39 protein-coding genes (2 of these 39 running past the window's edge) are annotated in these 57,671 nt (G+C 55.6%); 9 read left to right on the forward strand and 30 right to left on the reverse strand.

All coding sequences use genetic code 11. The features are described from left to right. Both RW023_RS01700 and RW023_RS01705 read right to left on the reverse strand, forming a co-directional pair. Window positions 1-1,426, reverse strand: partial view of an FHA domain-containing protein gene (locus RW023_RS01700; RefSeq protein ID WP_315579595.1) — the 5' portion only. Its footprint begins 116 nt before the window's first position; the window shows 1,426 of its 1,542 coding nt (coding positions 1-1,426); it begins with the start codon at window positions 1,424-1,426; the stop codon falls past the left edge of the window. Between the two features lie 16 nt (window positions 1,427-1,442). Further along, window positions 1,443-2,297 carry a protein phosphatase 2C domain-containing protein gene (locus tag RW023_RS01705; protein ID WP_315579596.1) on the reverse strand — a complete coding sequence of 285 codons (855 nt, stop codon included), beginning with the start codon at window positions 2,295-2,297 and terminating at the stop codon, window positions 1,443-1,445. 158 nt (window positions 2,298-2,455) lie between these two features. Here RW023_RS01705 and RW023_RS01710 point away from each other — a divergent pair, with 158 nt between their 5' ends. From RW023_RS01710 to RW023_RS01720, 3 genes are all read left to right on the forward strand, one after another. Then, window positions 2,456-3,130, forward strand: coding sequence for a hypothetical protein (locus tag RW023_RS01710; protein ID WP_315579597.1), 675 nt, complete (start codon window positions 2,456-2,458; stop codon window positions 3,128-3,130). 60 nt (window positions 3,131-3,190) lie between these two features. Next, window positions 3,191-5,101: a hypothetical protein gene (locus tag RW023_RS01715; RefSeq protein WP_315579598.1), complete on the forward strand. Its 1,911-nt coding sequence runs from the start codon at window positions 3,191-3,193 to the stop codon at window positions 5,099-5,101. Window positions 5,102-5,244: 143 nt separating this feature from the next. Next, window positions 5,245-5,535: a YciI family protein gene (locus RW023_RS01720; protein ID WP_315579599.1), complete on the forward strand. Its 291-nt coding sequence runs from the start codon at window positions 5,245-5,247 to the stop codon at window positions 5,533-5,535. Window positions 5,536-5,706: 171 nt separating this feature from the next. On the opposite strand, the gene RW023_RS01725 is transcribed toward RW023_RS01720, so the two are convergent. The 7 genes from RW023_RS01725 to eccCa all read right to left on the reverse strand — a co-directional run bounded on the left by RW023_RS01725 (window position 5,707) and on the right by eccCa (window position 19,928). Then, entirely contained in the window at window positions 5,707-8,541 is a 2,835-nt protein-coding gene (locus RW023_RS01725) for a hypothetical protein (protein WP_315579600.1), read from the reverse strand. Between the two features lie 2 nt (window positions 8,542-8,543). Then, a complete protein-coding gene (locus RW023_RS01730) occupies window positions 8,544-8,891 on the reverse strand; it encodes a hypothetical protein (RefSeq protein ID WP_315579601.1) in 348 nt (115 codons plus the stop codon). Window positions 8,892-9,972: 1,081 nt separating this feature from the next. Further along, on the reverse strand, window positions 9,973-12,837 hold the full coding sequence (locus RW023_RS01735) for a hypothetical protein (RefSeq protein WP_315579602.1): 2,865 nt from the start codon (window positions 12,835-12,837) through the stop codon (window positions 9,973-9,975). 2 nt (window positions 12,838-12,839) lie between these two features. Further along, window positions 12,840-13,187, reverse strand: coding sequence for a hypothetical protein (locus RW023_RS01740; protein ID WP_315579601.1), 348 nt, complete (start codon window positions 13,185-13,187; stop codon window positions 12,840-12,842). A gap of 205 nt (window positions 13,188-13,392) precedes the next feature. After that, window positions 13,393-13,746, reverse strand: a complete 354-nt coding sequence (locus RW023_RS01745; RefSeq protein WP_315579603.1) for a hypothetical protein — start codon at window positions 13,744-13,746, stop codon at window positions 13,393-13,395. A 69-nt stretch (window positions 13,747-13,815) separates the two neighbouring features. Then, window positions 13,816-15,816 carry a hypothetical protein gene (locus RW023_RS01750; RefSeq protein WP_315579604.1) on the reverse strand — a complete coding sequence of 667 codons (2,001 nt, stop codon included), beginning with the start codon at window positions 15,814-15,816 and terminating at the stop codon, window positions 13,816-13,818. A gap of 134 nt (window positions 15,817-15,950) precedes the next feature. Continuing rightward, on the reverse strand, window positions 15,951-19,928 hold the full coding sequence (eccCa, locus tag RW023_RS01755) for a type VII secretion protein EccCa (RefSeq protein WP_315579605.1): 3,978 nt from the start codon (window positions 19,926-19,928) through the stop codon (window positions 15,951-15,953). A gap of 205 nt (window positions 19,929-20,133) precedes the next feature. Between eccCa and RW023_RS01760 the strand changes: the two genes are divergently transcribed. Then, the gene (locus RW023_RS01760) at window positions 20,134-21,525 is read left to right on the forward strand and encodes a hypothetical protein (RefSeq protein ID WP_315579606.1); all 1,392 of its coding nucleotides are present in this window, start codon (window positions 20,134-20,136) and stop codon (window positions 21,523-21,525) included. Then, window positions 21,522-22,907, forward strand: a complete 1,386-nt coding sequence (locus tag RW023_RS01765; protein ID WP_315579607.1) for a hypothetical protein — start codon at window positions 21,522-21,524, stop codon at window positions 22,905-22,907. Before RW023_RS01760 ends, RW023_RS01765 begins: the two co-directional genes overlap by 4 nt. Before the next feature lie 2 nt (window positions 22,908-22,909). Here RW023_RS01765 and RW023_RS01770 read toward each other — a convergent pair whose 3' ends face one another. From RW023_RS01770 to RW023_RS01810, 9 genes are all read right to left on the reverse strand, one after another. Further along, complete coding sequence (locus RW023_RS01770; RefSeq protein WP_315579608.1) at window positions 22,910-23,536, reverse strand: DUF4853 domain-containing protein; 627 nt, start codon at window positions 23,534-23,536, stop codon at window positions 22,910-22,912. Then, window positions 23,536-25,215: an alpha/beta hydrolase gene (locus tag RW023_RS01775; protein ID WP_315579609.1), complete on the reverse strand. Its 1,680-nt coding sequence runs from the start codon at window positions 25,213-25,215 to the stop codon at window positions 23,536-23,538. Before RW023_RS01775 ends, RW023_RS01770 begins: the two co-directional genes overlap by 1 nt. 50 nt (window positions 25,216-25,265) lie before the next feature. Further along, complete coding sequence (locus RW023_RS01780; RefSeq protein WP_315579610.1) at window positions 25,266-25,889, reverse strand: DUF4853 domain-containing protein; 624 nt, start codon at window positions 25,887-25,889, stop codon at window positions 25,266-25,268. After that, window positions 25,889-27,583 carry an alpha/beta hydrolase gene (locus RW023_RS01785; protein WP_315579611.1) on the reverse strand — a complete coding sequence of 565 codons (1,695 nt, stop codon included), beginning with the start codon at window positions 27,581-27,583 and terminating at the stop codon, window positions 25,889-25,891. The genes RW023_RS01780 and RW023_RS01785 overlap by 1 nt, the downstream gene beginning before the upstream one ends. Window positions 27,584-27,585: 2 nt before the next feature. Continuing rightward, a complete protein-coding gene (locus RW023_RS01790) occupies window positions 27,586-28,080 on the reverse strand; it encodes a DUF4853 domain-containing protein (protein ID WP_315579612.1) in 495 nt (164 codons plus the stop codon). 41 nt (window positions 28,081-28,121) lie between these two features. Next, window positions 28,122-29,924 carry an alpha/beta hydrolase gene (locus RW023_RS01795; protein WP_315579613.1) on the reverse strand — a complete coding sequence of 601 codons (1,803 nt, stop codon included), beginning with the start codon at window positions 29,922-29,924 and terminating at the stop codon, window positions 28,122-28,124. 22 nt (window positions 29,925-29,946) lie between these two features. Continuing rightward, the gene (locus RW023_RS01800) at window positions 29,947-30,489 is read right to left on the reverse strand and encodes a hypothetical protein (protein WP_315579660.1); all 543 of its coding nucleotides are present in this window, start codon (window positions 30,487-30,489) and stop codon (window positions 29,947-29,949) included. 156 nt (window positions 30,490-30,645) lie between these two features. After that, window positions 30,646-30,957: a WXG100 family type VII secretion target gene (locus RW023_RS01805; protein ID WP_315579614.1), complete on the reverse strand. Its 312-nt coding sequence runs from the start codon at window positions 30,955-30,957 to the stop codon at window positions 30,646-30,648. 16 nt (window positions 30,958-30,973) lie between these two features. Continuing rightward, a complete protein-coding gene (locus tag RW023_RS01810; RefSeq protein WP_315579615.1) occupies window positions 30,974-31,294 on the reverse strand; it encodes a WXG100 family type VII secretion target in 321 nt (106 codons plus the stop codon). A gap of 179 nt (window positions 31,295-31,473) precedes the next feature. Here RW023_RS01810 and RW023_RS01815 point away from each other — a divergent pair, with 179 nt between their 5' ends. Genes RW023_RS01815 through RW023_RS01825 form a run of 3 tightly spaced genes read left to right on the forward strand, consistent with a single transcriptional unit; the run spans window position 31,474 to window position 35,407 of the window. After that, entirely contained in the window at window positions 31,474-32,784 is a 1,311-nt protein-coding gene (locus tag RW023_RS01815) for an EsaB/YukD family protein (RefSeq protein WP_315579616.1), read from the forward strand. After that, a complete protein-coding gene (gene eccB, locus RW023_RS01820) occupies window positions 32,784-34,127 on the forward strand; it encodes a type VII secretion protein EccB (protein WP_315579617.1) in 1,344 nt (447 codons plus the stop codon). The genes RW023_RS01815 and eccB overlap by 1 nt, the downstream gene beginning before the upstream one ends. Further along, entirely contained in the window at window positions 34,124-35,407 is a 1,284-nt protein-coding gene (locus RW023_RS01825) for a S8 family serine peptidase (protein WP_315579618.1), read from the forward strand. Before eccB ends, RW023_RS01825 begins: the two co-directional genes overlap by 4 nt. 69 nt (window positions 35,408-35,476) lie before the next feature. On the opposite strand, the gene RW023_RS01830 is transcribed toward RW023_RS01825, so the two are convergent. The 12 genes from RW023_RS01830 to RW023_RS01885 all read right to left on the reverse strand — a co-directional run bounded on the left by RW023_RS01830 (window position 35,477) and on the right by RW023_RS01885 (window position 57,303). Beyond that, window positions 35,477-37,420 (reverse strand): serine/threonine-protein kinase, encoded by a 1,944-nt coding sequence (locus RW023_RS01830; protein ID WP_315579619.1) that lies wholly within the window; start codon window positions 37,418-37,420, stop codon window positions 35,477-35,479. Next, window positions 37,417-39,945 carry a transglutaminaseTgpA domain-containing protein gene (locus RW023_RS01835; RefSeq protein ID WP_315579620.1) on the reverse strand — a complete coding sequence of 843 codons (2,529 nt, stop codon included), beginning with the start codon at window positions 39,943-39,945 and terminating at the stop codon, window positions 37,417-37,419. The genes RW023_RS01830 and RW023_RS01835 overlap by 4 nt, the downstream gene beginning before the upstream one ends. Beyond that, window positions 39,945-41,381 (reverse strand): DUF58 domain-containing protein, encoded by a 1,437-nt coding sequence (locus RW023_RS01840; RefSeq protein WP_315579621.1) that lies wholly within the window; start codon window positions 41,379-41,381, stop codon window positions 39,945-39,947. Before RW023_RS01840 ends, RW023_RS01835 begins: the two co-directional genes overlap by 1 nt. Before the next feature lie 42 nt (window positions 41,382-41,423). Further along, entirely contained in the window at window positions 41,424-42,389 is a 966-nt protein-coding gene (locus RW023_RS01845; RefSeq protein ID WP_315579622.1) for a MoxR family ATPase, read from the reverse strand. A 142-nt stretch (window positions 42,390-42,531) separates the two neighbouring features. Further along, window positions 42,532-48,612 carry an Ig-like domain-containing protein gene (locus tag RW023_RS01850; RefSeq protein WP_315579623.1) on the reverse strand — a complete coding sequence of 2,027 codons (6,081 nt, stop codon included), beginning with the start codon at window positions 48,610-48,612 and terminating at the stop codon, window positions 42,532-42,534. A gap of 312 nt (window positions 48,613-48,924) precedes the next feature. Next, the gene (locus RW023_RS01855; RefSeq protein ID WP_315579624.1) at window positions 48,925-51,390 is read right to left on the reverse strand and encodes an ATP-dependent Clp protease ATP-binding subunit; all 2,466 of its coding nucleotides are present in this window, start codon (window positions 51,388-51,390) and stop codon (window positions 48,925-48,927) included. Between the two features lie 190 nt (window positions 51,391-51,580). Further along, window positions 51,581-52,012: a D-aminoacyl-tRNA deacylase gene (gene dtd / locus RW023_RS01860; RefSeq protein WP_291458866.1), complete on the reverse strand. Its 432-nt coding sequence runs from the start codon at window positions 52,010-52,012 to the stop codon at window positions 51,581-51,583. A 74-nt stretch (window positions 52,013-52,086) separates the two neighbouring features. Next, window positions 52,087-53,262, reverse strand: coding sequence for a folate-binding protein (locus tag RW023_RS01865; protein ID WP_315579625.1), 1,176 nt, complete (start codon window positions 53,260-53,262; stop codon window positions 52,087-52,089). Next, window positions 53,263-53,868: a heme-binding beta-barrel domain-containing protein gene (locus tag RW023_RS01870; protein WP_315579626.1), complete on the reverse strand. Its 606-nt coding sequence runs from the start codon at window positions 53,866-53,868 to the stop codon at window positions 53,263-53,265. Between the two features lie 77 nt (window positions 53,869-53,945). After that, the gene (locus RW023_RS01875) at window positions 53,946-55,100 is read right to left on the reverse strand and encodes a hypothetical protein (RefSeq protein WP_315579627.1); all 1,155 of its coding nucleotides are present in this window, start codon (window positions 55,098-55,100) and stop codon (window positions 53,946-53,948) included. Between the two features lie 258 nt (window positions 55,101-55,358). Next, on the reverse strand, window positions 55,359-56,645 hold the full coding sequence (locus RW023_RS01880; protein WP_315579628.1) for an adenylosuccinate synthase: 1,287 nt from the start codon (window positions 56,643-56,645) through the stop codon (window positions 55,359-55,361). 160 nt (window positions 56,646-56,805) lie between these two features. Continuing rightward, window positions 56,806-57,303: a DUF456 domain-containing protein gene (locus RW023_RS01885; protein ID WP_315579629.1), complete on the reverse strand. Its 498-nt coding sequence runs from the start codon at window positions 57,301-57,303 to the stop codon at window positions 56,806-56,808. 77 nt (window positions 57,304-57,380) lie between these two features. On the opposite strand from RW023_RS01885, the gene RW023_RS01890 reads away from it, so the two are divergent. Next, window positions 57,381-57,671: the 5' portion of a hypothetical protein gene (locus RW023_RS01890; protein WP_315579630.1), read on the forward strand. 315 nt of this gene lie beyond the right edge of the window; 291 of the gene's 606 nt are visible here — the first part of the coding sequence; the start codon lies at window positions 57,381-57,383; its stop codon lies beyond the right edge, outside the window.

The following is a 57,671-nucleotide window of genomic DNA, read 5'->3' on the forward strand; positions in this document are numbered from 1 at the left end:
GCAGGGTTCCGTTCGCGCTTCCCAGATCCATCAGCATCCAGGAACCAAAACCGCTGGGAATGACAGCCGCGTGCGAGCGCGAGATTTCGTTCGCGGGGCTGGGTACGCGCATCACAGTTGCAGCGGGGCGACCGGTGAGGACGCGAGCATTGGGGTCGCGTCCCAAGATGACGTCGTGAGTGAGTTCAACGGGAGCAGCGCCTGCATAAACCAGGTAGCCGGCCTGCGCGTGCTGCGAGTCATCGCTCACGCGTCGCAGTACCGTTGCGCCGCTATCGGAGTTATCGACTTCAAAGGCAGGGGCCGTACCTGCTGCCGGAGTATCCTCAGCCGGGGTCTCCCCATACGCCGGGGTTTCTTCGATTTCCGAGGCCGAGGCGACCTCTTCAGCTTCGGGCTGGCTTTCCTGCTCGACCGGTTCCGCGGCCGGTGCCTCTACCTCTTCGGGTTCGTCGGCAGGAACTTCGATGGAAGCTTCTTCTTCAACGAAAATACTGGGCTCGAAGTTTTGCTCGAGTGAGGGAGCATCCAATTCAACGCTGGCCTGCGGCTCAACGCTGGCCTGCGGCTCAACGCTGGCCTGCGGTGTATCTTGCGAAGCTTCCTGCTGCATTGCCGCGAAAGCCTCAGAGGTGATGGTTTCTTCCAAGGCCTCGGGGCTGGTGTAAACGGGAGCGGCGCTCGGCGTCACTGCTGCCTGAGCCGCGGCAACTTGAGCACCTGCAGCATAAATATCGGGAGTTTCCTCTGGGGCGCTTGCTTCCGCCTCCGGCTCGGGTGCCCACAGATACTTCGGCGCGGGTTCTTCCGCGGCCTGAGGCTGTGCAGCTTCCTCCTGCTGCTGAGGTTCTTCCGTGGCCGCTCCCCACACCGCGTGCGAGGCCTCGGGCTCAGTTTCGGTCACGGATTCTTCAGCGGAGGGAGCATCCTCAGCGTGCTGTTCCTGAACCTGAGCAGGCTTCTCTTCTTCCACCAGCGCGGGAGCAGAGGGAAGTTCGGGCTCTACGGGGTAGCCAATACGGACCTGAGTGGCCTCGGCCTCAGAGGTTGCAAAATGTGCCCACGGCTGAGCATCGTCGAACTCGCTCAATGCGATATCCATGAGCGTCCACTCGCCGGGAACAAATTCCCACATCGATAGCGGGCCACCCCAGGTGAAGGGGGTGTCATAGCCGGGAGCAATCGCGCGAACATTCGCGCTACCACCCAAGGAAAGAAGGGGAACGGGGCCGCGCAGGTCCATGTGCGCGAAAGGCAAACCGCTGGCTGTAGCGGAATTGACCCAGGTTGTCAGATCTTCGTTGGCATCGGTGACAACGCGCTGAGCGGAGTCAGCGAGGTCAGCGGGAACCAGGGCAAAGCCCAGGGGGCCGGCGACGATGAACCCACCGTTACCGCGAACTGCATGGCGGCCCAATTGCAGCATTCGAAAACTCTTTTCTCTATCGGGCGCGGCGCGCCGTTGTGACCGGAAGGGGTCGCACTGGGATACGTGGACGCACGCTCGCGCGTATGTCCCCATCGTAGCGGCTTCCCACAACCGATTGTGCACGGATAACAAGAGCGGTTGCGTTATCACGCGTACCGCCCTCGATCGCTTGGTCAACCAGGGCGTTGGCAATTTCTTGCGCAGATACATCCTGGCTGGCGATATCGATAAGGTCTTGTTCTGAAACTGCGCCGTGAACACCATCCGAGCACAGGATGACGACATCGCCCTCTCGCATTGGGGTGAGAACGTAGTCAGCCTGGGGAAGTTCCGGCATCGCGGCACCGAGTGCGCGAGTGATGACATTCGAGGGGGGAAGAACCAGTTCGGCACCGGTCCGCTTGGCAAATTCTTTAGCTTCTTGGACTGCGGAATGGTCGGTCGTCAACTGAAGAATGCTTCCGCCGGCAATGAGATAGGCACGAGAATCGCCAATATTAAAGGTCAGCCACTGCGGACCGTCTTGGTCGATGGTCAGGGTTCCGCACAGCGTAGTTCCCGGGGCAGCCGGGTCCCCCTTCTCTCCTAACGAGGCCACTGCCTCTGCGGCCGCGCGGATCGCGCCGACCAGCTCGGCCGGGTTCGGATCAATTGCGTCCAAGGCCTCGGGGCTGAGGGCGTTAGAGAGTACTTCAAGAGCGGTTGTCGAGGCCAGTTCGCCTTCTGCGTTCCCGCCCATCCCGTCGGCAACTGCGAAGAGAGGGTCTTGGGCAAGCCAAGAGTCTTGGTTTGATGAGCGAACAGGACCGATGTCACTGGTCGCACCCCACTGGGTCCGGATCACAGTCCCACACAGAGGAAGATCCACAGCTCAACCACCTTTGACGTACGTTCTCTTTTACGCGAGAATAATCCCATATATTGAAGGGCTCGTGCACCTTTGAAAACGATCTTGTATTTTCAATATGTACGAGCAGGTAGTTTTTGTCTGTTTTTTGACGGGCACGAGGCGGAAAGAGAGACGGCATGAGCGGAGAAGTTGGCGTTAAAAATGACGAATTTACTGCCGCACAATCAGCTCTAGACAGCTCGCGTGGCGAATTCGCGGGAAAGGCGACCTCTAAGGTCGCATCGCTGACAGCAGCCCAAACAGCAGGCAAGTGGGGCGTAGAGTCGGGCCCCGTCGCAGCTCGACAGCAATATACGACTGCCCTTCAAGAAATCCAGGACGCAATTACCTCTCTCAATGCAGAGGTCATTGCTTTCTTGAGCGCTGCCGATAAGACGCAAGCGCTGATGAACAATAATGAGCAAGACGGTATCAATGCGACTCAAATCTTGATGGAGCAGGAGCTCGATGCGCGCGAGGCAGCCTTAGCTCAGGCCGCGAATGAAGAGCGTGGTGCACAGGCCCTTCAGAAGACAAGCCAGACTCTACAGCAAGGCGCTGACTTTGCAGCGGGGCTAACTAATGGCCTTGCTGACTCCTGGTTTACGAAGCCTGCGCCGCAGCAACTTGGTCCTGTGGCCGCTGACGACACTTCTTCCTCGACACCACAGCTCCCTCCAACATTCTTGGGTGCTACTGACCAGGGTTCTGAGACATTGGAGAACCTGCTCGCTTCGGCCACACTAGCACCAAGCAAACCCACTTCGGGACTTCCCAACTGGAACTCCCCTTACGGCTTTGGACGAAACTGATAGCGATATCGACTATCGAGATGCTTCTCAGTAATACCTCGGATTGAAGAAAGACCTCTTATGGCAGCCTCACTCTCCACAGAGAACTATGACCGACTCACCAAAGTTGCTCGCCTTGACTATTCAGACCAAGATGCATCGCTTCTGAATGACCTGAAAGCTCAGCTGGCTTCTCTAAAGACCGCATGCGCAAGCTTCTCTGCAAACACCGGCGTTGAAGGTGCAACACATGCGGCAATGACATCAAAAGTCAGCGATTTCGAAGCCTCGATCGCCAACTTGGAGGGCCGAGTCGGAACCATAGAAACCGCCCACACTCAGGCTCGTCAAGCTATGCAAGAAGCTAAGTCTGTTCAAGGGACTCTCAGCACACAACTTCTGCATCCCTCAGACCAGGCTGCTGCGCAAGTAATAGCCCAAGGGCAGCCAAATGAAGCTGCGATTCAAAATGAGTACATCCAGAATATGATGGCTCAGCGCAATGCCCAAAGGGAAGCACAGGCAAAAGCAGCCCTTGACGCCATGAATGGCCAAGTGACCAGTGCTGCTGCAGGGTTCTCCGAGGTCCCCAGCAATGGGGATGGCGATTCGAAGGGTGGTGGAGGCTCTTCTTCCGGAGCTACCGCTGCCGGCAGTCGTGGTGGCACTCAATATGCCGCCGGCGGTGGCGCTGGTGTCGGCTCTGCGGGTTCGGGAGGCCCAATTGCCGGCCTTGAGGTCCTTCCTTCTGTTTCCCCTTCATCTTCCGTTCTAGCCGGTGTCGATGTCACGACCATGCCGGTCGGCGGGTACATGACCGCTGATGGCCCTGTCGGCGGTCACGTTCCCGCACCTGTTACTGATGCGGATGATCCCCGTTGGAAGCCTGACTACAACCCCTTCTCGACGTCATCACACTCTAAGGATTTGGCCATTGCCGGTGGCGCGCTAACGACCGGTGGCACTTTGGCTGGTCTTGGCCGCATGGCAACTTCCGCGACCTCTATCGCAAGTTCAATGGGTGGCTTCGCATCACGTGCTGCTACTTCTCAATTTGGAACTGTGCCGGCCGGTGGTGCACTCGCACCTTCGACCAGCGCGCGTTTGTCGTCCTCGAACGCAATTTCTAGCGCGATGAATGACCTCGAGCGTGGTGCTTTGACTCCTCGTGGAACGGCACAGGCTGGTAACTGGGGCAATGCGGCTCGCATGGCAAACCCGGGCACCCCGGCCTCGACGGCAGCTCGCGCAGGTGGATTCCCGCGCGGTATGGGAGCCCCCGGAGCTTACGGCAGCGGCGCGACCGCCGGAACTGGCGCAGGCACCTCATCAACGGCAAGTAATGCGTCGACCATGTCGGCACGTGCACGTGCGGCTGCTAGCATCCGCCCAGCAGGTGCCACCGGCACTACGGCCACCGGAGCACCTGCGAACGGTGCAGCCGCCGGGGCACGCGGCACCGCGTCGAGCGCAGCAAAGGGCTCCGCTTCTGTTAAGGCAGGAACAAGCTCGCAGTCCGCTGCTGCTTCGGCTCGTTCGGCTTCAGCTTCTGCCGCTCGTGCGGGTGTGGGTGCACGTCCCGGAGTTATGGGAACAACTGCAGGCTCAGCCTCGGGTTCCAGCTCAACCGCTAAGGGCAGTGCTACCAAGGGAGCTTCAGCTAAGGCTGCATCGTCTGCCAAGGCTTCTTCAGCAGGAACTGGGGCGGCCCGTAGCGCCTCCTCGAATGGCAACGTGTCAGGAGGCGCTTCCTCCGCAGCAGGTCGTGGCGCTTCGGCTGCGGCCGCCCGCGGTCCCATCGGTGCGGGAGCGGTTGCTGGTACAGCGTCAAAGGAAGAAAAGGACAAGGCAAAGCGTCGCGCGCTGAGCGGCCTTAAGGCTGTTCGCGTTGAGGGCGTTGAGGAGAAGGCTCCGGCTGCCGCGGGTCTTTCCGCAGGTAACGCAGAGTCCTTGAAGCCGGTTGCGGTCGCTGATCAGGATGATCGCTGGTGAGCTTCTAAAAGTGTGAAGAGGCGCGGAGCCCAGCTCCGCGCCTCTTTTTATTTTCTCTTCGCCTTCTCTTCTACTGCTCCGGATGTGCCAGAGACTGCGCCGCCGGTATATCGTGAGGGTGTTGTCTTATTCAAGGAGGAAAAATGAAGGTTTTCACTGTCGAGTACCACTATGTCACTGACCGCGATGAGGAAATGGCAGAGGTACGCCCCGCGCACCGCGCGTTCAACGGTGAGCTTGCCGCCCAGGGGCGTCTGATTGCCGCGGGACCCTACACCGGCACGCATGATGCTCTGATTATTGTGCGCGCGGAAGATGCCGCGGGAGCTTTGGAGCTACTGGAAGCCGACCCGTTTAATCAGGCAGGTTTCATTACCGAGCGCATCCCCCGCGAGTGGAACCCCGTGATCGGGGTTATTCCGGCGGCGGGGTAGGACGCAGACTCGGTAGCAGCTATTCGATGGCACGCCTAGGGTTCAGGAACGATGTCAGTAGAGGCACAACGCACCCTTTAACTACAAGTGAAATTGCACGTATAGCGCCCCTTCAACCATATCGAGTAAATGATGTGTGGGGCTGGTGCTTCAACCAACCCCACACATCAGTCACTTCGAATAATGTTCCTTTGCGTCCTTCAGGAATTCTTCTCCAGTTGCAATCTCCTGATTGGCCTCGTGCTGAAGGGCACCTAATGCAGTCCTATCCCCGACATATGAAGTCTTGCCATCGATTTCCTCATCCGTGATACCACCGCCAAGGAACCTAACATAGGCCTCGCGTTGGTCGTCAGTCAGCTTCTCTAAAGGAGGCATTTCTGCAGCGAACGAGTTAAGCCCCAGATGCGCACCATTGCCTGAAAGAAACTCTCTGTCGAGCTCCGCCTTTGTTTGATCCGATCCAGCAAGGACACCTTCGCGAGCTAGGAAGGCATCAGTCACTGCGTCCTTTACCGCGGCACTTGTATTCTTTTCTTGTTCAATTCGTCGTGCCATATCAGCATCCGACAAATCTGTCGGAGCATACTTGTCCAAGAAAGCATCGACCCCAGTCTTAACACCGTAGTCAAAATCAGCCCCACCGATGGGAAACGGCTGTTCAAGGGGAGCTCTGTCGACCGCATAGTCGATCATGCCGCGAATCACTTTATTACGCGCAACCATCTCATTATCTTCTGCGAGTTTCGCATTAACTGGCGCCTCATCCAAGCCATTAATTAAAGTCTGCCAACCAGCAGTTTTCCTTGCAACAGTTGACGCCCACGAGGTACCGTATTCAGCATTGACCTGCTGCTTAAGTTCGAGACGATAATCCTTCCACGCTTCGGAGTTAATTCTCGACCAGGCAGGTCGGTGCCCACCTTCATAATCTGAATCGTTAGTTCCGTCACCTGAGATCAATGTTGGTTGGTCATGGGTAAGGTCTGTAAAGAGACCAGTTTTCGAAAACATTCTCTTTAAATCTTGATTACTAAGATCCAGAGGCGCGTGCTTATGAGTCTCATCGATGACGTTACCATTGCCCCCCGCACCTTTAGTATCCGTCAGCAAATCAGCAAGTTCGGAAACTCGCGGCGCAACCACAGATCCCATCCAAGAGCGCATCTTTGAATTGCTGTGGCCAAAATTATCTTCACCCTTGTTTCCCCAGTCATTCCAGCTACTATGATCGAGACCGTCTTGATAACCCAACATGAAGTTCTGCGCAATCTTCGCACGGTTCGTTTCATCGATCGTCCAGCGGTTATAGGCAGTTTGGTCCGCAACATACTGAGGATCTTGAAGTCCAAGCGGATAATTCTCAGCAACGGGCCTTTTCATAGTTTCAATACCATACTGGGAGGCGTCGTTGACAACATCTCCCAAGGCATCACCAAGATCTTGGTATGCCGCTCCCCCGCCGGCAGCATTCCCTCTCCATCCAGTTAGATAGCGAGTCATATTCATCTTGCTTCCACCCACATCAAAGGAGGTATCCACATTAAGCGCCGACCGAACTGCTCGCATACGCGCTTCCTCATGTTGCGCAAGGATCGACTGATGATCGTCGGCATTTAAACTATCAGGACGATCGGAAAGCTCAAGTACCGACTGCACCGGATCAAAGACTGACTTGAATTGTTCGGGTGTCAGCTTTTCTTTTCCAGCCAAGCCAAACAGAGCATACTCACTTGGATGCTGAGCCATGTAATCGGTGGTAGTTACACCAGTATGCTGATGGTCCCAATCTACGATATCGGCAAAGACAGATTTGTTCTTCCCATCTACCCGATCATAAAAACCCGGCCCCAGTACCAGCGATTTATTATCCCGGGCCGCAGCTCCAGTTAATTGAGTAAATATGTCGTAGCCATACATAGTGGCCGACGAATGTACTCCAATTTTTGGATGCTCATATTCCTGCCATCCGAACTCCATTAACTGAGAGAGGTTCTTCTGAACAGTCTGCTCGACGCTTTCACCATTTCTCCCAACTAATGCGCCGGACAACATGTCGAAAGACTTTTGAGTATCAGCCATATTCTCAGACAGGTTGCTCCCACCGGCTGCCATAACCATCAGGGAACCTAGATTTCTATTAAATGTTTCGTATCCGCTACTGATAAGGAACCCAGTCTTTTGGTCATAACCTGTCTGCAGTGCAGCAAGCGCCGCTTTATTTAGATCATCAACGTTAACATACTGGGCAATCGCCACTGCATAATACGGATTATCTAGATACTCCCCGTACTTCGAGTTGAAAGCATCAACATCTGCGGCCGTCAATGGCCGTTTCTTGAGCGCTTCTGCGATTTCAGGAGCTTTTTCTTGTGCGTCTGCCCACTGTGCCGCACCACTCAAAATAGGCGTGTCTGAACCAAAGAGGGCGACACCAACTCCGTTCCGCCCCCGCTGCATTGCCTCATCGGAAACAATTGTTTGGCGTGCCGCATTGATTGAATTAGCGGCGGTTTGAGCAGCAGCTGCTAGTGTGTCAAGTTGTTCGTCATACTGTTTTTTCAGATTATTTTGTGTATCCACAGCAGTTTGCGCTGCAATATCAAACTGAATCTTTCGGGAAGGATCTCCAGCGGTGTAATGCTCCTTTGCATCTGAAATAGCGCGGTCATATGTTGCAATGGCCTCGTCCCATTGTTCCTGAAGAGAAGTGACCGTGGTGCGCGTAGTGTCGACCTCTGAAATCCACGTGTCCACCGCATCCGCTGCAGGAGGGAATGCCTCTGATAGAGTCTGGGTTTTAGCACCTAACTTCATAATCTCATCAGAGGCTGCATCAGCAGCCGCACCTGTCCATTCTTCTGGTACAGAGTCTTTATTCTTTGCAACCTGAGTGTTACCAACGGCAGTTCCCGTTTTCCGAAACTCCGAAGCGCACTTCTCAGCCTCTGCTGCAATGTCTGGAACCTGCCTAAGAGCAACCCTACCCGCTGTTCTATCTACCATGATCAGAGTCCCCCCTCTAGGCCAAGGCGCGATGCCGCCTGACGCGCTCTACTCTCGTTATAAGTTTCGGTACTATCTTGGTTCTTCGAAAAGTCAGCAACTCCCGACCCCAGTTCGGCGCAAGCATCCTGAAACTCGTAAATTGCTAAGCTCATGAAAAGTCGATAATTCACCAAAGCATCCCTCAAAGCAGTAATTCCTGCATCTGTCCTGTCTGGAAGAGGTAATGCAGCTCCATTAGTCTCTAACTTATTCAAAGCAGCGCCAACCTGACCGAGATCCTCCGCGTCTGTCCATTGTGCTTTTTCAACAATCCCAAGAGCCTCGCGGTCGAAGCTAATATTCGTCATTTGAACCTCTCAATGCTCGAACACGCGAAACACGGATCACCATCGGTCGTACGTTACCCTTAAAGAATAACATTTCAACCTTAACAGATACTAAAAAGAGTGTTGCCTGCGGGATTTCCCGCAGGCAACAGCCCTCAAATAGTTACGGTAGTCGAAATTAGGCTAGTTATTCCCCGAATCCAGACCTGCAATTTTCTGCACCAAGCCCTGGTGATCATAGGCCTCCTGGAAATCACTCTCAGGTTGCCTGAAGTAGTCCTTAACTGCTGCCCTTTCAGTAGCAGTCAAGGAAGTCCAAGGCTTTAAGCTCCCATCAGAATTAAGAGCGAAAGGGACCCTCTGCTTCAGCGAGGCGGGGTCTTGTAAGAGATCGACTCTTCCATTGAACTCGGTCTACTGACCCAACTCATACATTGCACCGGCTAAACCAACCTGCATCAAGTCATGCGCCACAATGTTTTGCCCATTGCAACCAGACCACTAGTCGCTTTCATTGCTGGGCACATCCCCCGCGAGTGGAACCCCGTGATCGGAGACATTTCGACCCCAAGTCAAAATAATTTGAAGCGGTAATATAAATCTGGATTGCTTCTTCGAAGTTAGTATGGCTAGCAGTCATTTCATTAGTTAAAGTCTTAATCGCTGCACTCACATTTGCGAGCACGCCGTTGTCTGCAACATCAATATGCTTAGTCGTAAATACGACTACTAGAGATATACCTTCGACTCAAGTGCAGCGCGGGTATGCGAATTTTTTAAACCAGCCCAACTCATGGAGATCCTAAAAGGAAAAGACTGTCGTCGTTTTTGTCGACGCTTTCGTTTGTGGTCTTGAAAACCCGCATAACACTTGTGAAGAAACTTACCGAAAGACTTTGTCGCTTACCGAACCTTTTAAATCAGCTTTTCAGAGATCCTGCTTCTCTCTCACGCCATTCAAACACAGGAGCACTTTGACCTGATATCCGGCACACACTACAACGTTAGAAGATTAAGAAAAGTTGGGGTGCTCTCTGAAGACTCAATTTTCAAAGAACACCCCAACTAGTAGGAATTACCAACCAATCTGGAAATTTACCGTCTATTTTACCCCTTTAGGAGGTGGTGGAGTGGCACCATCTCCATTGGCGTCCTGCTGGGCCGAGTATTGCCCATCTAAGATCGCACGGAAATCACTATTCGTCCCTCTAAAGTAACTTCGAATAGAGTCCCTCTCGCTTACAGTTAAGGAGTCGTATTTCCTTCGTGTTCCGTCGGGATTCAAACCAGGAAGTTCCTTTTCTGCAAATTTCTCAGTTCCGGGAGTAACATCAACCGTACCGGCACGCTCGGTCCATTGATCAGAATCGTACATCGCACGAATCAGACCGTCTTGCATAAGATTGTGAGAAGATCGATCCGCCTCGGAATGAGACTTCCATGCCTTCGTTTCATTATCGGTTGAAAGCGCCCAGTCGAATATTTCACCGGAGCCTTCCTTAACTCCAGCCTTTATTAGAGGACCTGCGACAGGAAGCTTTTTAGTCACAAGCCCCGCAGTTTGGTCAACAATAAGATCAGCGATCTTGCGCGCATCCTTGTGTGATTCGTCGAGAGCCTTACCGATAGCAGAATCTTTGTCAGGGTTGGCATCAAACGTTTCTTGGATCAACTCGGTCCAGCGATTTGTTGCGCCTTGGACACCACTCAGGCGCGAATTATAATTCGGATCCTTGAGAGCTACGGCCACGTCAGTCATATAACCCTTAAACGCTTCAGTCTGTACAACCTGAAGAGCCGGTTTTCTCCCACCCTCGTAGATATCGTCCAGGAGGTCATCTGGCGTTCCGCGATCGTCGATACGCTTAGGTTGATCAAACGCTAAATCTTGTAGAAGTCCGCCGGGGGCTTTGAATCGGTCAATCAGATCGCCACCAAAATGCATATGAACTGTCTTATATTCACCCACAATCGCGCCAGCACCCATTCCTGTACCGGTACTGTTATGCATTTCGGATGCCAAGTCGAAAACATAGGGTTTAATAATCTCCCCCATCCACGAACGCAGCTTCGGGTTACGACCACCAAAAATGTCTTCCCCGTTAAACTTATCCTCAGAGCCCATAAATGATGAATTATCGCGATCCAATCCGTCTTGATAACCAGCCATTACATTTGCAGCCGTTGATGCACGATGCAGCGAGTCATCCTTCCATATCGCTAGCGCATCTTCATAACGTTGTTGAGCATTTTCTCCTACGAAATCACTGCGCTGCGGTTCTGGCGCAGGTAAACTCTCCGGAGATGAGGCATCTGCCAGCATATCTCCAAGCGCCTCCCCTTGATCTATCGTGCCAAGGAATGCCCCAGGACCGCCTTGTATTCTGTTTCCCGTCAGATAGCGAGCGACATTTATCTTTCCGTCTGTGGCTTTGGGATCCGGCAGGTCGACGTCAAATGGTGTATCCCCGTTTAAGAAATTACGGAGATGCATCAGCCTGTTCCCTTCAAGGGTCTGCAAAGCAGCCGGAGCATTAGATCCCTTTAGCTCGTCAGGGGTATCCGACAGCATGTAGAGCGTCTGCATCGGATCCTTCGCACGCACATCCGCGCCCCGATCGTTCTCATCGAATGCCACCAGTGAATACCGAATTGCATCGCTACCCGAACCACCTAACAGACCACACTCATACTGATGGTCGTAGCGCATAATTTCGGACGCAAGCGAAGGTTCGTCCCCCATCGGCTGATAGAATTTTGCACCAAGAGTGAGACTGGGATTTTTTGCAGCAGCTAGACCCGCAGCTTGAGTGAATATCTCAGCACCGCGAATTTCAGGACTACTATATGCGTCCTGACCCGCAAACCGTTTATAAGGATTCCACAGAGTTTCCCTGTACTCTGCAATATTCGCTTCCTCAATCTGACTAAGAGTTGTCTCACCGTCTTTCCCGATAAGTGCTCCCTTCACTTGTGCGAAAGAATTGTTTCTTTCCTGATGGTCAGCTTGGGCATCATATCCGCCCGTTGAAAGGACCATAGCTGTGCCAAGTGACGCGATGAACGGGTTACGAGCCGTCCTGTCTGTCGTGTAATAATCCAAATCAGAGCCAGCAGCATTCAAAGCAACTTTATACAGCATCTCCGCTGTTGCGTTTTCCTGACCAGGATGAGTCGAACGATAGTAATCCATAAATGCTTGAACATAAAAAGGATTCTTAAGCTTATCTCCCCATTTATCTTGAAGTGCCTGCACTTCTTCTTCCGTCAAGGGCTTATCAGAATTTGCTGCCTTTTCAAGATCATACGCGAGGAGCCCCGCCGCAGCTTGAGCCTCTGCCCACTGAGCAGCCCCGTTGACAGTTGGCATCTCATCCGGAGGGAAGATCGCTGCACCGATCCCATCACGCCCCCGCTGCATTGCCTCATCGGAAACAATTGTTTGGCGTGCCGCATTGATTGAATTAGCGGCGGTTTGAGCAGCAGCTGCTAGTGTGTCAAGTTGTTCGTCATACTGTTTTTTCAGATTATTTTGTGTATCCACAGCAGTTTGCGCTGCAATATCAAACTGAATCTTTCGGGAAGGATCTCCAGCGGTGTAATGCTCCTTTGCATCTGAAATAGCGCGGTCATATGTTGCAATGGCCTCGTCCCATTGTTCCTGAAGAGAAGTGACCGTGGTGCGCGTAGTGTCGACCTCTGAAATCCACGTGTCCACCGCATCCGCTGCAGGAGGGAATGCCTCTGATAGAGTCTGGGTTTTAGCACCTAACTTCATAATCTCATCAGAGGCTGCATCAGCAGCCGCACCTGTCCATTCTTCTGGTACAGAGTCTTTATTCTTTGCAACCTGAGTGTTACCAACGGCAGTTCCCGTTTTCCGAAACTCCGAAGCGCACTTCTCAGCCTCTGCTGCAATGTCTGGAACCTGCCTAAGAGCAACCCTACCCGCTGTTCTATCTACCATGATCAGAGTCCCCCCTCTAGGCCAAGGCGCGATGCCGCCTGACGCGCTCTACTCTCGTTATAAGTTTCGGTACTATCTTGGTTCTTCGAAAAGTCAGCAACTCCCGACCCCAGTTCGGCGCAAGCATCCTGAAACTCGTAAATTGCTAAGCTCATGAAAAGTCGATAATTCACCAAAGCATCCCTCAAAGCAGTAATTCCTGCATCTGTCCTGTCTGGAAGAGGTAATGCAGCTCCATTAGTCTCTAACTTATTCAAAGCAGCGCCAACCTGACCGAGATCCTCCGCGTCTGTCCATTGTGCTTTTTCAACAATCCCAAGAGCCTCGCGGTCGAAGCTAATATTCGTCATTTGAACCTCTCAATGCTCGAACACGCGAAACACGGATCACCATCGGTCGTACGTTACCCTTAAAGAATAACATTTCAACCTTAAGGAGACCTAAATTGAAGGCTGTTGCTTACAGGCAAACAGCTACGAGTTAAATCCACTAGCTTTTCTTCGGTAACGGCTGAGGGACCTGTCCGTGTTGGTTTGCGTCTTGCTGGGTTTGGAACTAATGCTGCAGCACATCATGGAAATCACTTTCTGTTCCCATGAAATAGCGGTTAACCGCGGCTCGCTGTCCTTTAGTTAACGAATCATAAGGTTCTAAGGTGCCATCCTCGTTGACGAACGGCAGTCCTTTTCTTGCCAATTCCTCGCTCCCCGGTGACACATCAACAGTACCTGCGCGTTCAGTCCAATATGGAGACTCATACAAGACACGGGTGAGCCCATGTTGTATAAGCTCATGAGCCGACTTATTCGCGTCATCGCGTTCAGAGGCCCATACCTTCGTTTCGTGATCAGTCGACCAAAAGACGTCTTCAGCTTTTCCGGCAGCAGATTTGACAATCGCCTTTGTCAAATCTTCGGCACCGGGAAACTGTTTTCCTGCGTATTTCGCTGCCTTATCAACGATGAAGTCTACGATCTTTCACGTATCCTTATTTGTTTTATCCAGATCCCTCGCAACTGCGGAATCCCTGTCAGCATCCGCATCAAAAGTCTCTTGAATAAGTTCGGTCCACTTATCAGTTACGCGATTGACCATAACCGAACGCGAATCGTAGTTAGAGTCATGAAGAACATTCGCAACTTCATCCATGTAGTTCGCAAACGCCGAAATCTGAACAGCTTTCAAAGCAGGTATTCGGCCACTCTTATACTGATCATCCAAGGGGTTATTTGGATCGCCTTCATCAATAACCTTGGGCTGGTCAAAAGCCAGATCCTCAAACAAACTACCCTTGCCTGAGAAGCGCTCAACCATATCGCGAGTAAAGATTGCATTGACGGCACCATGCGCACCTTCACCCGTTCCTGCACTCATTCCGGATTCGCTATTGTTATTCATAGCAGCGGCAAGATCACTGACATACGGCGAAATAATTGAACCCATCCAAGATCTTAAATGGGCACTATTGCGACCAAAAACATCTTCGCCCTTAAACTTATCACCCATGCCCCAGACGCTATTATCCCGGTCCAGTCCCTCCTGATATGCGGCCATTGCATTCGCCGCGTAATGACTATTAACAGCATCATTGAGCTTCTCAGATTTAAAGTCCGTCGGAAGAAACTCATCAAGGACCTTATTCTTCGCGCCATCAACTGCCGATGAAGCTAATGACTCAACGATCTTGCCACCGGGAAGCGCGTCATACGGAACCACCGACGACACCGCATCAATCCCCTGCCGGATCAACTGATTGCGCTCAGCAATCCGATCATAATTAAGGCCATTAACATCCGCAGTTGCTGCATCAAGATGTTCAAAGAGCCCGCCCCACTTATCCACACGATCAGTGACATTCTGACTCCACGTCGAACCAGGCGTCGTATCACTCGTATCAACGTGATAGTCCCCGGCCATGGCTTGAGCGAGATCATGCTTATAGCCCGCATAGGCTCCGGCCTGAACGGCACTGAGTGCAGGGGGACGACCACCTTCGAACTTATCATCGAAGGGGTTATCCGTATCTTGGCCCGCAATCTGCTTCGGGCTATCAAAGCCTAGATCAGTGAACAACCCACCCTTGGCATAAATCGCATCGCGGAGCTTCGGAGATAGGGTGAATTGCGCCTGTCCAGTTGTCGGACTCATTCGACCTTCGCCAACGGTCTGGCTTGCTTTGAGCGATGAACCGCCTGCGCTATCCCCGTCCATTGAGGCAAGACTCTGTGCCCAGTTCCCGAGGATTACGCCGGTGTGGGAACGTAGCTTTGAATTTTCGGCGCCAAACGCATCGCCACCGTCAGAGAAGCCCTTGAATTCTTTACCGCCGTAATTGCGGCTACCCGTCAGATAACGCACCATTGAAATCTTCTCACTGGACTTTTCACCGTTGCGATCCCAATCGTCCTCGACCTCGAATGAGATTGACTGATTAAGGAATCCGCGGACGCTCTTTAGACGTTCTTGTTCAAGCTTCTCGAGCCCTGGATGCGAAGTGGTGAAGTCCGCCCCTTGCATGCTGTCAGGAGTATCTGAGAGCAGGTAAAGCGATTGCAGGGGATCTTTCACCTGATTGAACAGGTCTTGATCTTTCGTTGTGTGATTGACGATAGGCCATGAGACTGCATCATCCGCTACACGCTTTGTCTCAAGACCTCCTTCATGGTTGTGATCATAGGTAACAAGTTTTGCGGCAAGGGAGTTATCTCCCCCCTCGTAGACGGTACGGCTGTAGGCCAAGTCAGGATTCTTCCCGGCAGCATAACCCGTCGCCTGAGAGTAAATGTCATAGCCTCGAATTTGCCACGCAGCCCCCGGTTCTCGGGTGTATATGATGTCGAGAGACGCCTTAATATCCGCAATGTTTGAAGTCTCAATATGTTCGAGAATAACCATGGACATTGCCTTATTGAAGGCATCCACAGCAGACGTGAGTTCCTGCGGACCCGAGCCGCCAGGACCAGGAAGAGCAACGGCCACACCAGCACATGAGACGTGCAAACCCCCGCCCGGTCAGGGAACTCACCAGGCAACAAGTTACCATCTCAAACATCGAACTCCCTGAGAGTTTGCCGCTTCAAGACTCAATGCAGCCCGAATAAACGCATCAGCGTCTACTTCACCCGCGATTCGGACCATGCCATCTGCGCCAAGAAGGTTCCTTGATCACGCGAGACAACCAAGCCTCGACCCTTGGGAAGAATACGCGGACGCTCGCGGCCAATGACCATGCCCTCGGAAGGATTACCCGACATCATGATGCCGGTTGCCGACAACTCGGACAGGGACTGCAAAATCTGCTCGTAGGACGCACGCGAGGCACCACCCATACGGCGAGTAATCACCAAGTGGAAACCAATATCTTGAGCCTGCGACAACAGAGGCTGAAGCGGAGCTAAAGGTGAACCGCTCAAGCCACCGGTGGAAATCAGGTCGTAATCATCAACCAGAACCCAGGCCTCGGCCCCCTTCCACCAATTGCGCTTACGCAACTGCTCGGGGGTCACGTCCGGTCCAGGAAGACGCATACGCAGCTGTTCGGCAACTGCCTCCATGCTTCCCTGGATTTCATCACGGTTGGTGATGTACATCGGCATATCCGATTCATCCCACTCGCCCAGCAGGGAGCGTCGCACATCAACGACAACCAGCATGGCACGTCGCGAACCTGGCTTTGCCAGCACCTGGTTGCCCAAGTTGCGCAAGAACGCGGTCTTTCCACACTTCGCGTCACCGTAGACATACATGTGCGATTCGTTCTCCGGATCGAAAGTCCACGGGCTCAAGCGGCGTTCTTCCAAACCAAGAACGATCTTCTGCTGTTTGCCGTGAGTTGCCTCGATCTGAGAAACGGTGATCTTCTCTGGGAGCAAACGCAGACGCGGACCAGGTTCGGTCGCAGAAGCAATGCGCGCAAGCGTCTTTTCGACGCCCTCACCGATCGTTGCCGGATCATGATCGCCATCAGTACGCGGGAGGGCAACCAGCATGTGGTGACCGGTCATAGACAAACCACGTCCCGGACGCCCTTCGGGGACCTTGCTACCGATCTCGCGACGGAACTCAGAATCCGAAGGATCACCCATGCGCAGCTCCATGCGAGAGCCGAAGATATCCTGCATCTGGATACGGAAGTCCATCTTGCGCAGTGCCGTAGCAATGAAGTGAACACCGAAAGACAGCGCGCGTTCGGCCATCAGACGGATACGGTCTTCTGCGTCCGAGAAATCGCTTCGCAACGTTCCCCAGCCGTCGACGACAAGGAAGATATCGCCGTAACCATCGTCAAAGCGTCCCTGAGCGCGGCCTCGGCGATAGGTCGCCATGGAGTCGATACGGTTCGCACGGAAGTAAGCAGCTCGGTCCTCAATGATGCCTTCGATTTCGGACACCATGCGGTTCAAGATGTCCTCATCCTCTCGAGAGGCAACACCTGCAACGTGAGCGGCACCCTCGAAAGCGGCAAAAGTACCCGAGAAATCGATGACGAAGAACTGAACTTCCTTCGGTGTATGGGTCAGGGACAGGGCCATGACAATCGAGCGCAATGCCGTGGACTTACCGGAGAGCGGACCGCCCAAGATCGACATGTGACCGCCGGCACCGGCGAAGTCGTATTCCAAAACCTCGCGCCGCTGTTCGTGCGGAAGGTCGACGATACCCATGGGGATGTGCAGCGGTCCCTTCGCACGCCATTCGTGCGAGATGAAGCCGAGCTCGGGATCCACAGCCAAGTCGGGCATGAGGGAATCCATGGTGTCGGGAACATCCAAAGGCGGCAGCCACACCTGGTGGGCAGGCATACCTTTGCCCTTCATGCGGGCGACCGCAATATCAATCTCGGTCATGCCCTCCCAGCGCTCATCGCCGGGTGCAACCAGACCGCCCTCTGGAATTGCCTCTTCCTCGGGAGTATTGTCCAGGACTTCCCCCAAAGAGAAGGGAAGCAGTCGGATCTGCGAGGCCTCGGAACCCGAACTGGGCAGGACACTGCGAGGCGGTGGTGGTGCGGCAACGTAGGAGGCGCGGAAGCGGATCAGCTGGTCGGTACCCGGCTGGAGGAAACCAGAACCCGGGTAGGGTGGAAGATCGTAGGCGTCCGTCACGCCCAGGACTTCTCGAGATTCAGAGGCGGAGAAGGTCTTCAAACCAATCCGGTATGACAGGTGCGAATCCAAGCCCTTGAGCTTTCCGGACTCCAAACGCTGCGAGGACAGAAGAATGTGGATCGACAATGAGCGGCCCAGACGACCAATTGCCACGAATAGCTCGCCAAAGTCGGGCTTGGCGGTCAGAAGTTCGGAGAACTCGTCAAGGATGATGAAGAGCGCCGGAAGGACGGGGAAGTCATGTTTTCCAGCCAGACGATCCGCTTCATAATCCGTGACATTTGCATAGTTACCGGCATCACGCAGGATCTCTTGACGGCGAACCATTTCACCATGAAGAGCATCTTCCATACGGTCAACCAGAGACAGCTCCGACTCCAGGTTCGAAATCATCGCAGAGACGTGAGGTAGGTCTGACATGCCCGCGAAGGTCGCACCACCCTTGAAGTCAACCAGAACGAAGTTCAGCTGCTCGGGAGAGTGCGTGAGTGCCAGGGCCAAAACCAGAGTACGCAGCACCTCGGACTTACCGGAACCGGTTGCACCGATCAGCAGGCCGTGCGGGCCCATGCCCTGCTGGGCGGCTTCCTTAATGTCCAAAACGACCGGAATGCCCTCGGGGGTGACAGCGAAGGGCACGCGCAGACGATCACGTCCATTGCGGCGCTTCCACTGCCGTTCCGCATCGAAGTCACGAATATCGCCGATATTGAGCAATTCCATGAGGTCTTGAGAACGCTTGGGGTCGGGCTTACCGACGGGGGTTGCCGCATCCCTGCCACCGGCAGTCAGGAAGCGGGTCAGGCGACGGGCCACGGCCTCGGCCTGAGGAATTCCCATGTAGTCGGCGTTGGCGAGCACTGGCTTTGCCTCAAGAAGCAGAACTTCCATGGGGGTGTGCTCATCGTTTGCGGGATGCAGAAGCAGACGAACACCGGTGGGGTTCATGAACATGCCCCACGAGGTCAAGACCTTCATGATCGTCACGCCTGCACAGCCCTCAATAGAGCCCAGGTGCGAATCGGGAGGAAGCTCAGCACCGTCGGTAATCACGATCAAATGCGGCCAGGGGCTTGCGTCATTTCGAGGCTGGAAGTGGCCTCGGGTCGTCATTTCCTCACCCAAGAGATCCTCGAGCTCGGCGTAGCTGGTGCACACCATTCGCGCACCACCCAGAGCGTCAGTGACCTCTGCGGAACGGATATGAGGCAGCCACTTCATCCACTCCCAGTTCGGGAGGTTTTCGGGAGTCGTCAATACCGCGATCTTCAGGGCCGAATCCGGCGTCATAACCGCAAGGTGGCAGATCATCGAGCGGACTTCTCCGCGGGCACGCTCGCCATCACCGGCGACCTCGACGTGAGAGAACTGGCCCAAATCCAGACTGAAAGGAAGGTCTTCAACGGTCTTGTGGACATCTAAGAAACGGCGCATTGCTGAATGGCAGACGACATCTGGGTTGGCCATCTGGGGAATATCGGGTTCGACCAAGCGCATGGCCAGTTCCTGGTCAGAAGTTCCGATTCGGGTGGAGACGGAAGTATCGTCGCCCACTTCGCGTTCCCACAGGCGCGAGCCTTCTTCGGCTAAAAGCACCAGTGAATCCGGCTCAGGCAGGTACCACTGCATGAAGATTCGCTGCTTTGCGGCAATATTACGCACGCTGGTTCGAGTCTCTGACAGATAGGAGAGGTATTCGCGACGCTGGGAGTTGACCTTATTGCGGTACTGCGAGACCTGGCGGTAGATGTTGAAACCAACCATGGAGAGCATCATGAAGACCATGCCGCCCGCCATCAGAAGCATTCGCGTGTTCTGCCCCTGAGTCAGCGCCATGATGACCATGACACCCATGGAGCCCATCATGGGGATCACGGTAGCAAGGATTGAACCCATGCCGCCGGCTTCGACCTGGCTGGGTGGCTTTTCTACAGCGATTTCACCGCTGGGGAGCTCGGGGGCTTCCGTTTCATTGACGGCCATACAGTCTCCTGGAGTGCAATCTCCCGTTTTCCTTCATTTCTGTATGTATCCTAGCTTGTAGCACGAGCACTCGTGGCATGGCACTGATCTGGTCAGGTAGTCTGAATGCTGACTTTTGAACAGAATCGGTGAAAGAACCTCAGCGGATCAATAGCCGGATCGGCACCGAGGACACTTCCCGGCACAACCGCATGAAGGAGGAGGCGTGACCCAGAAACAGGCGGCGGTGACCGTCACTGACGCTTCCGGCGTCAAAGATTTGGTTGTTCCGCTGGGAACAACGGTCACTGGCCTACTCTCCATGCTTGATATCGATTCAAGCGACCCGAGCCTGCAAATCACGGGTGCCGACGGTCGTCCTCTTAATCTCGGCGCGGTCTTGGGAACTGACCTTCCCCAGGGAGTCCTCATCTCCATTACCTCTGGTCGTGAGCGCCAGCGTCAAGAACAACGCGCAATTGAGCGAGCTTCCGACCCCTGGTTCCGCCCTTCCCTTGCTCTGAGCATCTGCGCCCTGCTGGCATTTGCTATGAACGCGGTTCTCATCTTCTGCACTCTCTTTGCCCAGCTATTGACCATCATTGCGGGAGTGCCGTGGTGGGCGCCTTTGACAATCGGCGTCCTCTCGCTTGCTCTTTGCCTTGTCGTTCTCTACCAAGATCGCGTCCATTCCAACGCCGGATTGTTGTCCGGATGGACGCTTAGCGCGGGGCTTTCTTTCCTTGGCCTCCTTCCCGCTCTGGGAAGCGCAGGAATCTATCTCGAGGCCTCGCAAATCTCCACGATGTCACAGGTCGCTTCCCTTCTCTTCCCTCTGTGGGGAGCAACGGGCGTTGCACTTGGGCTCTGGCTCTGGCGCCCCACTCCTCTCACAAGCGCACATGCGCTCAGTTGGGGCATCCTTACGGCAAGTGCGACTGTCTTGACCTATTTCAATGCTTCTCTGACCAGAGTTGCGCCCTTCGCAATCGCTTGCGCGGTATGCGCAATCACTGCCTCGCCCAGCTTGTCAGTACGGATCCCCGCGACCCAGCTGCTCGATATGCCCCTGGTGACGACCTCCGCGCCCACTGTCCGTGCACCCGAGGTTCCCCCTCCCTCGCGCATCACCGGCCGTCGCGTCAATCGCACGGTTACTGATGCGACCTCGCGTACTCGACTGGTTCAATACCTTGGTCTGGGCCTGATTATTGTTGCCGTTCCCGTGATTTATTCGATGATCGGGATTCATTCGTTACAGCAAATCGCCTCACTGGTGCTGGTTTGCGCGTCAGTGATCGCGCTTGTCGTTGTTCCCCGCGAGCGCCGTTGGGCATCATCGCGAGTCGTTCCGCGCGTGGGAGCGGTCATTTTGCTTGCAACGCTACTTATTTCCCCCGCTTCCCGAGCCCTTCTTGGGACCCCCATTGCGGCAGCTGTTCTTGTCTTTATCGGCTGTGTTTCTCTTCTGTGGACTCGCCTGCGTGCAGGCAAAGAACAATCCGCACTCATTGGGCGTTTTACCGACATCTTCCAGGCACTGTCATTGACTGTTGTTTTCCCAGCTGCGTTTTTCGCCGCGGATCTTTTTGAACTCGTTCGACAGGTGGCATCATGAGTGAGCTTCGCATTACCCCAGTTCAGGTCCCCGTTTCTCAGGCAATAGGTGTGGACCCGGCTCATCTGGCCGCTGCTCAGCAAGGTAGTGTCCAGCGAGGCCTCCCCCAGCCCAGCGTGGCGTATTCAGCGCCCGCGACCGGTGGCGCTCTGGTTACCGCCTACCTCATCGACCTTGCATGCCTTGTCGCAATTACCGCGCTTTCATGGTGGTTCTATCCTTCGATCGCCATTGCAGTGATCGTTGCGTTTGAGACATGGATCGTTGGCACTCTGATTCGCGCCCATTCGGGACGAACTCCCGGCGCTTTCGTCATGCAAGTAGCCGCAATTTCGATGGCACCCGTAGCCACCGATGCAGGTCCCGAGGCCGGTCACGCCCCCGGCTTGGCTCGCCAGAGCGCGCACAGCCTGATCATGTTGCTCTTGCACGCGACTGTCGTTGGACCGGCCGTCACCTGGGTTATTGCCCGAGATGGCCAAACTTGGGTTGACCGCGTCTGCGGTATGGGGAACCTTGACGTCCGCGCTGGCCGCACAGACGCCGGCGCTCCCGCTTATTCCCAGCAGCTTTCCCCCTCGTTTGCCGAGGCCTCGGCTGGGGTCGGGGCCGCACCTGCACAGCTTCAGGGAATGGATCCCGCCGCACTTGCCCCGGCACATCAGTGGGCAGGGCCGCGCGTTACGCCCCCCGAAGTTCCTGCTTCCGATCCTGCTGTTTTAAGTATTCCGCCGGCGGGAGTTCCCGCAGTCGACCTACCAGCACCTTCACCGATTCCCGAGGCACCCAGCCAGGTCCTCAGTGAGATGCCCGCGCCCATGCCTACGCAGCAAGCTGCACAGACTCCGGCCGCGCCCAAGGTGCCCACTCCCCCGCGCCACAGCCCGGCCTCGGCAATGCCACGAGTTCCGCAAGTACCGACGCCTCAGGCTGGCACACCTCAGCAGGCCGGCAGCGCTCCGCAGAACATTGCCCAGCAGAGCAATGCGCAACCAGCAGCTCCTCAGCCCGCTCCTGCAACGAGCGCACCGGCCTCTGTCCCCGCATTCGCGCAGGCAGCGCCACTGGCGATCATCGTTGATGACGGGCAGCGAATCGAAGTCAATGCTCCTATCGTGTTGGGACGTGCTCCCGAGCAGACGCCTTCTGATGCGCGGGCAGTGGCAATTGCGGATTCCACGCGTTCCCTATCGCGCACACACTTGCGTGTCGCACCGGCTGATGGCGATGCGATGTGGGTCGAGGACACCTTCTCCGCGAATGGCACGCGGCTGCAGGCGCCCGATGGCACCACTCAGCCACTCCCCCGCGGTGAACGTGTAAAGGTGCCGCTGGGTACGGTGCTTCTGCTGGGCGAGCGGAAGTTGTCGGTTAGTCGGTAAATCTACTTCTCTGGGATATCGATATCAACGCGTCCAGGAATGAAATCTCGAGGGTTAGCAGTCGTCCCATCCGATGGACGCAATCCCGTTTGGTAGCGCATTAAGGTGGCTTTTCCCTCGTGAACGGTCACGTAGAGGAAACCACCATTAACCGGATCACTCCACGAAAGCTGACGAACGCCGCCTTTGTCCGAGCCCAATTGATACTCGGGATACGTCTCTGACAAGAGTTCACGGCCGATCTTTTCGACCTCAGGAACGGGAACATAAGGACCAGCAACAACTTGCCCAACAAGCTCCCACGCCGGCTGCTCATCGCCTGAAGAGTGGTCAGTCTCTTTATTGATCTCGGACCCAAAGATGCGCGCTTCCCACGCGCCTCCACCACCGGCCTCGGCAAGGCGACGACGGAACTCAAGAATCTTCGGCTCCTCATCACGCTGAAATGCCTGAATGGACTGACGCTGCTCCAGGGGGAGGCTTCCATCCCAGTAGACAGCCTTCTTAACGGTCGGGGTGGGTGTCGCAGTGGACTGGTTAGTGCCCGCGCCTCCGATAGAGCATGCACTCAAAGCAATCGTTGCCACCCCAAGTACCGCACATGCGCGGACAATACCCCGATAGCTCACTACTTCACCCCTGCGATGACGCGACCGAAATCTTTCAACGTCTCAGTTCCTTCTTTGAGGTAGACGTCGTGGTTTGCAAAACCCGTACGAGCGTCATTGTCGTAGCCTTCATATCCAGTAGCATCACCTGACAGATGCTTGAAGGTCGAGTCCTCATCCATTGGGTTCTTCCCTAAGCCTCCAAGTCCAAAGAACTTGAAGCGTCCAAGTCCTTGGACACTATCGCCGTAGGGGACACCAGATACCCAACGATGATCTTCGTCAACGTGAAGATCGGAAGGATCATAGGTGCCCATACCGGGAGAGCCGAACATCACCAGGTCATCGATAACGCCATCCTTCACTAGTGTTGCAGCTTTGCCAGACGTGCTCGATCCGTAGGAATGTCCAAGAAGAGTCATATGCGCGTCCCCGGCGCCGTACTCGCGGGATGCTTGGACGCCTGTCATGAATCCAGCCAAACGCTCCGCGCCTGCTTCAGCGAGCTTGGGTGAGGCGATATCTCCCCAGTTATCGGGGTCGTCAGGTCCTCCCGGAGCATCGTAGCCAAGCCATGCGATAGTCGCTACATTACTGACGGGGATATTCCCTTGTTCTGCCGCTGATTGGCGCAAGTTCCCAGATTCTCGCACATACTTATCGAGATCGCCATCAACTGTCGTTCCGATACCGGGGACTAAAGTCGCAATATTTTGTGCATGATCCACATCGCCCTGGCAGACGGCAGCCTTCACCCGGCGACCATCATTTTGTAGGGTGAGCAAACCAATGCAGTCGCCACTCTTTGTCTGCTGTTGATACTCCTCAAGCGAAATACCATTCTTCAAGCTAGCTTCGACCGCCTCATAGGAAGCGATTTCTCTTTCCACTTTCTCGCGTTCTTCTTTGATTTTCTCGCGATTCGCAGCTTGATTTGGGTCTCGTTCTGCAGCTTTGAGCTGTTCAACCTGCTTTTCTGCTTTGAGCTTGTTCTCTTTCAGGTTGATTCGGTTTGCGCGGTCGCGTGCCCAAGCTTCAACACCATCAGCATTACCGATCAGCTGAGGATAGTGATCAGCAAGATATTGCTTCTGCTCATACGACTGCTCAGACCAATACTTTGCACGCTCCTCCGGCGACATTTTTTGAAAAGCATCTTGCTCTTTCTTCGACCAAGCATGAGTACCTTTCCCAGAAGCAGAAGACGTACTTCCCGGCATACCCGCCGAACCTAAACGCGCCACAAACGAAGCATCCGCATACTCTGCCAAGGCAAGTGCCTGACTTACAAGCAATGTAACCGCGAGCAGGGCATCATTTTTTCCTTGTTCGGTATACATGTAACTTGTGTTCTCGTACGTCACTACACCGCTATCGGAAATACTGCACATGCGAGATTTTGCTTCAGAAGTAGCTTTCTTAACAGCGCTTTCCACTTCAGAAACATTTCCGGCTGCGGTACTCACCGCGTCCTGAACCTCTGCCAAGTCATCGGCAAGAGTTGTCAGAGCTTCATGCGCTGTCGTCATTTTGTCGCGCAAAGTCTGCGCAGTTTCACCCTCACCTTGGAAGGATGTCATGCTTTGCTGGAGTGCATCGGCTTGTTTCACAACAGTGTCGCGCCGAGTACCTACCTTTCCGGCATAGCTCGATAGACCAGTTGAGCTCCAGGTTTTCACCTGACCCCAAGTTAACGACATTGTTGTCCCTCTCCTTCCACAGGCAGGCGCTACAGGGTGTTCTTTACAAGCTATTTCTCTGGGATATCGATTTCGACGCGCCCAGAGATGAATTCACGAGGGTTAGCAGTCGTCCCATCCGAGGGACGCAAACCCGTCTGGTAACGCATCAAGGTGGCTTTGCCCTCATGAACAGTCACGTAGAGGAAACCACCATTAACCGGATCGCTCCACGAAAGCTGGCGAACGCCGCCTTTATCCGAGCCCAATTGATACTCGGAATACGTCTCAGACAAGAGTTCACGACCGATCTTTTCGACCTCTTCGACAGGTACGTAGGGACCTCCCGTATCCTGCCCAATAAGCTCCCATGCTGGTTGCTCACTACCTGAAGACTTGTCCGTCTCGCCATTGATTTGCGAACCGTAACTGCGAGCCTCCCAGGAACCTCCACCAAGCTCTGCCAAGCGGTTGCGGAACTCAAGGATCTTGGGCTCTTCATCACGCTGAAATGCCTGGATCGACTGTCGCTGTTCAAAGGGGAGACTTCCATCCCAGTAGACAGCCTTCTTAACGGTCGGGGTGGGTGTCGCAGTGGACTGGTTAGTGCCCGCGCCTCCGATAGAGCATGCACTCAAAGCAATCGTTGCCACCCCAAGTACCGCACATAAGCGGACAATACCCCGATAGCTCACTACTTCACCCCTGCAACAACTCGGCCAATATCTTGCAGGGTTTCAGTTCCCTTTTCCAAGTAGACGCTATGATTCGAGGTATCGAAGCGCCACCACTTATTGGGCTTCGCGTCATGGTTATACCCTTCATAGCCCGTCGCATCATCGGACAGGTGCGTGAAGGTCGAATCATCATCCATTGGGTTCTTACCAAGACCCCCAAAGCCAATCTTTCCCCTGACCAGTGAACCAACGCCCTGAACCCAGTCTCCGTTAGGGACCCCTGAAACCCATCGATGTCCCTCGTCGACGTGAAGATCGGAGGGGTTAAAGGTTCCCATTCCGGGCGAACCGAAAAGGACCAAATCGTCGATAACACCCGATTTGACTTTCGTGGCGGCCATACCAGAGGTGGTTGATCCGTAGGAGTGGCCAACAAGTGACATGTGCGCATCACCTGCGCCATGTTCGCGAGAAGCCTGCATCCCAGTCAAGAAGCCTGCTAAACGATCCGAGCCTTCCTTCGCGAGATTGGGTGAGGCGATATCACCGTAGTTGCTGAACTTTGGCTCACCGGGAGCATCGTAGCCAAGCCAGGAAACTACCGCGACATCCTTCAGGGGCATGTTGCCTTGATCTGCTGCAGCCTGACGCAGGTTCCCAGCTTGACGAATATAGTTATGAAGGCTGCCCTCAACGGTCGTCCCGATACCGGGAACAAAAGTGCTAACGTGTTTGGCGTTATCGACATCACCCTGAGCGACAGCGGCTTTCACGCGACGTCCGTCGTCTTGCAGCGTCAGCAAGGAAATCGGATCGCCCTTCTTCCCATGCTGATAGTCTTCAAGACTGATGCCGTTATCTAATGACGATTCAATCTTGTTGTATGCCTCAACCGCGTGTTCGGCTTTTGCCAGCGCTTCCTGATTCTTCTGTTTCAATGATTCTTGTTGAGGATCATTAACAGCTGCTTTGAGCGCTTCGACTTCCTTTTCCGCGGCAAGTTTCTTTTCGCTCAGATTAATTCGATTGGCGCGATCTCTTGCCCACCCCTCAACACCATCAGCATTACCAACCATCTCTGGATAGTGATCGCACAGGTATTGCTTCTGTTCATAAGACTGCTTCGACCAGTAGTCAGCGCGCTCTTCAGGAGACATGTTCTTAAAACGCTCCTGCTCGGTTTTTGAAAGCTTGTGAGTACCTTGCCTCGACGTGCTTGAGGTCCTTCCCTCGGTCCCAACTTTCCCTAAGGCACGACTGAGCGACTCATCCGCATAGTTTGCAAGAGCGATTGCCTCGGTAATCTTCCCTGCGACTATTGCCTCGGCGACCTGGCAATACGAATTTGACTCCTCGCCAGAATAGTGACAGGTCGGTTTGCCATTGTCGTCGATAGTACATTGCATCGATGATGCGGATGATTCGACTGTCTTTACTGCCTCCGAAACCTGCTCAACATTTGGCACTGCAGCGTCTAAAGCATCGCAGACTTCCGCCAAATCATCAGCCAGAGTTGAGAGAGCCGTATGCGCAGTTCCCATTGTTGTACGCAGAGCGTCTGCCGTATCGCCCTGCCCCTGGAAACCAGAAATGTTCTGTTGAATCGACGCTGCCTGTTGAAGAACGCGATCACGCTTCGAAGAAACAGTCCCCGAATAAGCGCTCAAACTGGAAGACGACCAGGTCTTCACTTGGCTCCATTGCACAGACATCTTTAGTCCTCTGGGATATCGATTTCGACGCGGCCAGCAATAAAGTCACGGGGATTTTCGGTCGTCCCATCGGAAGGACGCAGACCCGTCTGATAACGCATCAACGTCGCCTTGCCCTCATGAACAGTCACATAGAGGAACCCACCATTGTGCGGATCACTCCACGACAACTGACGAACCCCGCCCTTATCAGACCCCAACTCATAATCGGGATAAGTCCCAGACAGGACCTCACGACCAATCTTCTCAATCTCAGGGATAGCAACAAAGGGACCAGCACTCATCTGCCCCTGCAACTCCCAAGAATCCTGCGCAAAACCAGCCGAATCATCATCCCATTTCGAAATACTCGACCCAAAACTACGCGCAACCCACTCACCGCCACCAACCTCGGCAAGACGACGACGAAACTCAAGAATCTTCGGCTCCTCAACACGCTGAAACGCCTGCACAGACTGACGCTCCACCAAAGGAAGATCCCCATCCCAATAATTCATCGCATATCCTCTCTCTGCCTGTCAGCAGTGACCTTGAAGCATTATTTCACCCCAGCTACAACACGGGCGATATCTTGAAGCGTCTCGGTTCCCTGTTCGAGGTAGACGCCATGATTCTTGAAACTTGGAAGCGGAATTGGATCAAGCTTCGTGTCTCGACTCCCGATCATCCACCTTAGGGCTCTCTTTCCAAGGTCTTTAAAATACGTTCCGAGATCGCTGGTGGTCTCGTTGGGTTTGTAATCTTTGTAACCAGTCGCGTCATTGGAAAGATGGGTGAAACTCGAATCCGCATCCATCGGATTCTTGCCTAAACCACCAAACCCGCAGATCTCAAACTGCCCAAGCCCTTGGACATCATCTCCGTTAGGTACTCCGGAAACCCAACGATGCCCTTCGTCAACGTGCAGCTTATTCGAATCATAAGTTCCCATACCAGGTGAACCGAACATCACTAGATCGTCGATAACACCGGGCTTAACCTTTGTCGCCGCCATACCCGACGTCGTCGAACCATAGGAATGCCCTACCAATGTCATATGCGCATCCCCAGCGCCATACTGACGAGAGGCGTGCATACCCGTCATAAAGCCAGCTAAACGATCCGAACCCTCCTGAGCCAACTTCGTCGTAGCGATATCAACTATGTTCTCGAATTTCGCTTCACCGGGTGCGTCGTAACCCAGCCATGCAACTGTTGCAACATCTTTCAAAGGCATATTCCCCTGAGCAGCCGCAGCCTGACGAAGATTCCCCGTCTCACGAAAGTAGGTTTCGAGGCTGCCCTCAACGGTTGTCCCAATGCCAGGAACAAAAGTCGCAACATGCTTTGCATGATCCACATCGCCCTGAGCAACCGCAGCCTTCACCCGACGACCATCATCTTGCAGAGTCAGAAGAGAAACTGGATCCCCTTGCTTCCCATGCTGATACTCCTCAAGAGTGATGTGGTTTGCCAAAGTAGCCTCGATCTTGTTGTACGCTGCGAGATCCGTTTTCGCGCGTGCAAGTTTGGCGTAAACAGCCGGGTCATAATACCCACCCGAATCATAAATGGATCCCGGAAGATAAGTACTTGGCGAACGATGCTGCGCTGCTTCAAGGTGTTGAATCAGCTTCTCAGTCTTGAGCTTTTCTTCACTCAGATTAATGCGGTTCGCGCGGTCTCGAGCCCACGCCTCAACGCCATCAGCGTTACCGATCAGTTCGGGGTAGCGATCAGCGAGATACCGTTTTTGCTCATACGACTGCTCGGACCAAAACTTTGCCCGCTCCTCAGGGGACATATTCCGGAACTTATCTTGCTCCGACTTCGACCACATTCGAGTTTTTTTGCCAGAGGCCGAAGATGTACTTTTATCAGTGCCTACGGATCCTAAAGACGCTTGAAATGTCGTATCCGCATAATCAGCCAACGCCATCGTTTCGAGAACAAGCAATTCGACATTCTGTATTACAGCGTCAATTGCTCCTGTCCCATCAGTTCCATAGGGGATATGACTGGAGACAGTTCCATCGTCAGAGATTGTGCAACCATCGATTGAAGCCATTGAAAGGGCTTTCTTTACAGCACTTTCAACATCAGAGACGTTACCCGCTGCGGCGTTCACCGCATCCTGAACCTCAGCCAAATCATCAGCAAGAGTAGTCAGAGCTTCATGGGCTCTCTTCATTTTGTCGCGCAAGGCCTCAGCAGTCGCACCTTCACCCTGAAACGAGCTCACACGAGCCTGAAGAGCATCAGCTTGCTTCACAACAGTATCGCGCCTACTACCAACCGTTCCAATGTAAGCCGACAAAGTGCCTGAACTCCAGGTTTTAACCTGACCCCACGTTAACGCCATTGTTGTGCCTTCAGGCCTAGCCTCACGGCGCCACAAGAGCTGGAGAGGGCGGTGGGTGAGGAACAGGACCTTGCACAGCAGGAGTTGGCGCATAAGGCGGCATCCCCTGCCCAGGTCGATACACAGGCATTTCAGGTTGAGCGCCACCCGCAGTCGTCGGTAAGGTTGGCCTTGGATTCCCCCCACGCAGCGGGCCTCTAGAACCATTGAGCGCCGATGCTTGTTCAGCATATATCGCCAGACTTGGGGTCGCCCCCGCTGTCCCTGCAAGAGCGGCTTGACCCTGAGCATTAGCCTGTTGGGTGTTGTTTGCTTCAGTCTGTGCAAGGTTGACACCGGCTGAATGCGCAGCTCGAGCGAGTTCCTCAAGAGCTATCGAATGTGAGACAAGAAGGGATGTGTATCGGCCCTCTACCTCGGTGGCCTTCGCGATCGAGTCGGCACCCTTCATTGAAGACTCTACAGCCTCGGACAAGTCATCAATTTTTGCGCCTTGCAATTCACCGGAAACCTGTTGCAAGGTATTCGCGGTCGCGCCGTACTCTCCGTCAACGACATTGATCATTACCACGGCTGTTTCCCCTCTAAGGAAGCCCAATTCAACGATCTGCCCACATTGGCCGATCAAGTTGTTGTAGGTACGGCAGTGGGTGAGCAGATCTCTCTACTCACCCACACGCCGTTTACGCGCAACACTCACGAGCGCTACGCATGAGTTGTATCAGCGGCCAGTAGCCAGGCCATTGAAGGTACGCGCACCCGTGTTATCGGTCACGACGTAGTTGCCGGCAAGCTGATCAACCAGACCTGCGAAGGCATCAAGGGCCTGCTGCATCTGGTGCATACCAGCGGTCCACTCACCATGCTTCTGGGTGTAGGACTCCTTCGCAGCACCTTCCCATGTGGCGCTACGTGCTTCAACGTCCTTATTGAACTGCTCAAGCTGGCTGAGCAGATCGGTCGCCTGCGTGCGCAGATCAGCCGAGACCTGCTGGAGCAGCTCCGGGCTTACGCGAAAATCTCCACCGTTCATTTCTTTTCCGATCTACTCACAGGTTCAGCATGGCTGCGCCGGTCTTGGCAACAGTCTGCTGGGCATCTTGTTCGTTCTGAATTGTCTGAGCGCCGACCGAGGCAAGTGCGCTATCGAAATCGGTCAGTGCCTGAGTGGTCTTGGACGAGCCAGCATCCCACTGCTCCATGACGGAGTTGAACGCCTGCGAGGCGCCACCCTGCCAACCACCGATAGCGGTAGCGACCTCACCCTTAACCTTTGCGTTCAAGCCCTGCAGGTAAGCCTGCAGGTTAGTGACAGCTGTGCGAATGGCATCATAGCTGGCTTGTTCCGCAGAAATATTTGCACCGCTCATGGTCCACCCTCCTAGTTTGTCGTTCGGGTCCCCCCGAAGTCTTGCAGTGATCGACCCTCTGTAACGGAGGGCACAATCGCGATGTCGGGTATTACATTATCGAAGCGATCTGGGAATGCAAATACAGGTTTCATGAAACCAGCTAGGCTTAAGGCAGCACTATTGAGCAAAGGAACCTCATGGCAAGCACTACCGCATCCAGGCCTCCAGCCCTTATGCCCGTTAGCATTCGCATGGGTGAGAGCACCGTCGACATGTCGGTCCCAACGAACGTTGCACTGGCCGAATTTGCCCCAAATATTGTGTCACAAATCACACAATTATCGGCCAGTTCTGCCTCTCAGGGATACCGAATTACGAATTCTCAGGGCCGAGTTCTCGATCAGAGCCAGACCCTGATCAACCAGGGAATCCAAGCCGGATCCGTTCTGATTCTGTCCAAAATCGGCGACAGCACACAGGATTTGCGCTATGACGACTTAGTCGAGGCCGTCGGAACCGCAGTCGAAAACGATCAGGCTCCATGGAATTCTGACAATTCGGTAGATCTTAGCACACATGCTTCTGCGCTGTTGGTCCTTACAGCAGCCGTTCTGATCTTCACCGGAGGCCGAGGAAGCTACCTTGGTTTAATTACCGGATTGGCCGGAACTTTACTGGCTTCTCTAGCCTGCGCATTGATTTCACGCTCAACCCAGCGTCTTGCTCCCCTCTCTCTTGCGCACTCAATTCCAATCCTTGCCGGTAGCGCGGTCATGAGCGCAATCCCTGGCTCTTGGTCAGCCCTTCCACTGGCTGGCTTTGGAATTGCAGCAATGGTCAGCGCAGCAATTCTGCTGATCGTTCTTCCTAAAACCTTGCACGGCTCCATTGCTGCGCCCCTCACCTATGGCTTATCAGCAGCAACAATTGGCTTGCTGACGGGATTTGCACACCTTTCAACCCAGCGCTCGGCAAGTGCGGTCTATACCTTATTAATAGTGCTTATTTTGATCGCCCCCTGGTTTGCGATGGCTCGAATTCCTATTCGCGTGACAGGAAACCCCGAAACTATCGACGCCTACCAGGTTGTTCGCAAGGTAAACGACGGTCATATCCTGACCATTTCTCTTAAAACTGGCGCTTCGCTGGGAATCTTGATCTGCGTTCCGCTTCTTCTTGATACCCGCTACTCACTACTCCTTCTTATCTGCGGAGGCGTTGCTCTTCTGCTTTCAACGCGGTCCTTGCGTTCACGGGTCGAGGTCCTGATCGGTGCGATTCTGGGCATCATCCTGATCCTTGTCAGCGCAATCGGTAGCGCAATCCTTATGCCTCAGGCACTCATTCCGATTGTCCTATTGCTCTTCATTGCAACCGGCCTTGTCTTGGCACTGACCGTTATCGATCCGAAGATGCGCCCATGGGTCACTCGAATTGCTGACACTCTCTCGCTTATCAGCTTGCTGGCACTGGTGCCCATCACGACTCTGGTATGGGGGGTCCTGTAATGCCATCAAACAAGGACATCCTTGAAGCGCAACGTTTCAATCGTCGCCGCCTAGTCACGGCATTCACCTCTGGCACTCCCGGAGGAAAAGAACTCGAATCAAAATCAACCACTCGCCCTCTAATCGTTGGGGCCTCGCTTGCCGCACTTGCAGTTCTCATAGCAGTTGCTGTCGGTAGGTTCATGCCGACGCTTCCCAGCGGCTGGCAAGACTCGCACCTCATCATCACGAAGGGTGAAGGTGCACGCTACTACTCGATCGAAGGAACACTTCGCCCCGTTTCTAACGTCACCTCCGCCAAGCTTCTCAGCGAAAGCGGAAAGCTTGTGACCTCCTCGGTTTCGACCTCCTCGCTCGAGGGAATTCCCCGCGGAAGCGCGATCGGCCTGAGCGATGTTCCCGACGACATCCCAACTGCAGACCAACTGCACTCCTACGACTGGACCGCATGCGCGGCCTCGTCTGGAATCAAAACTTGGGTTGCTGGTAACCCCGAGGGCCTGAGCAACGCAACCAGCGCCCTCGTTTCCAACGAAGGAAGGCTCTACCTGGTCACAGGTGGGGTCCGCTACCCCATCGAAATTGCGCACGCACAAGCCATTGTCAACGTGCTCGACCTGTCCGGACGCACTATCACCCCGGTGAGTGCAGCTTGGCTGAACTTGTTCACCGAAGGGTCAACTTTGGCACCCGTCGATATCCCGAACCTCGGTCGCCCGGTTTCAGGCATGTCGCCGCGAATCACCGCAGCGCAGGTCGGAACCATCATCGAGGTCGACGAATCCGGCACACCGCGTCGCTTCGTCATCACTGACGACGGGACTATTACTCCGCTGACGGACTTCTCCTACAAGCTCTACCAGGCCTCGTGGGCAGACCGTGGAAGTCCGCAAAACCTCATGATTGACCTCTCAGAGCTGGCATCACTGACGGTGAATAACCAGGGTGTCATCCCCTCGGATTGGCCCAGCCAGGTCGGTGAAGTTCTGGGGGCCGATGCAGCGCCATGCGCTCAGCTGGTCGTGAACCACTCCAAGGCAGAGACCGTTCTTAAGTCCATTCCTACCTCCGAGCTCACTCAACTTCACCCGCGCGAGGTCAATGTTCGAGGCGGTTCAGGTGCACTGGTCCGTTCCTCCTCCGGTGGTTCAAGCGGTCCTATCGTGTTTGTCTCTGACATTGGTAAGGCCCACGGTTTAGGAAATAACCCCAGCGATTCGCTGCAACGCTTGGGACTGCCCGAAACTGCGGTCTCTCCCCTTCCAGCAGCATGGCTTGCACTCATTCCTGAGGGTCAAGAACTCACTTCCGCTGCAGCTTGGGAAACGGTTGGTGCTCAGTGAATCGACTAACAAATTGCACGCTAAGTTCTCTTGCTGCACTGGCGCTGTGCGGCGCAGTTGCGCTTCCTTCCGCATATGCGGATACGCCCACACCGGGCGAGACTCAGGGAAGCGACCAGACGAACTCGCAGCAAAAGCGAGGATCCGCCACAAAACAGCCCGAGGAAGGCTGCCAAATCGGCGTCGACAAGTGGATCACTCAGCCACCTTCGGCCTACTCATTCCTCGGAATGAAAGAGGCCCTGAAACTCTCGCAGGGCCAAGTGCGCGTCGCGATCGTTGATTCGGGTGTTGCCGCAGGAAACGCCCACTTTAAGGACGCAGTTGAGCCGGGTATCGACCTGGTTGAGTCTGGTGACGGACGAAAAGATACCTTTGGACATGGCACCGCAATCGCCGGACAAATTGCCGCGCGAGAAGTATCAGGTTCGGGCGTCGTCGGTTTTGCCCCGCAATCCACTATCGTCCCCGTACGCGTCTACGTTGACTCCAGTGACGACGCCAAGCGCGCGGGCAAGGGGCCGACAGCTGCGCGAACAGCCGACGGCATTCGTTGGGCTGCCGATCAGGGAATTCGTGTGATCGTTGTCCCGCAATCCTTGACCTCTGACGATGTCGCCCTGCGCACAGCCACCCAGTACGCGCACTCGAAGGGCGCGCTCGTCGTGGCCTCGGCAGGCAATGTCGAGCAAACCCAGTCGGGAGCGCAAGACACAGCGGTCCGCTTCCCCGCGGGATACCCCGAGGCCCTGTCCGTGACCGCGGTCGATGCGCAAGGTAACCCCAGCCAATCCGTCGTCCATGGAACCCACGTAGAAATCGCTGCACCCGGTTCGCAAATTGCGTCGACCTTCTTTGCAAACGGTAACTGCATGTTCGCAACGCAGGGAGCCTCTACCTCATATGCGACGGGATACGTTGGCGCGATTGTTGCGTTGATTGCTGCAAGGTATCCGAACGAGACCCCAGATCAGTGGAAGTATCGCCTTCTGGCAACCGCACTTCGTCCAAGCCCTTCCCAGCGCACTGCCGAAGAGGGATGGGGAATCGTCGCGCCCTTCAACGCGCTCAATTTTGTCAACGACGGGACCATGCCCGGACCCACAAATCCCTTGTATCCACCGATTCAAAAGACCGCAGATCCGGTTATGGTGAAACCTGATCTTCCGGTTGATACGACGACTCCGCGTCGAATGTGGGCACTGGGAATCTCCGGTGCGGGCCTCACGATTGTTGTCGCAGTGCTCTTGATTCGCAGGTTGCGCAGTAAAGAGGCCTGAGCCGGCGTATGCCGAATTTCAGAGTGCTTAGTGCTGCTCTTTATTCGTATTTGCGTCGCCCTGCCGGGTCTACCCATTACCTTGCTGGCCGTTACCCTGCTGGTTCTTATCGCCCTCTTGGTTCTGGGTAGTGCCATTTTCGGGAATTGTCACGCAATTCTTAGTGGGCTGCGAGGCGCGCCCATTCTCGGCCACTGACACGACCTCGATGCACACCTCACCTGGGACCGCCTTCACCGACACTGCATTCTGACGCGTCTCAGCAACCGCATCATCTGCACCCGGTTTTGAAACGGTATAGACATAACGCCTATGCCCAGCCGACGTCGTCCCAACCGCGGGATCAGTCCAACTCCACTGAATATCCTCACCATTCACGCGTGCAACCAGTTGGTCAACAGCAGGGGGAGGAACAGCAATCGGGTCTTCACCCTGTGATCCTGGCGTGGAAGAGCTACTTGCCGAGGCCGTAGGGGAAGAAGTCTGATTCCCCACCCCAATGATGCTGCCTCCCCCCGTCAGCATTGCAACGATCACGGCGCCCAAAACGACCATTGCCATGACGACAAGCGCGATAATTGCGATGATCCTCTTCGGGCCCGAACGTCGACCATCTGGGAGATAACCCAGGGGGTGGCCGGTATCGAAGGTATTTTGAGTAGTATGCCCCGGAGCGTGCCACGAGTCGGGGGCAGGTGCATATCCTGCACCAAATTGCTCACTGGCTGCACCACCCACTGACGAATCCTGCTGGTGGAGACCAGCGAAATTCTGTTGATTTTCCGAGGTTGGTGTCGGATCTTGCATACCCGAAAGCGAGGCATCGGCGGGCTTCGACTGCATCTCGCTAGAAGCACTCCCTGCCACTGCGTTCCCACTGACCGGATTGGTTAGGGATGCGGGCGAAGGGGATGCGGCCTCGGCAGAGGCGGAAGCGGCAGCCTGCCCCAGGTCAAGGGAAGGCGCACGCAAACGCGTTCGCTCGGCATCGATCGAGGGCATCGCACGCAGACGGGTTGCCTCATCTTGAGCCACATTCGGGGAATTTTCGCCTTGGACAGCCCCCCACGAAGCCGCAGTGTCATCAGCGGTACCAGCCGAAGAGCCATGAGCACCAAAACTGCCTACGGTATTACCGTCACGCAGCTCCATCTTGGTGACCGGGCGCCCCATGAGGGTCTGAATATCTTGAAGCTGACGGCCCAGTTCAGCCGCTGAGGCAGTCCTCTTCCGGGGATCCAGCTGCATTGCGTGGCGTAAAACGCGCTCAAGTTCCTTGGGGGCATCCGGGCGAGAAAGCCCACGGATGCGTCCCTCATAGACTCGTGCAGCCACCGAGGCAGCACTATTGTCACCAACCGGATCCTCGAATGGGCTACGCCCGCTGAGGAATGTCCACAAGGTTGTCGCCAGTGCCCACACATCCTGAGTCGGATGCGCGTGAGTGGAGCGATTGTGTTGTTCAGGCGGAGCCCAGAGCACTGAGAAGCCATCTAGGCTTCCTTTTTCCAAAGCTCCAATACGAGAGGCAACGCCGAAGTCTCCCAAGACGGGGTAGTTGTAGGAGTCGAACATGACGTTCGCAGGCTTGATATCACGATGGACATAGCCATTACGGTGGAGCATCTCAACGCCACCGCACAGGCGAATGACGACATCAAGTGCCCGATCGACCGCCATCGGCATTCGGCGTACCTGTTCGGCAACGTTTGCAACCGGACAGAACTCCATTTCCAAATAGGGACGGCCATCGGCTGAAGTCCCAATCGAATACAACTCCACGACGGCGGGGTGGCCGGCAATGGAGGTCATGACATCGGCCTCGTGACGGATTTGCGCGTACTCAACCTGGTCACCCACAGAGCGCGCAACCTTCACCGCAACTTCACGCGCAGGAAGCTCCTGGCGGTAAAGGTGAACGTCAGCGAAACCTCCAGACCCCAGGGCTCGCAGCCAGGTGTGACCGGGAAGCTCGGGAGGAGGAAGACGCCGAGAGGGAACCGAAGGGGTCATGAATGCTTACCTCTGAAGGGATGACGAAGACGGCGACGAAGTACGCCCATCGGTGAAGCACCGTGCTTTTGGCGGTAGCGCGCGCTGAGTGAGGACAAGGAAAGCGCGCGGCGAATCCGGGTCCAGCGAGTTGCATTTTCGCGCAGCTCCTGCGTCAGCTCATCAACAATCTGCCAGGAATCAGTCGCTTGTTCGGGCTGAACCTCGTCACCAGAGAAGTCAGCCGTATCTGCCCAACGAGCAACACGAACAGGCCGGGGAAGTTCTTCGCCAAATTCATACCACTGAGGGGTTGAGGTGCTGCTCTTGGCTGCGCTTGCTGGCCACAACGGTGACGTCGTGAGCATCCACGCGGCCTCTTGACGAGTAAGGTCGGTCGGCACGACAACGCCGGCATCGCGTGCTAGATCAACAACTTCGTCCCATGAACCTGTCAGTGCCTGCGGAGGCGCGGACCAGCGGCGCTTCTTGGTACGGCGACTCTTCGCCAGAACAATAGCCAGAAGCGGGATTGCGATGATTGCAAGAATTCCACTACCGGTAGCAATGATTCGCCACGGAATCTTCAGACGCGAGTCATCATTCGAATCTGAACCACGATCGGTAGTTGACGGGGGAAGTTCCGCGGGCTGTTCGGGTGGCTCTGGCGGTTGAAGAACCTGAGGACGCGGCACAGAACGCGGCTTCGGGACATCGGTTTGTGGCACTTGGTCGCGCGGTGGAGTCGGGTCGAAAACTGCCCAACCGACTCCTTGGAACTCGACCTCAACCCAGGCGTGGACATCCGAACCGCGAAGATCGACATCGCCGCCCTTCGACTCATTCGGATAGGCGCCCATGACGACCCTGGCGTTCATACCGAGGTTGTGCAGCATCAGAGCCATGAGCACGGAGTACTGCTCATCGTCACCGATCATCTGCTCGCCTTCAAGCATGCGGCTCAGGCGGTCAGCTCGGTTACCCGGGCGTGACTGAGCATTGTCTTCATTCGAATAGAAGCCTTCTTCCTTCAGGTAGCGTTCGATCGCGCGGGCCTTTGCAAGATCGCCCTGCTCGGCTGCTGAGATCTGAGTCGCCAGATCACGGACCGAATCGGGAACGCCTTTATCTCCGCCGCGATAGGGAACAGCACGGGTTCCTGACAGCTGACCATCCGACCAGATCGGAACAACCGTTGAATCCATGGAGTACACCATGGTTCCACCCTGAACGTTCTTCGATGTCGAAAGTGCAGCATTCGCCCACATGTCGTAGTAGAGACCATCAGCGAGCGTACTCACGACGGCGGCATTCGGATTCCCCTCTTGTTGGTTCGCTTGGGTACCAGAAGCTGACGCCGATTGATCGAAATTTATGGTTGAAGGCGTACCGACGATTGGAACCCAAGGGCCAAGGAGCTGCGACGTCGTTAAAGTCATATGAGCTGACGAGCTGCCTTCGGGAGCCTGCTGCTGTGGCAAGGTCGATCCTACGTGAATAAAGCCATCGGAGGGACCAGTTCCCGGATCACTCATTGTCATGGTCGTTCCGTCGTAACTATCCATGACACCGATACGCACGCGCGCGCCTTCTGGAAGACCATCCACGTGGATTAAATTCTGCTCTTGCAAGTCAACGTTGTAGTGACGGAAAGCAGACAGCGGAGAGGGATACTGACGCGCATCCAGCGGGGGTTGGACGACATCGCGAAGTACAACGCGGGTGTACCACGGACCATAGGCATTAGTAAGCGGAATAGCAGCAGCGGCAACAACCGCAATGACCAGTGCGCCACCGGCGATTTGGCGACCCAAGTGGATACTTCCTTGAGACCCACCTTGAGTGGTCTCCCCCAGTGTCGCGGAGGTATCCGATGCAGTTCCACCACCGACACGAACATCCAATCCGGCCTCGAGTCGACGGTACTGATCTGCCCATGCACACCAGCCCAAGGCAAGTGCCCACCATGCGGCGATGAGCCAAATACTCGGGAAGGTACCGCCCTTACCCCAAGCAATGCCGATAACTCCCATAATGGCCACGGGAATAACTGCAGCAATTGCACGCCCAGCGCGAAGCACCAATAGCGCCGAGATGAAGGAGCACAGCAAACCACTCAGCCACGGGACCATTGCTGGACCGACGTAGGAAGAGGCAGGCGGGGTGATAGTCAGCAGGTCCTTCCACGCATAGACCACCTGCAAAACCAAGAGCTGCAGGGTGCGTGGGGTAGGAAGCCCGTAGAAAGTCGTTGAGGGGTACGCCGCAACACCGCCAATAAGGAAGTGAGCTGCGATCAGCCCGGCAATAGTCGATAGCCAATCCCAGCGCCAGAAGCTCGAGGCCCAGGCAACGAAAAGCCCCGCAGCAACGCCGGCTGCAGCGGCACGCAAGCCAACCCATGAGCCAAAAACGGCCTCGTGAACCCAAATGGTGGGAAGGAAAAGCAGAACTAGACCAATGAGGAACCAGGCGGGCAGACCTCGGCGAGAGATCTGGAAGCCTGCGCGAGCGCCCAGGTGAAAACCGGTGGTGGTTTGAGACATCAGGCCAAACCTCCCGCAGCAACCAAGCGAGGAAGATCCTCAAGAGTCGGACAATCAGCCAAAGTTCCGTGGCTCAGGCGACGCAGCTTCGGATGGCCGGGGCGAACTCGAACCACCGCACTGCGCACATCCACCGGAATGGCATTCAGCAGGTGAGAAGCCTGATCGTCATCAACCGTTGGCGCAGCAATGACCGTGACAACCGAAAGACCGGGACGCTTAGCAATCGCCTCACGCAGACGCGCCATAAGATCAGCTTCACCCGAGTCTTGAATCTTGCACATTGCATCGAGCATGCGTGTTGCAGCACTGGTCGTAACCCAATCGGTGGCGGTCGTCAAAGACACGGTCCGAGAAGCAGCCATGTCGGCAACGACCAAAGAAGCCGCAATCGATACAGCGTTTTCGAAAGAATCTCGGTCATTCCACTGTCCCAGACGCGTATCCAAAACAACCAAATGGTGCGAACGTCGCGTTTCCTCAAACTGGCGAACAACAAGGCGCCCGGTGTGAGCGGTCATTGGCCAGTGGACATTTCGGCGGTCATCACCGGGAACATAGTCACGAAGCGCGTGGAATGAGACATCAGAGGATGACAATTTCGCAGTCGTGACACCCTCAACATCAGCGTGGATACCCGTCGCATCGAAAGGAACGCGAATGGTCTTCGGGTGGACGTACAGGGTCACCGGTTGAGACCAGGTGCCAATTCGACGAATCAGCCCCAGAGGATCAGCGCGAAGTGCACGCGCGGGGCCAACGGTCACCAGGCCTCGGCGATGGGTAACGACAGAGAACACTTCACTCCAGACTCCCTTTCCCGGAAGAGGAGGAACCAAGAACTGAAGTGCAGATGAGGCAATCGGAAGCTCGATGAGACCGGAGCGCGCACGGCGATCCGACATATTCTCAGCGGTGATCTCGCCAACCGCGGTTTGACCAGCAACAATGCGCTGACGCGGAAGTCGCACTGAAACCTTGTGAGGGGAAGGAACAATCACCCACACAACGGCGATGAGGAAGGCAATAAGGCATGCGCAGGCAACGAAGAAAGCTTCGACCCAGCCAAAAGCGCGCGACACGATGGCTGCAATGAGTGCCGAGAAGAGCACAACCCAGCCAACCGAGGTCACCGAGCGAGCCGCATGACGCAGGTACTTCACACCCGGAACAGTCCCCAAAGATTGCGCGAAACGCGAGATTCCCTGGCGCAGTCCGTCCAAGCTTGTCTTCACATTCGCGCGTGCCGAGGCGAAGACTGAGCTCTTTGCCGAGCGTGCACTTGCGTCTTTCGAACTTGCACTCCGTTTAGTGGAGGAACGTTTTCCTTGACGGCGTCCGCTATCGAGGTGCTCTCCTCCGGGGTGCTTTGCGCCGCGGCGCGAACCGGAGGTACGCGAAGCGGCAGGAGCTTTCGGAGCCGAATGCTTAGCCACGATCACCCACCTTCACGCCTTGGACTTCCCTGATACGCATGTTCAGGCGCTCACCGCCGGAGCGGGGACGGAGGAAAGAGCACGCGCAATAACACCTTGAGCGGTTGCACCGGAGAAGGCCGCGTCGGGATCGACAACAATTCGGTGTGCCCACACGGGAGCGGCCAAGGCCTTGATGTCATCAGGAAGCACGAAGTGACGGCCCTGAGCAGCGGCCCATACGCGTGCACAACGAACCATACCGATAGCACCACGAGTCGAGACACCCAAGGTAGCGGAATCATCGTCGCGCGTGGCCTCGGCAAGGGCTGCAACATAATCCAACACTGCGCGCTCCGTATGCGTCTGCGCGGCGAGTTCAGAAAGGCGAACCACCTGTCCGCTCTCAAGAAGCGGCTTGAGACGCTTGGAACGGTCAGGGGCTGCGGAGCCATCAAGGATTTCAGCCATTGCCGCGCGCGAGGGGTAGCCGACCGAGGCCTTCATCAAGAAGCGGTCGAGCTGCGCTTCGGGCAGCGGGTAGGTTCCAGCCTGTTCCACCGGGTTCTGAGTTGCAATAACCATGAAGGGACGAGGCGCGGCATGGCTGACGCCATCAACCGTCACCTGTGCTTCTTCCATGACCTCAAGGAGAGCGGACTGGGTCTTCGGCGACGCACGGTTGATTTCATCAGCAAGGACGATAGAGGCGAAGATCGGGCCGGAACGGAAGTGCCACTCATTGTTCTTCTGGTCGTAGACGTTCACGCCCGTAATGTCCGCAGGGAGCATGTCGGGGGTGAACTGAATACGCGAGTGTGTACCCGCAATTGTTGCTGCGATCGCGCGAGCAAGAGCGGTCTTTCCCGTACCGGGAGCATCTTCAAGAAGAAGGTGTCCCCCGGCGAACATAGTCGTTAGAGCCAGGCGAATAACCGGTTCTTTGTCCAGCAGCGCCTGAGAGATACCGCCGACCAAACCGGCGAAGGTTTCGGCGAAACGCTGGGCATCTTGCGAGCTAAGCGCCATGGGAGGGACTCCATTCATCTGTCGGTAGTGAGTGTTCAGTTCTTAGGCGAATATTTTGGATGAGCTGAGGTCTTTGGGCGGTGAGCCCGAAGCTCTCATCGTATGTCGGGGATCCGGTTGCGTGACGTGGGCGAATCATCATTTATCGTCCCACCGAACAGTTAATACGATGCAGCAAAATGGGGAGGTTACCCGAGTTGTCCTTACTCAGTCGCACACCGGTTTCAACAGAGGCACCTGCAGAACCACGAGGTGTGAAGGTCCAATTGGACTGCGAGAAATCATCCCACATCGTGCACTTCATGGGGAGCGCATCGCTGGCCCAAGTCGAGGGAAGCGTCAGATAAACCATCTGGCACTGGTTGACATCCGCGCCACGCGCGTTTGCACTTGTGCACTGGCTTGTCGTGCCGCCGAAACCACCGATCACGTTGATCTTCGCAGTGTCGGTTCCGGTTCCAGCCAAGGTACCCCACGTCGTTCCAAGCGAGTTACGGGCACCCACACCAACCTCAATTGCCGAACCAGCGGGTGCGGTAATCGTTGCGCTGCCATTGAGAACTGCTCCCTGAGGAACTTCAGTCTCAACGCCACCGACCCTTTGCCAGACCACAACTTGATCGGGCGCAAGATATCCAGCCGGCGGGTTCGCATTCCAGCTCACCGTCACGCTTCCCTCGTGAACCGCAACTGTATAGGTCGGCTTCGTGGGGGCAGAAAGCGCCTTTGCGGTCACAGGAACCGCGCCACCAGCAACCTCTTGACCATTGACGTTGCCAACTTGGCGAATGAAGATCTGGACATCTCCATCGGAACCAATATTGATGGTTTCACCGCTAGTCACGGAGCTCCATGGGCCTCCGGCGCTGTGTGACCACTCGAGGTGGAGGTTACGGCTATTGAAGCCCTGTCCAGGATTGACGGAGAGGCCACTGACCTTCGTCATGCCGTGGTTACCAGTCGGTGTCGAGGAGAAGGAACCCACATTCGGGTTGAGGGGCGAGGTGAAGACCTGGAAGGCGACTTCATCGGATTCTGAACTGTCGTTCTTCCAGTTGTACGCGCGAATCTTCACACGGTAGTTCTCACCCACGGGAAGATCGGTAACGTAGTCATTGCGATCCCCACCAACTTCACCAACGGTTCGACCGTTGACATCAATGGTGTAGCGAGTAATTTCCGCGCCATTTGTACGCGGTGTTGTCCACGTGAAACGAACGCGTCCGGTATTGCCCTGTCCACCAACGTTTTCGACGCGGACTCCGTCAGTGCGATCCGGAGGACCAAAGGGTGTCACCTTCGCGGAGTTCTGCGAGGTCGGTGAAGGTTCTTCTGCACCGTTCTTCGCAGAGATTGCGACAGAGTAGGTCTGGCCGTTACGCAATCCATCGACGCGCCATTCAGTGACGTCGCCTGGGACCTCAATCTGACGTGCACCGCCGTTTTCGTACACGTAAAGCGTGTAGTTCTTGATCGCGGAACCCTGGTTGGTCGGGGGCGTCCATCTCACGACAATTGCACCGTTTTCGGGCTCAACTGTAGGCGCCAAGGGCGCTTCGGGACGCATATCGATGAGGACCTCGGGAGAGGCTGCCGAAGGATCTGAGGTACCGACCGCGTTATGCGCAACAACGGTGAAGGAGTGGCGCAGACCGTTCTCAAGACCCCTCAGTTCACACGAGCCTGACTCGCAGGGGTAGCTACGGCCCGTTGCGCGGTCCGTCGCAGTGAAACCGGTAATGGTTGCACCGTTATCAGCACCCGCTTGGAAGGTCACCAGCGCGCTGCCCGGGCCGGTCGCAGTCAGTGAGACATTCGTCGGAGCATCGGGGCGGTCACGGACCACCAAACGCACCGTGCCTTCAACGATACGGTCAGGGTCGCCCGTTGCGTCCATCAGGCGATAGCGGACGGTCATCTGTCCACGGAAACCAACCGCAGGAGTGATATTAAGGTTCGTTCCCTGGGGGTCAACGGTTCCTTCACCGATCTGAATAGATGCCCCAACAATGCGGATTGGCGTCTCAGGGAAGGGATTGATCGTGTAGCGCGTCAAATCAACGACCTCGAGACCACCCGAACGTGCTGCTTCCAAAAGCGCATCCGAGACCTGAATCAGTGGTCTGGTAGATGCGACAACAGTGATCGGAATCTGACCGCTTACTGCACCCGCACCGTCATCAACACTGACGGTTACCGAGCCGACAGAACCCTTTGGACGATCAACATCAGCTCGGACGCGCAGGATATGTCCGTCGAGGCTGATTGCAACGCCTTCGGGAAGGTTCGAAATGTCGTACTTAAAGCCCGCTGGGTCTGCACCTTCTGGGTCACGTACCATCTGCGCGAGGTCAACGGCAGTTGCTTCCTCTCCGGCAGCCACCCTAATCGCGGTAGGAATGAAGGAAACCGGCTGATTTTGCGTGGCTTCTACCTTCAGGGGCAGAGTCAAGGTCGCAGTAAGCGCTGAGTCATCGCCCGCAGCTCCATCAGAGACTTCGAAGGAGAAGGACGACTTCCCCGACCACTCTGAATTCACGTGGAAGCTCACATGCCGCTCGTCGCTCAAGGTCATTCCCTGATCGATGCCGGCAGAAGGACGAAGTGTTGCGGCATTGGTGATACGCGGACTGCGTCCTTCGCGAACGATGACGTAGTCGGAAATATCGAGGGTGACGTCTTCACCGGCACGTACCTTGACGGGGACCTTCGTGGTATCGATTGTCGGCTGGTTGTGCTTAAGTCCAGGTACGGAAACAACTGCCGAGGAGCTCAAACCGTCGGCATCAGTAACCGTGTAGACGATCATCATGCGCTCTTCTTGAGGAGTGATGATCAAGTCGGAACCGTTCACTTCGACGCCTGCGGCCTTCGTGGACACACGCAGGTTGTTGACATCGCCATCCGGGTCTTCATCATTCGCCAAAACCGGCACCTTTACAGTGCCGCCCTTTGCTGGCAACTGCGAGGCCGCAACAACGTCATCTCGCGCAATGGGAGCTTGGAGCAGCGCGTCATTTGCGACGTTGATTGTCAATGTTCCACGTGAAGTACCACCGCGGTTATCGGTGACCTCATAGGACACCAGATAGGAACCATCCTGCGCGGGGGTCGTTAAAACAATGGAATTTCCACGAATTTCCGGCTTTAGTTCAGCGGTCGCAGTCTGAAGAGAACCGGGGACAATCGAGATTGGATCGCCGTCGGGATCAATATCATTTTGGAGCACTGCGACACCCAGTTGCCTGTTCGGACGGGTCAGAACGGTATCTGGAACCGCCGTCGGAGGTTGATTGATTGTTGCAGGCTGGGCAATACCCACGCGTACACGTGCAGATGCTTGCTTCCCCTGACGATCTTCAACGATGTAGGTAAAGACATCGGTACCCGTCGTATTGGGCGCCGGGGTGTATTCCAGCCAGTCCACGCCGAGCTCGACAGTGCCTTTGGTCGGGGATTGTTCGATACCAACCAGCGTGACTGAGTCACCGTCGGGATCAATGCCATTCAAAGGCACAGGAATACGGGTCGTTTCACCGCTCACAGCCCAGGCAGTCAGTGCCTTCGGCTGCGGCTGTGCATTGGTTCCGCTCTTGGGAAGAACCTCAAAGGTCACGGTTGACGTCGCCATGTTCCCTGCGCTGTCGCGCACCGTGTAGGCAACATGCATAACACCCGGAGTATTCCCCGCCTCAAGACGGACCAAGTTACCCGTCACAAAGGGGGTGCCCACGGCCTCGTTCGGGGTGAACTGGAGGTTCGGGTCGACGTTCAAGGTCAAACCAGAAGGAGAACGGTCATTGGCAAGCACCGAGACCGAGGCGATATCACCGACACGTACGCGCGTGCGGTCTGGCTGCAACTCGGGAGGTTGCTTCGTGTCCTGTGCGCTAGTTGGAACGACGGTTATTCGCGCCTTAGCGGTATTCGTACCGTTGGAGACGACATAGTCGAAGGACACTGAGCTTTCGAGGCCGCCGGGGGCAGTAATGCGCAACAGATGGCGGTCGACCAGAGTCACTTCCAGGCCGAGATTTGCAGGGACTTCAATTCTTTGGACGACCAGCACGCCACCAGCGGGATCTGAGTCGTTATTCAGGGGCGCAACCAGTGCGGAGCCGCCTGCGGGCAGGACGGCGAGGTCATCCTCAGCGACGGGAACTGCCTGCTGATCGGCCTCGACAACGTCAACGCGAATAACACCCAGAGCGGTCGAAGGACCGTCGGAAACGGTATAGGTGAATTGGTAGGAACCGGGAGCTTGGGCAACGAAATTTACCGTTCCCAGTTCAAGATCGGGTGTAATTTGGCTTCCCGCGGGCGCAACTGAAAGAGCAACCAGGGACAGGTTGTCTCCGTTGGGGTCAGTGTCATTTGCTAGCGGGGAAATTGTCGCTACTTCACCAGCACGCGCGACGTAGAAGTCTGCGTTCGCTACGGGAGGTAAGTTACCGGGGTTCTGAACATTAACAGTGAGGGTGCCAGTGGTACTCTGACGGCCGTCTGAGACCTCAAGGGTGATCGTGTGCGCACCCACGCTCGCACCGAGATCTCGGATTTGAAGGGTTCCTTCCTCGCGGAACTGAAGTTCAATGCCTTCTGGGGCATGAGCATTCGCTAAGAAGATTGGGTCGCCATCCGGGTCTTGCCAGTCAGTCAACACGTTGTACTCGATTTGAGCACGGTTGCCGAGAGTGACACCGGGATCGCGAAGCTGCTTCGGACCAGCGTTCATCTCCCACGGGTGCACGGTCACATTCACGCGAGCGGTGGCAACCGCTTTACCGTCGGATGCCTCATAAGTAAAGGACGTGCTGCCGGTCTGGTTATCGGGAACATCCGTAATTTGAAGAGCTCGCCCACCGCGGGTACGCGTAACCTTCCCAAACTGCGGATCGGTGACTGGACGAGCGGTCAGGACGTCTCCATCCGCATCAGAATCATTGTTGAGGACCGGAAGCGTAGTGGTTCGACCGGGGCGAATACCGAAGTCGTCATCAACCGCATCGGGAGGAGTGTTCTGCTCTTTTCGCTCTGGGTCTGCGATCTGATCCGTGACCTGAGGAGAGTCCTCTTGCTTTTCCTTCTTTTCAAGCTGAGATTCGATCTGATCCCAGTCGTTCATCAAGACCATGTCGTGTTCGGGCATCCATACCGATCCCGAAGTGGTGTCATTGAGAACAATACGAGTGCGGTTTGTTCTGAAAACAATTGATTGAGCTGACTTCAATGAGTCAACTGTCATCTGTTTGTTAAGGCTGGGATCAGTGCAGTTTCGCACGTATGCACCGGATTTTGACCATGCGGCGTAGGCACACCCCTTGTGGAAGACGGGACGCGAAGGTGTACCCGATGCACCGTCATTTGAAGCCGGAATCTTCGTGGCTGCTCCACCCTTGAGAGGGATGGAGATCAGCTCGCGGTCTGTTGCGAGAAGCACGGAAGACGATTCGGGACCAGATTCTTGCAGAGTGATGTTTCCGCTGATGCCATCATCGGCAAGGTTGCGAAGCTTTCCATCGGGAAGAACCAGAACTCGATTTCGCTGATCCAAAGCAACGGGCTGCTCACCCACTGCAGTCATCACCAGTTCAGCGTTACCGGAAAGACCCTCAACATCCTGCGATTTCAGGCGGTTCAATTGACCTTCGCGGGTGACGGTAATACGACGGCCACCTTGGGCTGAGATGGCAAAAAGAGTACCCTTCTGGGAAACGGCAACAGCTCCCTGTTCCATATCGCTTGCCAGCGCACCCTCGTCGGTATAGGCAGTACCGGAAGGACTAGACACTTGAGCGAGCCAGACCTGACCTTGAGACGCATCCATGACTGCAAGTCGTGATCCACCCTGAACTACCTTCGCATTTTCGGGTAGCGAAGTCGCTGCGCCTACAGAAACTTGAGCAACATCAATAGGAGCAACCGAGTGGCTTGTTTTATCAGTGAAGCTAACGTCATTACCCGATTGACCGATATCAAATTCGGTCGTTTTTGTGCGCAGAGCACTGTCAAGGATTCGGGAATCATAGTTCAGGTGGCCAACAAGTCGTTTCGAAGAATTTGTCACCCAAATTCCACCATCATCGACATCGACTTCGGCAGTCGTGACACCCTGGTGAAGGATGGCAAGAGTTGAAACGGTGACGGTAAAAGCAGCAACCAGCGCAGCCGGAAGACGGCGTCGATTAACGCGCGATGCGGATGCACGATGCAGCTGCTTCATATATTTTTCACCACTCTTGCTGATGGGTAGGGGAATTTATTCTTCTATTTGGCCTCTTTTAGTGTCCCACGACCCGCCCTCATTTGAAGAACTCAAGTCAAATATCACATTGACTGTTTTCAGTTTTTCCGCGATATTTCGCGGAAAAACTCCTACAAATTACATTCATGTATGTACTGAAGACCAAGTTTGAATCAAACAGAAACCGAGCGGGGACCTGCGCAACAATTCTCGCAGACCCCCGCCCGGCCTCGTACAACAAGTCACGGAGAACTCAAAGGAACTATCCAAGGAGCCCCGCCACTATCGGTCTTACTGACCGTTGAAGGTGAACTCGCGTTCTGCCCCTTCTCCCTTCACGCCGACAGTGACAACCTGTCCCGGAAGGATATCGCCGAAGAGAATACGCTCGGAAAGCGCATCTTCGATATCACGCTGAATCGCACGACGCAGCGGACGAGCACCCAGAACCGGATCGAAACCGCGATCTGCAAGCAGCTCACGCGCCTCGTCGGTGATCTGAAGCTTCATATCCTGAGCCTCCATACGCTTGGCAAGGTTGGCGATCATCAGATCCACGATCTGCTTGATCTGTTCCTTGTCCAGCGGCGGGAAGACCACGACCTCGTCCACACGGTTGAGGAACTCGGGGCGGAAGTGCTGCTTAAGCTCTTCGTTCACCTTGGCCTTCATACGCGAGTAATCGTGAGTGATGTTCTCGGTGGACTGGAAGCCCGTGAGCACGCCCTTATTGATATCGCGCGTTCCAAGGTTGGTGGTCATGATGATCACCGTGTTCTTGAAGTCAACCTTGCGGCCCTGCGAATCGGTCAGGCGACCTTCTTCCAGAATCTGCAACAGCGAGTTGAAGATATCCGGGTGAGCCTTCTCGACCTCATCGAAGAGGACGACAGAGAAGGGCCGACGACGGACCTTTTCGGTGAGCTCGCCACCCTCGTCGTAGCCAACGTAGCCGGGAGGGGCGCCGAAAAGACGCGAGGAGGTGTGCTTCTCAGAGAACTCGGACATATCGAGCTGGATCAGCGCATCCTCATCACCAAAGAGGAACTCGGCCAGAGCCTTCGCAAGCTCCGTCTTACCCACACCGGTCGGGCCGGCGAAGATGAAGGAGCCACCGGGACGCTTCGGGTCCTTCAGGCCGCTTCGAGTACGACGGATCGACTGAGCCAGAGCCTTAACCGCGGCATCTTGACCGATGACGCGCTTGTGCAGCTCGTCTTCCATCTTGAGCAGCTTCGCAGACTCGGTCTGGGTCAGCTTGAAGACCGGAATACCCGTCGACATCGCCAAAACCTCGGCGATATCATCCTCGCCGACCTCGGCGATCGCCTCGCGCGAACCATCGCGCCAGCTGGATTCCTTCTGCTTGCGCTCTTCGGTCAGCTTTTGCTCCTCATCACGAAGAGCAGCGGCCTTTTCGAAGTCCTGATCGTCGATCGCGGACTCCTTATTGCGCTTCACTTCGGCGATCTTCTCGTCCAGCTCGCGCAACTCCGGCGGCGCGGTCATGCGGGAAATACGCAGGCGAGCACCGGCCTCGTCCATCAGGTCAATAGCCTTATCCGGAAGGAAGCGGTCAGAAACATAGCGGTCGGCCAGCTCAGCGGCAGCCTGGATCGCGGCGTCGGTAATGATGACGCGGTGGTGGGCCTCGTAGCGATCGCGCAGGCCCTTGAGGATGCCCACGGTCTCTTCGATGCTGGGCTCGTCAACCTTCACCGGCTGGAAACGACGTTCAAGAGCCGCATCCTTTTCAATGTACTTGCGGTACTCGTCGCTGGTGGTTGCACCAATCGTCTGCAGCTCACCGCGCGCAAGCATGGGCTTGAGCATTTGCGAGGCGTCGATGGAGCCTTCCGCGGCACCTGCACCGACCAGGGTGTGGATCTCGTCGATGAAGAGGATGATGTCGCCGCGAGTACGAATTTCCTTGAGGATCTTCTTGAGGCGCTCTTCGAAGTCACCGCGGTAGCGCGAGCCGGCGACCAGCGCGCCCATATCGAGGCTGTAGATCTGCTTGTCCTTGATCGTTTCGGGCACGTCACCGGCAACGATTGCCTGGGCAAGGCCCTCAACAACGGCGGTCTTACCGACGCCCGGCTCACCAACTAGAACCGGGTTGTTCTTCGTGCGGCGCGAGAGGACCTGCATAACGCGCTGCATTTCAGTGCGGCGACCAATCACCGGGTCGAGCTTGTTTTCACGGGCAGCCTGGGTGAGGTTACGGCCAAACTGTTCGAGAATCGCCGAGTTTGTCTGACCTGAACCGGTGGAAGAAGCACCAACACCAACGCTTTCGCGGCCGTCATCGCTATTGCGCTGGTAGCCGGAGAGAAGTTCGATAACGGTCTGGCGAACCTTGCTCAGATCGGTACCCAGCTTGATGAGAACCTGCGAGGCAACGCCTTCGCCTTCCTTGAGCAGGCCAAGGAGAAGGTGCTCGGTACCAATGTAGTTGTGGCCGAGCTGCAACGCCTCACGCAGGCTGAGTTCGAAAACACGCTTGGCACGAGGGGTGAAGGGAATGTGCCCTTCGACCGGCTTCTCGCCTTCACCGATAATGTCGATGACCGCTGCGCGGACCGCATCCTTATTGATGTCAAGGCTTTCCAAGGCCTTCGCGGCCACGCCTTCGCCCTCGGTAATCAGACCAAGCAGAAGATGCTCGGTACCGATGTAGTTGTGATTGAGGCTGCGCGCTTCATCTTGCGCGAGGACGACGACCCGTCGGGCTCGGTCCGTAAAGCGTTCAAACATCGTTTCTCCCTTTGGTTCAGGTCACAGTCTCACGTACGCGACCTGCTTTTCACTGAGTCCCACACTACGGGGTAGCGAGGCCGTGCGCGCGTTTGTTCACCAAGGGCAGATGTAATTAGTTGACGTGGGTTCCACGAAGGTCCCCTTCACGACGGAGTGCGTCTTTCCAGATGCGCATCTGGCCTATTCTCTAAACCTCAATAACTAGGGTGTAGGGGCCATCATTGACAAGTTCCACGGACATCATTGCGCCGAAACGCCCGGTCTCAACATGGATTCCGCGGGTACGCAGTTCCTCAACAACGGCGTCGACCAGAGGCTCGGCGACGGGTCCCGGCGCCGCCTTTGACCACGAGGGACGCCGACCTTTACGCACATCTCCATAGAGCGTAAATTGCGAAACAACGAGGACGCTGGCTTCTTCTGCGCGATCCTGAATAGATGTCTCGTCCTCAAAGATCCGCAATTCTGCAATCTTCCGCGCAAGAGTTTTTGCCTGCTCAAGGGTGTCCTCGTGAGTGACACCGACAAGGACAAGAGCCCCCGGCCCCGGACATTCGCCGATTACCTCACCATCAACCGATACCGAGGCGCGAGTGACGCGCTGCAAAATTCCACGCATGAGCGTGCTCCTTGGCTCTTAATGTTGTGTCCACAGACGTGTTCTGTCCGCAGATTTTTCCGCTGATTAGTCTGTTACCGGCCGCCGATTGATTTACCGCCGAGTGCGGGGACATCGGGCCGGCGCAGATCTGGATTGTGCAATTCAGCGCCCGGTCGTTCCTTCGGCGACACCGAGGACTTCCCATCGATCGGGACAATAAGTTCTTGCGCTGCTGCAATTCCATCCAAGTCCAGAACGACATCGGGTGAGAGCGCACGCGAAACCACAGCAAGAGCAATCGGCCCCATATCGGCATGACGAGCAACCGATGTCACCACGCCCACACGACGTCCACCCACTTCGATGAATTGTCCCGGATTTGGAAGATCTCCCCTGGAACCATCTAATTGCAGGAAGACCATACGCCTTGCAGGACGCCCCAGGTTCAAGATCCGAGCAACAGCTTCTTGTCCTCGGTAGCACCCCTTATTCGTGTGAACCGCAGTACGCAGCCAGTCCAGTTCAGCCGGCATCGAGCGAGCGTCAGTCTCATGGCCCAGACGTGGGCGCCACGTTGCAATCCGCGTTGCTTCCCATGCTGCAATTCCCGCAGCCCGACGCTTCGGCGCACCTTCACTCCACACGCGCCAGAATTCCTGGGCCTGCTGTCTTGGAACAAGGTGGATGTGGAAGGCAAGAGATTCACCCGGGTGCTTCCCCTGGTAATACGCCGCTCCCCCATCGACGACTCCCGGCCACGGATCATTCCATGTCAGCGCAACCTGATCGCACTGGGAAACTCCGCTGTCCCCCATGCTTCCAACCAACCACCAGCGCTGCGAAATCGTCACTTCGACTCGAAGCGCAAAACGCATAGAGTTGAGCCAATCAGCCAAGGCTTGGGCGTCAGAGGCCTCGGTAATGAGGTAGAGAACTTCCCCATCATCGATAGCGCCGCATGCGTGCTCGATATGCCCCTGGGGGTTCATAATCAGCAGTTCGCGTGATTCTCCGGGAGCCATTCCCGTCAAAACCTGGCTTGATATTGAGGTCAGCCACGTCAGTCGATCGGGACCTGATACTTCAACAACGGCAAGGTCAGGGCGGTCGGTAATTGCTCGACCTGCCTCTAGGGCCCACTGTTCCCCAGAGGGATCTCCATAGTGAGCAGTTACACCAAAAGCGACATCGCCTTCTACGTCTTCAAGGGCAACCGCGCCTGGAAGCGTCGCCAGTGGAGACTTCCACTGCGTTTCGCTCTGTGTCACTTACTCACCATCCTTCTGCTCAGTTTCCTCAAGCTCATCGACGCGCATGAGTCGTCCAGAAAGCTCAACATGACTTTCATGGTCATCTCCCTGACGCTCATTCGCCCAGAGCATTTCGCCCGCAACCAAACCATACATACGCGAAAAACGTTCAAAATCTGTGGCCTCTGGATCACGAATCAGCAGATCAGTCTCCATCTGAATGCGCGGTCCCATTGAACGACCAACCCAGCGAGCGCTGTAACCATCACTTTGAGCACCCTGCGCGACCATTTCACGGGTTTCATACTGACCGGGTTCGGGCAGAACGCCGGAACCGGGAAGCAATGAGACGTACAAAGTCTCCTCACGCATCAGTTCACCGACTTCCAGCGCCGCAATACCGCGAGCCGCATCCCAAATCGGATCGATACTTTCGCGGGCAGTTGCAGAGTAGATTCGCGTGACGAGCTTCATCTGCTTTCCGCAGATCGTGCCTTCTGCCTCTTCATAAATCGGCTGGTCATCAGCTTCGTCAATGCTGAGCATTCCCCAGCCCTTCCACGGGCCAAGCATCCAAGCCAAAGGAGCGATTTCTAGGGGCAGGTTTTCTGGAATGGAGAACATGACTCCAGCCTAAGCGGCCACACCCCCATCTGCGAACTGAGTTTGCCGACAGCGGAGGAAGCGCCTTGCCTCATCGATTAAATTCCACCGATTCGGAACATGATGTACACCGGTAGCGAGGCCATGAGGAACTTCGCGCTCCCCCGCGCAATCGCACCAATTGTCGGCCGCGCCCACTCGGTATCGCCCATCAAACCATCCAGAACAATCACGACCAAGGCGACAGCAATCCCCGTGAAAATACCCAGAATTGCAACAGCGGTTGTCAGTCCCGAATAGGCCGCAAGCCCGGGCAGAACAATTGGACTGAGATCCGCGCTTTGACCCAGTTTCCACACCGCTACCGAGGCGATCACTCCAGAAAGCAGCGCCGCACCCAGAGCCCCAAGGGATTGCGAGCGGAAACCCGCTCCAATCTGGTCGCCCCACACGGTACACGAAACAATCACACAGGCGATGGGAACCGCAATCCTCCAGCCCTGCGAAGATGCAAGCGTCACCCACGAGGATCCCGAAACCACGACAAGCAGCGCAGTAAGCGAGCTCATTAACGAGGCCGTTGTTGAGCGCGTCGCCCAAGAACCGTGACCGCTGGAAGAGTAATCGCGCGGCGTCGAGGCGGTGAAGACTTCCACCGCGACAACCGCAACCGTCCCCAAGCCCATGACCGCACTGGCCACCATCAAGTCAGCGCTGATCGTCACAACCAACGCTGCAATGCAGCCGGCGAGGCCGACGGTAACTTGTGCCGGAACCGTGACCTTCGTATTGGTTAGAGAGGGCCAGCCTGCGGCCAGCAAGCACGAGGCCAGCGCGACGACTAATGAGCAGGCCCATGATTCCCACGGAGTGAACCACAGGATAAAAGTTGCCAGCGAAAGAGCTGCAACAGTGAGTGCAGAGGTATGAAGCCCTCGACGTAGAGCGGGGTTAATTGATTCGCTCTCACTCATCGCATAGGGCACACGCGTGGTGTCTGGAGCGTGTCGGACTCCATGTCGGATGCGAATAATCCCCGTGTGAGTGCTCACATGCTCACGCGTGGGGTCATATTCCTGAGCTTCATGTGCGCTCGTCCGGTGAGATGCATCTTGCTCACGTGAGTGGCGACCTGAAGATCGATGCTTTTCACCCGTACTTTGAGCGCTTTCCTGCGCTTGTGCTGCAGCGCGTTGCCGTTGGCGCTCGCGGCGCGAGGGCAGTTTCGCAGGGGAAGGCTCAAGATGCTCCATTCCTCTATGGTCCCACATGGCTGCTGTTGAGGCCTCAGCGGCACGGAATGCGTCGACCAGTGCCGTGTTCTATGCTCAGTGGTGCGTACCGAGTTGTTAAGCCCCGGGCTCCAACCTCTGCCGCTACGAGCGGCCTTCGCGCCGACAGGCGCTTTCGGCTCGGTGCGCGCCTTTTTATTGCCCAAAATGCACCAACGCCGCAACCCACACTCTGGGGGCGCGACGTCGGCCTCGAAAAATCAACCGCTCAGCAGAGGGTTACTCCCCCAGCAGCGGGAAACGGATAATGGTCGCCTCGCGGCCAGGACCAACCCCAATCGAGGAAATTCGGCAGCCCACGAGCTCCTCAAGACGCAGGATGTACGCCTGCGCGGCCTCGGGAAGCTCATCGAAACTCCGGCATCCGGTGATGTCTTCACTCCAGCCTGGAACCATTTCGTAAACGGGGACTGCGCGGGCGAAATCAACCTGATCCGGCGGCATTTCATCGACGACAATGCCGTCAAGTTCATATCCCACACACACGGGAATTTCCTTGTAACCAGTGAGGACGTCCAGTTTGGTCAGGCACAGGTCGGTCAAACCGTTCACGCGTGCTGCATAGCGCACGACAACGGCATCAAACCAGCCGGTACGGCGCGGACGGCCAGTTGTCACACCGAACTCACCACCGCGCGTACGCAAATCCTCGCCGACTTCATCATCAAGCTCGGTCGGGAAGGGGCCCTCACCCACGCGTGTCGTGTAGGCCTTCGCCACGCCAACAACGCAATCGATACGCGTCGGGCCAACGCCTGCACCCGCGAGCGCACCTCCAGCGGTCGGGTTGGAGGAGGTAACGAAGGGATAGGTGCCGTGATCGATATCGAGCATGGTCGCCTGACCGCCCTCGAAAAGAACGGTTTCACCGCGGTCAAGTGCATCATTGACGACCAAGGACACATCGCACATCATCGGCTCGATACGGTCTGCGAAAGACAGAAGGTGATCGGTCACTTCGGTGGGGTCCAGGGTGGGCAGGCCCACGGCCTCGAAAATCGTATTCTTCGGAGCCAGAGCGGCTTCAACCTTGGCGCGAAGGGCCTCGGGGTGGAAAAGATCCTGAATACGGATGCCAATGCGGTTCATCTTATCGGCATAGGTCGGGCCAATACCGCGACCTGTCGTGCCGATCTGATTGTTGCCGCGAGCACGCTCATTCGCCTGATCCATGAGGCGGTTATACGCAGGAATGATGTGTGCATTCGCTGAAATGAGCAGTCGTGAACAGTCCACGCCGCGGCCTGAGATCTCGGCAAGTTCCTCGAAAAGAACATCGAGGTCGACGACAACGCCATTGCCAATGATCGGTGTGACGCCCTCGGAGAGAATTCCCGCGGGAAGTAAGTGAAGCGCATACTTTTCACCGTCGATAACAACCGTGTGACCCGCATTGTTACCGCCGTTGAACTTAACGACGTAATCGGTGTGTTGTCCCAGCTGGTCGGTAGCTTTTCCCTTGCCTTCGTCGCCCCATTGGGCGCCGAGAACGATGACGGCGGGCATGTTTTCTCCGTTTTTCAATGCATTGCGGGTATGAAGTTGTTGCGTGCGCAGGGCGCAACGGATTCAAGTTTAGCCGAGGATCGCGCGAGGTGAGAGGGACCTTCTAGGCGAGGCCGCTGAGTCGTAACCTCAGGGCGCCCTCATTATTCCCAGTCGTTGCTTAGGCCGCAGCGGGACTCTGGAGTAGCAGGCCAACAACCCACAATGTCGCGGCACTCAGAGCGGCAATCAATTCAATCGCAATGGTCCAACCAAAAGCCTTGAGCGCAACAACCGTGGCCTTCCACGCCTTCTGAGTATCCTGGTTACGCAAATATTCCACAATAAAAATGGCAGCAATCATGCCCAAAATCAGCCCCAGAGGAAGGCCAATAAACCAACCGACGAAACCGCCGATTCCTCCCCACACTAAGGTGGATTGGGGAATTCCTGCCTTAGTCATTCCCCGGGCGGGGATGATGTATTTCAGGATTATTCCCAGAATCAAGATGACAGCGGAAATAGCAAAAATAATCCATGCGCTGCGTGTCCCGGTCATCCATGCCCACACCAAAATCGCGCCGCCAACGAAGGGCGAAGACGGCCAGACTTGGACAACGGCACCGACGACGCCGAAAAGAATAACCGCAGCGATAACGAGGATTGCTGTAAGACTCATGAATGGATCATAGCGTTTTTGAATTGAGAATCTTTTACGGCATGATTGGCTGAGTGCCCCGAGCGAAGGAGTGAACGATGGGTTTCATTAAACGCCGAGATCCCAATAAACATCCCGGTTTTCTTACAACGTCGGTCGCTCGCTATTCAGCGATGTACCCGGTCAATGAGTCACCTGAGCACGCTGTGGGGCGCTGCCTTGACTTTTGGAATCGTTTCGGCACGCGCGGAGAAACTCCCGGCTATCGGAAAGAGCTTGCCCTTCACGGCTGGACGGGGACCGAGATCATCATCGGATCAGACCTCAAAGAGTGGCTGTGGTCTGGAGTTACTGATGATTGGGTGAACTTCATGCCGCGTTTGTTCCCA

Origin of the sequence: uncultured Actinomyces sp. (assembly GCF_963542285.1) — a bacterium.
GTDB lineage: Bacteria > Actinomycetota > Actinomycetes > Actinomycetales > Actinomycetaceae > Pauljensenia.

What these genes read in the sequence shown, in the direction of transcription:
- RW023_RS01735 (WP_315579602.1), bottom strand. Translation starts at nt 12,837, where the DNA reads ATGGTAGATAGAACAGCGGGTAGGGTTGCTCTTAGGCAGGTTCCAGAC.
- RW023_RS01785 (WP_315579611.1), bottom strand. Translation starts at nt 27,583, where the DNA reads ATGTCTGTGCAATGGAGCCAAGTGAAGACCTGGTCGTCTTCCAGTTTG.
- RW023_RS01800 (WP_315579660.1), bottom strand. Translation starts at nt 30,489, where the DNA reads ATGATCAATGTCGTTGACGGAGAGTACGGCGCGACCGCGAATACCTTG.
- RW023_RS01815 (WP_315579616.1), top strand. Translation starts at nt 31,474, where the DNA reads ATGGCAAGCACTACCGCATCCAGGCCTCCAGCCCTTATGCCCGTTAGC.
- RW023_RS01795 (WP_315579613.1), bottom strand. Translation starts at nt 29,924, where the DNA reads ATGGCGTTAACGTGGGGTCAGGTTAAAACCTGGAGTTCAGGCACTTTG.
- RW023_RS01775 (WP_315579609.1), bottom strand. Translation starts at nt 25,215, where the DNA reads ATGTCGTTAACTTGGGGTCAGGTGAAAACCTGGAGCTCAACTGGTCTA.
- RW023_RS01720 (WP_315579599.1), top strand. Translation starts at nt 5,245, where the DNA reads ATGAAGGTTTTCACTGTCGAGTACCACTATGTCACTGACCGCGATGAG.
- RW023_RS01790 (WP_315579612.1), bottom strand. Translation starts at nt 28,080, where the DNA reads ATGAATTATTGGGATGGGGATCTTCCTTTGGTGGAGCGTCAGTCTGTG.
- RW023_RS01875 (WP_315579627.1), bottom strand. Translation starts at nt 55,100, where the DNA reads ATGGAGCATCTTGAGCCTTCCCCTGCGAAACTGCCCTCGCGCCGCGAG.
- RW023_RS01830 (WP_315579619.1), bottom strand. Translation starts at nt 37,420, where the DNA reads ATGACCCCTTCGGTTCCCTCTCGGCGTCTTCCTCCTCCCGAGCTTCCC.
- RW023_RS01885 (WP_315579629.1), bottom strand. Translation starts at nt 57,303, where the DNA reads ATGAGTCTTACAGCAATCCTCGTTATCGCTGCGGTTATTCTTTTCGGC.
- dtd (WP_291458866.1), bottom strand. Translation starts at nt 52,012, where the DNA reads ATGCGTGGAATTTTGCAGCGCGTCACTCGCGCCTCGGTATCGGTTGAT.
- RW023_RS01880 (WP_315579628.1), bottom strand. Translation starts at nt 56,645, where the DNA reads ATGCCCGCCGTCATCGTTCTCGGCGCCCAATGGGGCGACGAAGGCAAG.
- RW023_RS01845 (WP_315579622.1), bottom strand. Translation starts at nt 42,389, where the DNA reads ATGGCGCTTAGCTCGCAAGATGCCCAGCGTTTCGCCGAAACCTTCGCC.
- RW023_RS01740 (WP_315579601.1), bottom strand. Translation starts at nt 13,187, where the DNA reads ATGACGAATATTAGCTTCGACCGCGAGGCTCTTGGGATTGTTGAAAAA.
- RW023_RS01725 (WP_315579600.1), bottom strand. Translation starts at nt 8,541, where the DNA reads ATGGTAGATAGAACAGCGGGTAGGGTTGCTCTTAGGCAGGTTCCAGAC.
- RW023_RS01765 (WP_315579607.1), top strand. Translation starts at nt 21,522, where the DNA reads ATGAGTGAGCTTCGCATTACCCCAGTTCAGGTCCCCGTTTCTCAGGCA.
- RW023_RS01835 (WP_315579620.1), bottom strand. Translation starts at nt 39,945, where the DNA reads ATGTCTCAAACCACCACCGGTTTTCACCTGGGCGCTCGCGCAGGCTTC.
- eccCa (WP_315579605.1), bottom strand. Translation starts at nt 19,928, where the DNA reads ATGGCCGTCAATGAAACGGAAGCCCCCGAGCTCCCCAGCGGTGAAATC.
- RW023_RS01850 (WP_315579623.1), bottom strand. Translation starts at nt 48,612, where the DNA reads ATGAAGCAGCTGCATCGTGCATCCGCATCGCGCGTTAATCGACGCCGT.
- eccB (WP_315579617.1), top strand. Translation starts at nt 32,784, where the DNA reads ATGCCATCAAACAAGGACATCCTTGAAGCGCAACGTTTCAATCGTCGC.
- RW023_RS01855 (WP_315579624.1), bottom strand. Translation starts at nt 51,390, where the DNA reads ATGTTTGAACGCTTTACGGACCGAGCCCGACGGGTCGTCGTCCTCGCG.
- RW023_RS01870 (WP_315579626.1), bottom strand. Translation starts at nt 53,868, where the DNA reads ATGTTCTCCATTCCAGAAAACCTGCCCCTAGAAATCGCTCCTTTGGCT.
- RW023_RS01805 (WP_315579614.1), bottom strand. Translation starts at nt 30,957, where the DNA reads ATGAACGGTGGAGATTTTCGCGTAAGCCCGGAGCTGCTCCAGCAGGTC.
- RW023_RS01710 (WP_315579597.1), top strand. Translation starts at nt 2,456, where the DNA reads ATGAGCGGAGAAGTTGGCGTTAAAAATGACGAATTTACTGCCGCACAA.
- RW023_RS01730 (WP_315579601.1), bottom strand. Translation starts at nt 8,891, where the DNA reads ATGACGAATATTAGCTTCGACCGCGAGGCTCTTGGGATTGTTGAAAAA.
- RW023_RS01715 (WP_315579598.1), top strand. Translation starts at nt 3,191, where the DNA reads ATGGCAGCCTCACTCTCCACAGAGAACTATGACCGACTCACCAAAGTT.
- RW023_RS01810 (WP_315579615.1), bottom strand. Translation starts at nt 31,294, where the DNA reads ATGAGCGGTGCAAATATTTCTGCGGAACAAGCCAGCTATGATGCCATT.